Raw genomic sequence first — 56,213 nt, forward strand, 5'->3', positions numbered from 1 at the left:
CGGGCGACAGGCGCCTCGACGGTGCTGGATGCGGACTTCACGAACTCGCCCATCTCCTTGAGCTTGGCGAGAACGGTCTTGCTTTCGACCCCGAGCTCTTTGGCAAGCTCGTGTACGCGGGCCTTTCCTGCCACTGCACTCCTCACTCCGAGGTCGTGCGGGCAGCACCCGCAGCGACCTCACTCGTGCACTTGAAGCCTGGTCATTTCAGGGACTTCATCGTGTGCTCATGTCGGTCGTCCTACCTTGCTAGCGACCCGCGGCCGGTCGGGTTTGACCGGTCGTCGGGGGTTGCGCGTCGACGTGCTCCGCAAGCGCACCGTGGTCAGGAACCCCGGTGAGGCGCAGTGCCCGCCCGAAGGCGCGACGCCGCACCGCCTGCGCGAAGCAGGCCGGATCAGGATGCATGTTCGCTCCCCGACCCGGCAGTGTGCGGGCCGGATCGGGCCTGAGGCTGGTGCGACCAGTCTCGTCGCCGATCGCGACGATCCGCAACAACTCGCTGGCCGACGCCCGTTTCCGGCAGCCCACACAGGTGCGCTCCGGCAGCGCGCGTCGTGCCACTGAGAAAGTCTACCCCTAGCTGCTCGAGATCGCTCCGCCCGGCTCCGGGACGTGATCAGCTCCGCCCCGTCCCTGCGGCGCGACGGTCTCCGCGTCGGACCGGATGTCGATGCGCCAACCGGTCAGCCGGGCAGCCAGGCGGGCGTTCTGCCCCTCCCGGCCGATCGCGAGCGAGAGCTGGAAGTCGGGAACCGTCACCCGGGCGGTACGGGTGGCCAGGTCGACCACCTCGACCCGCAGCGCCTTGGCCGGCGACAACGCGTTGCCGACGAACGTCGCCGGGTCGTCCGACCAGTCGATGATGTCGATCTTCTCGCCGTGCAGCTCGCTCATCACCGCGCGGACCCGCTGCCCCATCGGGCCGATGCAGGCGCCCTTGGCGTTGACGCCCGGCGTGGTCGAGCGGACCGCGATCTTCGTACGGTGACCTGCCTCACGGGCGATCGCGCCGATCTCCACGGTGCCGTCGGCGATCTCCGGCACCTCGAGCGCGAACAGCTTCTTCACCAGCCCGGGGTGCGAGCGGGACAGCGTGATCTGCGGGCCGCGCATGCCCTTGGCGACGTGCACCACCACGCAGCGGATCCGCTCGCCGTGCTCGTACCGCTCGCCGGGGACCTGCTCGGACTGCGGCAGGACGCCCTCCAGCTTGCCCAGGTCGACGCTGACGATGCCCTTCTCCCGGCGGGTCTCGTGCGCCTGCACCACGCCGGTGACCAGGTCGCCGTCGCGGCCCACGTACTCACCGAAGTGCACCTCGTCGGTGGCCTCCCGCAGCCGCTGGAGGATCACCTGCTTGGCGGTCATGGCGGCGATCCGCCCGAAGTCGTGCGGGGTGTCGTCCCACTCCCGGGTGACGGTGCCGTCGGCGTCGAGTTCCTGCGCGAAGACCGAGGCGGCCCCGCTCTTGCGGTCGATCTCCACCCGGGCGTGCGACTCGGCGCCTTCGGTGTGCCGGTAGGCGGTCAGCAGCGCGGTCTCGATCGCCGCGAGGATCGTGTCGAACGGGATCTCCCGCTCGCGCTCCAGGGCGCGCAGCGCCGCGAGGTCGATGTTCACCTCTCCTCGTCCTCCAGATCTTCGTCGTCGTCGGTGTCGGTGTCGTCGCCGAGGTCCTCGTCGGCCAGGTCGTCCAGGCGGTTGAACTCCACCTGGACCCGGCCGGGCCCGAGTTCGGCGTACGGGTGTGCGGCGGCGCCGGCGTCGGTCTCCAGCTCCACGCGCTCGTCGTCGGCGGCCGTGATCCGGCCGGTGAGCTGGCGGTCCCCGGCGTCGCCGCGGACGGTCACCTTGACCAACCGTCCGACGTTGCGCCGCCAGTGCCGGGGCAGGGTGAGCGGGCGGTCCACGCCGGGCGAGCTGACCTCCAGCTGGTACTCGCCGGCCACGATGTCGCCGCCGGACTCCTCCGCCGCGTCCAGCGCCGCCGACACCGCGCGGGAGACGTCCGCCACGGCGTCCAGGTTGATCCCGCCGTCGGCGTCCACGATCACCCGGACCACGTGCCGGCGCCCGGCGCGGGAGACGGAGAGGTCCTCCAGGTCGTAGCCGGCCGCGTTGACGACCGGTTCGATCACCTCGCGCAGCCGGTTGCGGCGCGCGTTCAGATCGCCGCGGGGCGCGGCGCTGCGGTCCGCGCCGCGGGGGCCGTCGGACCGGCGGGGCCGCCCGGCGGGCCCCGTCGACCGGGTGGCACGGCCACGCTGCGTCATTCCGCGCACCTCTCCTGCTGTTGCCACGACCCGCGGGCCGTGTTGTCCCGGGCCGGTGCGAGCGGTCGGCCCGCCATACCGGCACGCCACCGGGGCGTCCGCGCCCGGTGGTTGCGCAGAGCGTAACGCTAACGGCCGCCGACCGACCCGGCGGCGCACCGAGACCCTGCCCCATGAGGCGGCACGGATGGTGTTGACTCTGTCAGGTGGGGACCGGCAGAACACCATCCGACCAGGTCAGAGCGGGGCATTCCCGGCGCTGGCTGCTGCGCGCCGGAGGGCTCGTGGCGCTCGGCGGCGCGACCGCGCCGCTGACCGGTTGTGATCTTTTCGACCGCGACGACGAGCCACCGGCGCCGGACGCGCTGGAGCCGCTGGCCGCCGAGGCGCTGGCGCTGGAGGCCCGCTACCGGGCCGCCGCCACCGCCGACCCGGCCCTCGCCGGGCGGCTCACCCCGATCGCCGACGCGCACAAGGCGCACGCCGAGGAGCTACGGCGGGTCATCGGCCGGCCGGCTCCCTCCGGCGCCCCGGCGACCGGCGCCCCGGCGACCGGCGGCGCCCCCGACGCGGTGCTCACCGAACTGCGTCAGGCCGAGCAGGAGGGCCGGACCAACGCGGCGAAGGCCTGCGCCGAGGCGCCGGCCGAGCGGGCCGCGCTGCTCGGCTCGATCGCCGCCGCCCGGGCGACCCACGTGGAGGCGCTGAAGTGAACGAACGCACCGAGCGCAGCGAGGGCCGTGAGGGCACGCCCGGTCGGCGCAGCGTGAACCCGACCAGCAGTCCCCGTCCGGGCCAGGCGCTCGCCGCCGAGTACGCGGCGATCTGGGCGTACGGGGTGATCGGCGTGCACCTCACCGGCGCGGCGCGGACGGCGGCCCGGGCCGCCGAGGCGGCTCACCGGTCCCGCCGGGACGCGCTGCTGCTGCAACTCGCCGAGGGCTCCGGGCAGGTCCCCGCGGACCGGGCCGGCTACGCGCTGCCCTATCCGGTCACCGACCGGGAGGGTGCGCTGCGGCTGGCGGTGGAGATCGAGGAGCGGACCGCCGGGCACTGGCGGGCCGCGCTCGCGCACACCGGCGGCGCGGAGCGGAACACGGCGCTCGCCGCGCTCACCGACTGCGCGCTGCGGGCCACCCGCTGGCGGCGGACGGCGGGCGTGACCCCGCTCACCGTTCCCTTCCCGGGACGCCCGGCCTGAGCGCGGCGCCGGTCACCCGGCGGAACCCTCCGGTTGCGCAGCGCATACCAGGTATGCATACTCCAGGCCATGTCCATCCGTCACGGCCTGCTCGCCCTGCTCGAACGCGGCCAGATGTACGGCTATCAGCTCCGTGCCGCGTTCGAGGAGTCCACCGGGTCGACCTGGCCGCTGAACATCGGGCAGGTCTACACCACGCTGGCCCGGCTGGAACGCGACGGCCTGGTGCGCCCGCTGCCGGAGAACGAGAGCGGGCAGCGGCCGTACGAGATCACCGACGCCGGACGGGCGGACCTGGCGATGTGGTTCGCCACCCCGATCAGCCGCGCCGACCGGCCCCGCGACGAGCTGTCGATCAAGCTGGCGCTGGCGCTGACCACGCCGGGCGTCGACGTGCAGGCGGTGGTGCAGACCCAGCGCACCGCCACCATGCGCGCGCTGCAGGAATTCACCCGGTTGAAGTACACGAGCGACAAGCCGGAGGATCTACCCTGGCGGCTGGTGCTGGACGCGATGATTTTCCAGACCGAGGCCGAGGTGCGGTGGCTCGACCACTGCGAGACCAGCCTGGTCCGGCACCGCCCGGCGCCGCTCCGGGCGGTCGACCACCCCGAGGCGGTGGACCGGGCCGGCGACGAAGCCCGCCGGTGACCCGGCACGGGAGGCGCTGATGAACCCGACCGACGGGGTGCTGGACCTGCAGGACGTACGCCGGATCCACGGCGCCGGCGAGGCGGCGGTGCACGCGCTGCGGGGCGTGAGCCTGACCGTCCGGGCCGGTGAGCTGGTGGCGGTGATGGGCCCCTCCGGGTCCGGCAAGTCCACGTTGCTGGCACTGGCCGGCGGCCTGGACCGGCCCACCAGCGGCGAGGTGGTGGTCGAGGGCGAGGCGCTCGGCGGACTGTCCGCACGCGAGCTGGCCCGGCTGCGCCGCCGCCGGATCGGGTACGTCTTCCAGGACCTGAACCTGCTCGGCAGCCTGACCGCCGTGGAGAACGTGGCGCTGCCGCTGGAACTGGACGGCACCGGCGTACGGGCGGCCCGCCAGCTCGCCCTGACGGCGCTGCGCGAGGTGGACGTGGCCGAGCTGGCCGACCGCTTTCCGGACCAGATGTCCGGCGGTCAGCAGCAGCGGGTGGCGATCGCCCGGGCGCTCGTGGGCGAACGCCGGCTGGTCCTCGCCGACGAGCCGACCGGCGCGCTCGACTCCCAGTCGGGCGAGGCGGTGCTGCACCTGCTGCGCCGCCGGGTGGACGCCGGCGCGGCCGGGGTGCTGGTCACCCACGAGGCCCGGCACGCCGGCTGGGCGGACCGTGTGGTCTTCCTCCGCGACGGGGTGATGGTCGACTCGACCGCCCCGCTGATCGGCGTGGAGCACCTGCTCAGCGGCAGCGGCCGGTGATCGGCGGCCGCCTCGCCGCCGCACGCGGATCGTGGCGGACGGCGCTGCGGATCGCCCAGCGGGAGGCCCGGCGCTCGCGTCGGCGCACGCTACTGGTGCTGGTGATGATCGCGCTGCCGGTGTTCGGGCTGAGCTTCGCCGCGGTCAGCTACGACATGGGGGACCTCACCCGGGCCGAGCGCATCGACCGTCGCCTCGGCGGCGCCGACGTGGCGTTGCAGTGGGAGAGCCTGACGCCGGTGAAACAGGACGCCTGGGGCGAGACGGCCTGGCCGGTCCAGGGCGAATGGGTCGGCCGGAGCCGTCCCCCCACCGCCGAGGAGGTACGCGCGCTGCTGCCCGAGGGCAGCCGGCTGACCCGGGCCCGGTGGTGGCTGACGTTCTCGACACGGATCGACAGGCGCGTCGAGTCGTTCGACGCGCGCGCCGTCGATCTGACCGACCCGCTCGCCCGGCCGCTGGCCCGGGTCCGTGACGGCCGGCCGCCGGTACGCCCCGACGAGATCGCGGTCAGCCCGGCGGCGCTGAGCCGGCTGGACACCCGCGTCGGCGACCCGGTCCGCACCACCGACGGCGCCACGTACCGGGTGGTCGGGGTGGTCGAGTACCCGGACAACCTCCGCGAGGTGGTCACGCTGGCCGGGGTGGTCCCGGAGGTGCCGTACGGCAGCGACACCTGGCTGGTGGATCTCCCCGGTCCGCTGGACCGTGCGCTCGTCGACCGGCTGAACGGGCAGGGCGTCCAGGTCGTCTCCCGCGATCCGCTGCCCGGCCGTGAGGAGCTTCCCCACGGCATGTCGGTGCCCGACGCGGAGGAGGCCGGCACGGTGGGCCTGATCGGCGGGCTGGGCCTGCTGGAGGTGGTGCTGCTGGTCGGGCCGGCCTTCGCGGTGAGCGTCCGCCGCCGGCGGCGGGACCTCGCGCTGGTCGCGGTGGCCGGCGGCGACGCCGCCCACCTGCGCCGGATCGTGCTCGCCGACGGGGTGGTGCTCGGCGCCGGCGGCGCCGCCCTCGGTCTGGTGCTCGGCATCGGCGCCGCGTTCGCCGGCCGTCCGCTGGTCGAGCAGTACCTGCTCGGGGAGCGGCTCGGGGCGTACCGGATCTTCCCGGCCGCGCTCGTGGCGATCGCCGCGACGGCGGTGCTGGCCGGGGTCCTGGCGGCGGTCGCGCCGGCCTGGACGGCGGCCCGGCAGGACGTGGTGACCGGCCTGGCCGGCCGGCGGGACGCGACCCGGCCGCGCCGCCGCTGGCTGCTGCTCGGGGCGTCGCTCACCGTCGCCGGGACCGCCGTCGCCGCGTTCGCCGCGGGCCGCACCTCGCAGACCGGTGTGCTGGCCGGCGTCGCCCTGGGCGAACTGGGGCTGGTGTTCTGCACTCCGGCGCTCGTCGGCGCGCTGGGCCGGGCCGGACGGCTGCTGCCGCTGACGCCACGGCTCGCGCTGCGCGACGCCAGCCGCAACCGCTCGTCGGCCGCCCCGGCCATCTCGGCGGTGATGGCCGCGGTCGCCGGCAGCGTCGCCCTCGGCGTCTACGTGGCAAGCGACGACACCCGCGCGCGGGAGCTCTGGCAACCCGGCCTGCCGCCGGGGAACGTGCTGCTCGTCCCATCCGGTGACACCCCGGCGGACCCGCCGTCGGCCGACGCGGTCGCGGCCCGGGCCCGCACGGTCCTGCCCGACGCCACGGTGGCGCCCGTCGCCGTGCCCGGCTGCGCCGGCCCCTCCGACAAGGAGGACTGCGCTCCGTCCGCGATCATTCCGCCCGAGCATCGCTGCCCCTACGAGGAGTCGGACCCGGACCGCGCCTCGGCCCGCGACGATCCCCGCTGCGCGTCCTACCAGGAGCCGGTCGACGTGTACCTGCCGACGCTGGTGGACGACGGCGCGGCGCTGCCCGCGCTCACCGGTGCGCCCGCCGACGAGCTGGCCGCCGCGCGCCGGACGCTCGCCGCCGGAGGCGTGGTGGTCACCGACCCCCGCCGGGTGGTGGACGGGCAGGCCCGGATGGAGGTCAACTACGGCTCCGGCAGCGCGCCGACCGGGCGCTTCCTGCCCGCGTACCTGCTGCGCGGCGGTCTCCCGGTGGACCGGCTGGTGCTCTCCCCCGCCGCCGCGAAGGCGCTCGGCCTGACCGCCGTACCGCTCGGCTACCTGCTGGACACCGCCGCCTCGCCGACCGACCGGCAGATCGAGCTGCTGACCGACGAGCTGTACGACATCATCCCCATGTCGGCGCAGGTGGCGACCGCCGACCCGCCGTCGGACCAGCGCCCGATGCTGCTCCTGCTGGCCGTCGCCTCGGGAGTGATCACGCTCGGCGCCGCCGCGGTCGCCACCGGCCTCGCCGCCGCGGAGGGCCGCCGGGACCTGTCCACGCTCGCGGCGGTCGGCGCCGATCCCCGGGTACGCCGCCTGCTGTCGCTCTGTCAGGCCGGGGTCATCGCGGTACTCGGCTCGGCGCTGGGAATCGTCGCCGGGCTCGGCTCCGCCGCGGTCGTCCTGGCGGCGCTCAACCAGCGGTACGCGGACTCCTGGCCGGCGCAGCCGCCGTACCCGGTGACGGTGCCCGGCGTGACGCTCGCCGTGCTGGTGGTGGTGCCGCTGGTGGCGATGGGCGGCGCGGCCCTGTTCACCCGGTCCCGCCTGCCGATCGAACGCCGCCTCGACTGAGGTGGCCTCCCGGCCATGATCCACTTTCCCGGCCATGATCGACACCACTTCGCCGTAGTGGCGGCATCGCGGCGGGGTGGATGCCACCACTTCGGGGAAATGGAGTCGACCTTGGGGGGACTGACCGTCCGAGGGGGTGACGGGGCGCGGTGTGGGCGGCACACTTGTCGGATGTCCGCCCTGGGAACCCTCACCCGCCGTCTCGGTCACCAGCGTTGGTTCGGCGCCACCATGCGCCTGCTCGTCCCGGCCGACCGGCTGGTCGGCCGGATGACGAAGGGGCGCGTGGTCGCCTTCGGGCTCGTGCCCACACTGGTGCTCACCTCCACCGGCCGCCGCTCCGGCAAGCCCCGCAGCAACCCCCTGGTGTACGTGCCCGACGGCGACGCCTACGTGGTGATCGGCTCGAACTGGGGGCAGCAGCACCAGCCGTCCTGGACGTTCAACCTGCTGGCCGACCCGGCCGCCGAGGTGGACGTCAAGGGACGCCGGATCCCGGTCACCGCCGTGCAGGTCACCGGCGAGGACCGGGAACGGCTGTTCCAGCGGCTGGTGCAGGAGTGGCCCGCGTACCGCACGTACGTCGAGCGGGCCGGTGGCCGCGAGATCCGCGTGTTCCGGCTGGTCCCGAACGTCGAATCGGCCACCTGAGGCGCGCTCGCCACGCTCCGCTAGAGCACGTCGTAGACGTCGCTACGGTGACCGAGGTGCACCACCAACACGATTAGTTCCTCGTCGCGGACGGTGTACACCACGCGGTAGGAGCCGACGCGGATACGTAGGAGGCCCGGATGCCCGGCGAGCGCTTTGACACCGGCGGGCCGTGGTTCAGCCGCGAGAGCGGCGATCGCGTCGACGAGACGAGCCTGCACCGGCCGGTCGAGCTTGCGGAGGAGCTTGGCGGCGGCGCGCTCAATCGTGACCGTGTAGCTGGACGGGGTAAGCCCGCTCACAGACCCAGCTCTTTCCGTAGGTCAGTGAGAGAGACCGGCGCCTCGCCCGCGTCCAGACGGGCAAGGGCGGCTCGCGCGGCCTCGACGTCGATCGCATCCTCGGCGCGTTCGATCGCCTCGGCGAGGTCCGCCGGGACAATGGCAGCCAGCCGCTGCCCGCGACGAGTGACGTAGGTGATGCGGCCGGCGTAGTGAGCGCGTGAGACGACATCCGCGAGATTCTCGCGAGCGTCGGAGATCGGAAGCTCGGCAGCGGGCTCGGTCATGCATGAAGCGTACAGCCCGTACGAGTCGTACAACTGACGTTGCGGAATGGAGGTGGACCGTGGCTGTCGACGTGAATGCCGAGCGGCGTCTGGACGACCCGCGGTGGCAGGTGGCCGAGCGCGTCGGTGACGCTGTCCTGCGGCGGTTCCCGGCCGACGTGCTGGCGGTCGCCGTACACGGTCCGCTCGCGCACGGCGACGACGACGGCGGCGGTGACCGCGAGGTCGGGTTGCTCGTCGTCACGTACCGGCACGGCGCCGGGCCGCCACCGGCCACCCGGCGGGTGGACGGGGTGCTCGTCGACCTCACAGTGGCCGGGGCGGACGACTACCTGCGCCGGGCGACGACGATCACGTCCCGCTGGCCACTTGTCGCAGACCGGTACGTCACCACCCGCGCCCTGCACGATCCGACCGGCTGGCTGCCGAAGCTGCGCGACGAGCACCTGGCGCGGCTGGCGCGGGCCCGGCCGGCGGAGTTCACCGGCGCCGCGCGGCAGGCGTGGTACCGGGGCAGCGCGGCGCACGCCCGGGCGTTGCGGCTGGCCGAGTGGTACGAGACGGATCAGGCGCTGCTCATGCTCGGCGAGGCGCGGCTGGCCGCGGCGACAGTCCAGGGGCTGTTCAGCCGCACCTACTTCCGCGACCCGGGGGACGCGGTGCGGCGTACCGGGCTGGCCGGCGCGGACATGACCGAGGTGGGCGCGGCGCTGACCCGCCAGGCCGAGGAACTGGCCGCGAGGGGCCGGCCGGTCGACGGCACGATCGACGACCTGCTGTCCGGCTGACGGCCGGGCTGGTTCAGCCTCAGCCGATGCCGCCGCCGACGCCGATCAGCGCGCCGATCAGGTAGGTGGCGCCAGCCGCCAGCCCGCCGAGCAGCAACTGCCGCAGGCCGCTGGTCCACCAGGGCCGGTAGGTGAACCGGGCCACGATCGCGCCGGCCACGAAGAGCCCCACGCCGCCCACGGCGAGCGCCAACCAGAGGCTGGTGAAGCCGAGCAGGTACGGCAGCAGCGGCACCAGCGCCCCGATGGAGAAGCAGACGAACGACGAGATCGCGGCGGCCCACGGGCTGGGCTGGTCGTCGGGGTCGACGCCGAGCTCCTCCCGTACGTGCACCCGCAGCGCCTCCTCAGGGTTGGCGCGTACCGCCTCGGCGACCTGCGTCGCCAGCTCCCGGGGCAGTCCACGGGCGACCCAGGCGTCGGCCAGCTCCCGGGCCTCGGCCTCCGGGTGGCGTTCCAGCTCGCGCCGCTCCTTGGCCACCTCGGCGGCGACCTGCTCGTTCGCGGACCGGACGCTCGTGTACTCGCCGAGGCCCATCGAGATGGCGCCGGCCACCAGGCCGGCCGTGCCGGTGAGCACGATGCTGCGCGGGGACACCCCGCCGCCGCCCACACCGGCGATCAGTGCGATGTTGGTGACCAGTCCGTCCATCGCGCCGAAGACGGCCGGACGCAGCCAGCCGCCGGAGACGTCCGCGTGGTGCGCCTCGCGCAGGGCCGCCGGGGTGTCGGTCACGGCAGCGTCAGGATCTCGTAGCCGTCGTCGGTCACGACGATGGTGTGCTCGAACTGCGCCGTCCACCTGCGGTCCTTGGTGACCACGGTCCAGCCGTCGTCCCACATGTCGTACTGGTAGGTGCCGAGCGTGATCATCGGCTCGACGGTGAACGTCATGCCGGGCTCCATCACGTCGGTGGGACGCGGGCTGTCGTAGTGCGGCACGTAGAGGCCACTGTGGAACGCCTCGCCGATGCCGTGCCCGGTGAAGTCGCGGACCACTCCGTAGCCGAAGCGCTTCGCGTACGACTCGATCACCCGGCCGATGACGTTGATCTGCCGGCCCGGGGCGATGGCCTTGATGCCGCGCATCATCGCCGTGTGGGTCCGCTCGACCAGCAGGCGGGCCTCCTCGCTGACCTCGCCCACGCAGAACGTCGCGTCGGTGTCGCCGTGCACGCCGTTCAGGAACGCGGTGACGTCGACGTTGATGATGTCGCCGTCCTGGAGCACTGTGGTGTCGGGGATGCCGTGGCAGATCACCTCGTTGAGGCTGGTGCAGCACGACTTCGGGAAGCCCCGGTAGCCGAGCGTCGACGGGTACGCGCCGTGGTCGCAGAGGAACTCGTGCACCACCCTGTCGATCTCGTCGGTGGTCACCCCGGGCTTGCAGTGCTCACCGGCGAGCTGGGTGGCCTGGGCGGCGAGACGCCCCGCCACGCGCATCTTTTCGATCGTCTCCGGCGTCTGCACGTGCGAGCCGCGCCACTCCTGCGGACGCTTCTTACCCACGTACTCCGGGCGCGGGATGTGGGCGGGAACCGCTCGCCACGGGGAGAGCGTGCCGGGGGTCAGCGGCGCACGGACGGTCATGACCCAAGCCTATCGCCGGGGGCGGTGTGCCCCCCGCCACAGCCCTGCCCGGCAGGTTGTTGCCGTGCCACAAACGCTGTGCCATTGTTGCTCCGTGGATCAAGGGGGCGCGGCGCCCGTCTTCTCCGTGACGACGCAGGTCGACGGCGATCAACTGCGCGTCCAGGTGACCGGCGAGGTCGACATGGCGACCGCCGACACGATGTTCCAGACTGCGCTCCGCGAGCCCGCCAAGCAGCTCACACTCGACCTGCGGGCGGTCACCTTCTTCGACTCGGCCGCCATCCACGCGGTGGTCCGGCTCGCCCAGCGGTTCCCGAACGCGCTCACCGTGCTGCCGTCCCCGCAGGTCCGGCGCGTGCTGGACATCTCCGGCCTGGGCGACCAGGACTGGCTCGCCCAGCCCTGACGGCGCGGAACCTGTCCGGATTCCGGAGGCGTGCTCGCCCGTTCCGGCCATTCCCGTACGACTGCGGTGGAATTCTCGCGGCCGTCGAGGTCACGGTGCGCGAACTGTTCGGGTGAACGCGGTCGGGCACCGGACAGTGAACGATCTATGCGGGCCAAGGGCTATGTGGCAGCGTCGGTGATCGCCTCCGCGGGGCGCGGGGGCAGATTTCCTGGGAGCGCATCACCATGACCGCACCGCATAACCCTGGCTCGTACCCGCCACCGCCCGGTCCCCCGGGCTCCTATCCCCCGCCACCGCCCGGTCCCCCTGGTGCGTATCCGCCACCGCCCGGTCAGCCCGGCTTCGGACCGCCGCCGAAGAAGAAGTGGCTCATGCCGGTGCTCATCGGTGTCGCCGTCGTGGTGGTGTTCTGCTGCGGTGGACCGGCCCTGCTCGCCCTGACCGGCGACGACAAGAGCCCCGGCACGGCCGGCAGCAGCGCTCCCGTCGCCCCCGCCGCTGACGGCGCCGGGCTGGCCCCGACGTCCGCTCCCACCTCGGCTGCCGCACCGCCGCCGGTCAAGAGCGAGAAGCCCGCCGACGCGCCGAAGATCTACCGGATCGGCGACACGGTACGCGGTGGTGACTTCGAATTCACCGCACACAGCATGAAGTGCGGCATCGCCAAGGTCGGCAGTGACTTCCTCAACAAGAAGGCGCAGCGCAGCTTCTGCCGGGTCGTCCTGACCGCCAAGAACGTCACCAAGAAGGCGAAGCTGTTCCACGCCGACGGCACCGTCAGCGCGCGCGACGGAAGCGGCCGGGAGTACGAGGCCGACGGTGAGGCGGCGATCTACGGCAACGAGGACGGCGAGGGCTTCCTCGACGAGATCAACCCGGGGAACGCCGTGAAGGCAAACGTCTACTTCGACGTACCAAAGGGAACGAAGCTGGTGAAGCTGGTGTTCGACGCCGGGCTCTTCACCCTCGCCGAGGACGCGGAGGTCACGCTCTGACCGCCACACCGGCCTGACCTGGACGACGCCTCCTGTGCCGGAGCATGTCCAAGGCCCAGTTCCCGGTTGAGAGCTGGGCCTTGGACCGACTCGGTTGTCCTCCGGCTAGGAGGCCTCTCCCATCCCGGGCGGCATGCCCGGCCCCGGTTCCGGCTGCCCGCGATCCGACGCGGGGTGCCACTCTCCCGTCTCCCCCGCGGTGTCCGGGGCGAGCTCACGACGCAGCGACTCGGCGTCGCGCTTACGCACCCCGCTCGCCCGGATCGTGTTCACCGCGATGATGGTGAGTTCGTTCGCCACGTTGATGCCGCTGACGCGCAGGCCGCTGCGCAACGCCTCCTGGGCCAGGCGGAGGGCCGACATCGCGGCCCGCTGGGAGCGGGAGGGGCGGCTGGCGGACGGGGACCAGCCCGTAGCGACGGTGCGCGCGGCGTCGGCCAGGCACCGCGCGGCCTCGGCGAGCGAGGGCGGAACGGGCTCGTCGTCCCGGATCGCGCGTTCGAGGTTGAGCGCGACGTCGCGGCTGTGCAGCAGGGACCGGATCATGAGGATGGCGCCGTGCCGCCATCCCTGCAGCGCGCTCTGGTTGTGCCACCGTAACGGCGAGATGCGGACGACCTCGTCGGCGGCCGACATCGCGGTCTCCACCTCCGAGGTGTCGAGCCGGCGCAGCCTGTCGAGAACCTGACGGGCCATCTCGGCGTCCCGGGCCAGGGCCGCGTCGGCGAGGCGGTCCAGCTCGACGGACATCTGGTTGAGCAGGGGCCGGCCGGCCCGCCGGATCCGGTGGATCGGGTGCAGGGGCAGCACCACGACCGCGACCAGGATGCCGACCACCCCGCCGACGACGCCGTCGAGGAAGCGGGGCAGCGCGATGTCGGTCCGGGCCGGGAAGAGCACGGCGATCACCAACGCGCTGCCGCCGACCTGGGTGACGAACGCCCCCTCGTCGCTGAGCAGGACGGCGACGAGGATCGCGGCGGCGACGATGACGCCGATCTGTACGTATCCCTGCCCGACCCAGGAGACCAGCAGGTCGCCCAGCGCGATGCCCACCGCCACGCCGGCGATCAGCAGCAGCGTACGGCGGAAGCGCTGGCTCACCGAGCTGGCGATGGTGCCGACCGCGACGGCGGGCGCGAACAGCGGTTGCGGGTTGTGGATCAGATCCTTCGCGACCCACCACGCGACTGCGGCGGCCACCCCGCACTGGACCGCCACGAGCAGGCTCAACCGCACCCGCCGCAGCCGATCCCGCACGGTGGCCCGGCCGGTCCGGCGAATCGCCGTCTACGCCGCACCTACCGGGTCGTTCCCGCTGCCGCGGGAAGGACGGAACGACTCACGCCCCATGAGGCGATACTAGTAATTTTGACCTATTTGATCCGCTTTACGCGACAACAGCCCTCAGTCCCGGTCGGCCAGCCTGCGGCGCAGCGTCAACTCGGTGCCCGCCTCGGTACGGGTCACGTTCATCTCCCCCAGCGCCTGGATCAGCGCCAGCCCGCGCCCCCGGAAGCTCGACCCGCTCGACTCCCGCCAGCGCCCGGTGTCCCGGACGGTCGCGGTGACCGTACGGTCGGCGATCGTCACCTCGACCTCGATGGTCGGGTCGACCGGGTCGACCGGGTGCTCTATGGCGTTCGCCGCCGCCTCGGAGACCGCCACGGTCAGGTCGAACAGGTCGGTCTCGCCGACCTGGTGGGCGACGAGGAAGTCCTCCAGCCGCTTGCGCAGCACGCTGAGCCGGGTCGGATCGGCGGGCAGTCGCAGCGCGAACCGGTTCAGCTCGGTCGCCTCCAGCGCGAGTACGGCCACGTCGTCGTGCCGGGAGCGCTCGGTGACCCGCGCCATGACGGCGTCGACCAGGTCCGCCACGTGCTGGGCGCGGGCCGTCGCGTCCGCCCGCAACTGGCCCAGCCCGGCGTCGATGCCCGCGGACCGGTCCTCGATCAGGCCGTCGGTGTAGAGCAGAAGGCGGTTGCCCGGGGCGAGTTCCCCCTCGGCGGCCGGGTAGACGGTGCCGGGGATCGCTCCGATCGGTGGTCCGAGGGCCCGATCGTGCAGGAACGCCACGTCGTCTCCTCGGATCAGCAGGGGTGAGGGATGACCCGCGCTGGCGTACCGGATGCGGCCGGTGCGCGGGGAGAAGCCGAGGCAGACGACGGTGGCGAAGGAGCCGCTGCCGGCGGAGTGGACCAGCCGGTTGAGGCGGGTCAGCGCCTCGCCCGGGTCGTAGCCCTCCAGGACGTACGCCCGCAGCGCGTTGCGGAGCTGACCCATCGAGGCGGCGGCCCGCACGCCCTTGCCCACCACGTCGCCGATGACCAGCACCAGGTCGTCGTCGGCGGTGGCCATCACGTCGTACCAGTCGCCGCCGACCTCCACGTCGGCGCTGCCGGGAAGGTAGCGGCTGGCCACCACCGCGCCGGGCAGCTGCGGCAGCGTACGCGGCAGCAGGCTGTGCTGGAGCGTGGTGGCGATGTGGTGCTCGGCCTCGTAGAGCTGGGCGTTCTCCAGCCGTACGCCGACGAGCCGGGCCAGTTCGGTCAGCGCCGCCTGCTCGGTGCCGCCGCCCTCGCGCCGCCACACCAGCAGCTCGCCGAGCTGCTCGCCGGACGTGCCGGTGAGCGGCAGCGCCACCGACGGGTCGGCGGGCAGGTCGCCGCCGGCGTCCTCCTCGTGGCGGGCCCCGGTGGTCGTGACGCGGACCCGTCCGGCTTCGGCCAGGCGCAGCGCGTGCCGGGCGGCCACCCGTACCACGTCGGCGGTGGACCGGGCGGTGTTGATCTCCACGGCGGCGTCGGCGAGCGCCCGCAGCCGGCGGATGATCTGCCCGCGCAACTGTCCCAGCTCGACGTTGGCCCGGACCCGGGCCACCAGTTCCTGGCTGGAGAAGGGCTTGGTCAGGTAGTCGTCGGCGCCCGCGGACAGGCCGGCGACCTCCTCGGCGGCGCCGGCCCGGGCGGAGAGCAGCACGATCGGCACGTACCTGGTGGCTGGTTTGGCGCGCAGCGCGGCGACCAGCCCGAAGCCGTCCAGCCGGGGCATCATCACGTCCGTCAGCACCAGGTCGAACGGGGTCTCGACGGCCAGCCGCAGCGCCTCCGCGCCGTCCGGCACGGCCACCACCTCGTACGCCGGGGAGAGCAGCCGGACGACGTGCTCGCGCAGGTCGGCGTTGTCGTCGGCGAACAGGATCCGGCCCGCGCCGCCCGGCGTGCCGTTCGGCTCGGGCAACCCGACGGGCCGGGCCACCTCGTCGGTCCAGAGCGCCGTCTCGGCGACGTAGAGGCGGGCCTGCTCCGGCTCGGTCAGCGGCACCGGCGAGAGGGCGGACACCCGGTCGGCGGGCAGGTGCGCGTACCCGAACGGCATGGTCACGGTGAACGTGGTGCCCCGGTCGACGACGCTGTGCGCGGTGACAGTGCCGCCCTGCATCTCGACCAGCTCGCGGACCAGGGCCAGGCCGATGCCGGTGCCCTCATGGGTACGCGAGCGGGCGCCGGCGACCCGGTGGAACCGCTCGAAGACCTGCGGCAGCTCCTCCGGCGCGATGCCGACGCCGGTGTCGCTCACCTCCAGGACGGCGGCGCCGTCGGCGGCACGCGTCCGGACCCGGATCTCGCCGTCGAAGGTGAACTTGAGCGCGTTCGACACCAGGTTGAGGACGATCTTCTCCCACATGTCCCGGTCGACGTAGACCGGCGCGGGCAGCGGCGGGCAGTCCACCACCAGGTCCAGGCCGGCCCGCTCGGTGGCCGAGCGGAACGTGCTGGCCAGCCGGGAGGTGTAGTCGGACAGGTCGGTGGGCTGGTAGCGGGCGGCCAGCCGGCCGGACTCCAGCCGGGAGAAGTCGAGCACCGTGTTGACCAGCTTGAGCAGGCGCAGCCCGTTGCGGTGCATGACGGTCAGCCGGTCGAGGTACCGCCCGGGCAGCTCCCGGTCCGCGAGCAACTCCTCCAGCGGTCCGAGGACCAGCGTCAACGGGGTACGGAACTCGTGGCTGACGTTGGCGAAGAAGTTGGTCTTGGCGCGGTCGAGCGCGGCCAGCTCGGCGGCGCGGGCGCGTTCCTGCTCGTACGCCCGCTGCTTGCCCACGCCCCGGCTGACCTGCGCGGCGACCAGGTCGACGAAGTCGCGGTAGTCCTCGGTGAACGGCAGCCGGCGGGACACGCCGAGCAGCAGCACGCCGGCCGGCTCGTTGGTGGCGGTCAGCGGCAGCAGGAGCGCCTGGCCGGCGGCGTCCGGCGGCACCGCGCCGGGCAGTTCGGCGGTGGCGATCCAGCGCGGCTCGGTGAGCGGCCCGTCGTCGGGCAGTCCGGGCGGCGGGCCGGCGACGGTGGCCGGGTCCACACCCGAACAGCCGGCCGGCACCAGCGACCCGCCCTCACCCTGGAACCACAGCGCGCTGAACGGCACGTCGGCGCGGTGGGCGTCGAGCACCCGGGTGACCGCCCGCCCCAGTTCCAGCATGTCCGGCACGTCACCCAGCTCGTTGCCCAGCTCGGCGAGGGCGCGCAGCCGGCGCTCGCCGAGCACCCGCCCGGTGGTCTCGTTGACGAAGCAGAAGATCCCGCTGACGGTGCCGTCGACGTCGCGGATCGGGTCGTACGAGACGTCGAAGTAGACGTCCTCCAGGAAACCGTGCCGGTTCAGCACGAAGGGGTGGTTCTCACCCCGGTAGGGCACACCCGTGCGGCGCACCCCGTCCAGCAGCGGGCCGAGCACGTCCCAGGTCTCCGCCCAGTACCGCCGCGCGGACTGGCCGATCACGGCCGGGTGCTTCTCGCCGATCGTCGGCCGGTAGGCGTCGTTGTAGAAGGCGAGGTGTTCCTCGCCCCAGAAGATGACGATCTGGGCGCGGGACGACAGCATCGTGCTGACCGCGTGGGAGAACGCGGCGGGCCAGCGCTCCGGGCTGCCGAGGGAGGTCGTGGACCAGTCGAAGCCGTGCAGCCGCTCGCCCATCTCGCCGCCCGCGGCGAACGCCGCGGACAGCAGCGGCGACAGTGAAGCCTCGCCGGCCGCCGGGGACGAACGACTGTCGCCCCCGCCCCCCTGGGCCGAGCTCATGCAGCCTCCCGCTCCGGCCATGATCACGACGGTCGGCGCTGTCACGCCGACCGTCCCCGCCTACTACCCCGACGGTCGAGCAACGTAACGCACCCGCACCGTTCGACGCTGGTTACCTCCGCCTCATCCTGGCGTAACAGACGTGCCGGGGCGACTCGGGCGGTCCCACCGGGGGCGACGAGGGCCGGCGATCCAGCTTTTCCCCACCTATGAAACGCCGGTGTGTGATCTGGCCGACATCGCGGCCCGGACCAGCGCGGCCACCGGCCGCGGGTCCGGCTCGTTCTCCGGATGCCACTGCACCCCGAGCACGAAGCGCCGCGCCGGATCCTCCACCGCCTCGATCACCCCGTCGTCGGCCCAGCCGGTGACCGCCAGGCCGCCGGGGTCGGCCACCGCCTGATGGTGGTACGAGTTGACCCGGTCCACCCCGGCCATCACCCGCCCGGCCAGGCTGTCCGCGGCGAAGCGCACCGGATGCGACCCGTACACGCCCGGCGCGGGCCGGTGCCCGTCGTGCCCGACCACGTCCGGCAGGTGCTGGTGCAGCAGGCCGCCGTACGCCACGGCGAGCAGTTGCATCCCCCGGCACACGCCCAGCACCGGCAGGTCGGCGGCGAGCGCGGCGGCCAGCAGCGTCGTCTCCCCGGCGTCGCGCTCCGGCCGGCTCTCGGTACGCGGGTCCGGCGGCTGGCCGTACCGCTCCGGGCCGACGTCCGCGCCGCCGGCCAGCAGCAGCCCGTCCAGCAGCCCCAGCACGTCCGCGTCGGCGTCGTCGGGCGGCAGCACCACGGCCCGGCCGCCCGCCGCGGTGACCGACCGGACGTACGCGTGCGGCACGAGCGTCGCCGGCACGTCCCGCCACACCGCCCAGCCGGCCGGCTCGACGTACGCGGTGATGCCGATGACCGGCCGTCGCCCGTTCACAGTGGTGTCACGTACGCGCCGGTGATGCCGCCGTCGACGACGAACTGCGCGGCGGTCATGAACGAGGCGTCGTCGCTGGCCAGGAACGCCACCGCGGCGGCGATCTCGGTCGGGTCGCCGAACCGGCCCATCGGCACGTGCACCAGCCGCCGGGCGGCCCGCTCCGGGTCCTTGGCGAACAGTTCCAGCAGCAGCGGCGTGGCCACCGGCCCGGGGCACAGCGCGTTGACCCGGATGCCCTCGCGGGCGAACTGCACGCCCAACTCCCGGGTCATCGCCAGCACCCCGCCCTTGCTCGCCGTGTACGCGATCTGCGACGTCGCCGCGCCCATCAGCGCCACGAACGAGGCGGTGTTGATGATCGAGCCCTTGCCCTGCCGGCGCATGTGCGGGATGACGTACTTGCAGCACAGGTAGACGCTCGTGGTGTTGACCCGCAGCACCCGTTCCCAGGCGTCCAGGCCGGTCTCCAGGATGGAGTCGTCGTCCGGCGGCGAGATGCCGGCGTTGTGGAACGACACGTCCACCCGGCCGTGCCGCTGCACCACCCCGTCGAACAGGTCGCGGACCGCCGCCTCGTCGGCCACGTCGGCGGCCACGAAGTCCCCGTCCACCTCCTGCGCGGCCCGGGTGCCGGCGTCGGCGTCGATGTCCACACACACCACGCGCGCGCCCTCGGCGGCGAAGCGCCGCACGGTGGCCAGCCCGATGCCGCTGCCCGCGCCGGTCACCACCGCCACCCGGTCGGAAAGCCGTCCCTGCACTGTGATCACTCCTCGGTGCCGATGAACACGTTCTTGACGTCGGTGAAGGCGTGCAGCGCGTCCGGACCCAGCTCCCGGCCCAGGCCGGAACGCTTCATCCCGCCGAACGGGGTCCAGTAGCGCACCGAGGAGTGCGAGTTGACGCTGAGGTTGCCGGCCTCGACAGCGCGGGCCACCCGCACCGCGCGCCCGACGTCCCGGGTCCAGATCGAGCCGGAGAGGCCGTACTCGGTGTCGTTGGCGAGCCGGATCGCGTCCGCCTCGTCGTCGAACGGCAGCACCGAGACGACCGGGCCGAAGACCTCCTCCCGCCAGTGCCGATCGGCCGGGGAGCCGGCGAGCAGCACCGTCGGGGCGTACCAGAAGCCGGGGCCGCCGGGACAGGAGCCGGTGAAGGCGACGTCCGCGCCGTCGACGTACCCGGCGACCCGGTCCCGGTGCGCGGCGGAGATCAGCGGGCCCATCTCGGCCGTGTCCAGGGCCGGGTCCTCCACCCGCACCGCCCGTACGGCCGGTTCGAGCAGTTCCAGGAACCTGTCGTACACCTGGCGCTGGACCAGGATCCGGGAGCGGGCGCAGCAGTCCTGGCCGGCGTTGTCGAAGACCGCGTACGGCGCGGTCGCAGCCGCCTTCTCCAGGTCCGCGTCGGCGAACACGATGTTCGCCGACTTGCCGCCCAGCTCCAGCGTCACCCGCTTCACCTGGGCCGCGCAGCCGGCCATGATCCGGGTGCCGACCTCGGTCGAGCCGGTGAAGCAGATCTTGCGGACCGCCGGGTGGGTGACGAACCGCTCTCCGACCACGCTGCCCCGACCGGGCAGCACTGTGAACACGCCGTCGGGCAGACCGGCGTCGCGGGCCAGCTCGGCCAGGCGTAGCGCGGTCAGCGGGGTCAGCTCGGCCGGTTTCAGCACCACCGTGTTGCCGGCGGCGAGCGCCGGGGCGAATCCCCAGCCGGCGATCGGCATCGGGAAGTTCCACGGCACGATCACGCCGACCACGCCCAGCGGCTCGTGGAACGTGACGTCGAGCCCGCCGGGCACCGGGATCTGGTGCCCGGTCAGCCGTTCCGGCGCGCCCGCGTAGTAGTCGAGCACGTCGCGGACGTTGCCCGCCTCCCACCGCGCGTTGCCGATGGTGTGCCCGGCGTTGCGCACCTCCAGCAGAGCCAGCTCCTCCAGGTGCGCGTCGACCTGGGCCGCGAACCGCCGCAGCAGCCGCCCCCGATCCCCCGGCGCCACCCGCCGCCACCGGTCGTACGCCGTCGCGGCCCGCCCGATCGCCGCGTCCACGTCCGCCACGGACGCGGACGCCACCTCGCCCAGCGTCTCCCCGTCAACCGGCGAGATCACCTCGCCCACGCCCGCCCCCACTCTCCACGTGCCGGTCTGCTGGTCGGATCGGCCTTTTCCGGCGTGTCGCGACCCGGGAGACAGGCTCCTGTGAAGCGATATACCTGAGAGTCATAATTATGACTCTCAGGTATATCGCTCTGACCTGATTGTTCTTTTGCCGCCGTTACGCACCGCAACCAGCGGTGCGGCCCGAACCGGCCCGCGGAGTCAGAGGCGTTCGAAGCCACGGGTCAGCTCCCAGTCCGTCACCGCGGCGTCGAAGGCGGTCAGCTCGACCTTCGCCTGGTTGGCGTAGTGAGCGGCCACCTCGTCGCCGAACGCCGTCCGGGCCACCTCGGAGCGCTGCCACAGGTCCAGCGCGTCACGCAGCGTGGTTGGCACCCGCTCGGCGTCCGGGTCGTCGTACGCGTTGCCGGTGCACTCGTCCGCCAGCTCCAGCTCGTTCTCGATGCCGTGCACCGCCCCGGCCACCAGCGCGGCGATCGCCAGGTACGGGTTGACGTCGGCCCCCGGCACCCGGTTCTCCACCCGCATCCCCTGCCCGTGCCCGACCAGCCGCAGCGCGCACGTGCGGTTGTCGGTGCCCCAGCGCAACGCGGTCGGCGCGAACGAGCCGGGCTGGTAGCGCTTGTAGGAGTTGATGTTCGGCGCGAAGAACAGGCTGAACTCGCGCATGGTGGCGAGCAGCCCGGCCAGCACCCGCTGCCCGGTGACGCTCAGGTGCGCCGGCCCGTCCCCCAGCATCGCCGACGAGCCGGAGGCGTCGCGCAGCGAGAAGTGGATGTGGCAGGAGTTGCCCTCCCGCTCGTTCGGCTTCGCCATGAACGTGATCGCCATGCCCTCCTGGGCGGCGATCTCCTTCGCGCCGTTCTTGTAGATGACGTGGTGGTCGGCGCAGCGCACCGCCTCGTCGTACCGGAAGGCGATCTCGTGCTGCCCGAGGTTGCACTCGCCCTTCGCGCTCTCCGGGGTGAGCCCGGCACCCGCCATTTCGGTGCGGATGCGGCGCAGCAGCGGCTCGACCCGGGCGGTGCCGAGCAGCGAGTAGTCCACGTTGTACTGGTTGGCCGGGGTCAGATCGCGGTAGCCGCGCCGCCACGCCTCCTCGTACGAGTCGCGGTAGAGCACGAACTCCAGCTCGGTGCCGGCGTACGCGGTCAGCCCGTGCGCGGCCAGCCGGTCGAGCTGCTTGCGCAGGATCTGCCGGGGCGAGGCGACCACCGGGCCGGAGCCGTCCAGCCACTCCAGGTCGGCCAGCAGCAGCGCGGAGCCGGGCTGCCAGGGCGTCCGGCGCAGCGTGTCCAGGTCGGGGCGCATGGCGAAGTCGCCGTAGCCGCGTTCCCAGCTCGACATCGCGTACCCGTCGACTGTGTTCATGTCGACGTCCACGGCAAGCAGGTAGTTGCAGCCCTCGCTGCCGTTGGCGACCACCTGGTCAAGGAAGTAGGGCGCGTGGAACCGCTTGCCCTGCAGTCGGCCCTGCATGTCGGTGAGGGCGAGCACCACCGTGTCGATCTCACCCTCGGAGACGGCGACCCGCAACTGTTCCAGCGAGAGCGGCGTTTGCTTCATCAGGGGCCTCCATCACCAAGGTCTACTGGCAAACCGGATCACCGTCAATGCCCCGGCGGGGGCGGGTGCGAAACCGAGGAGAGCACATGCGCCGTCGTACCGTCGCGGTCGTCGCCGCCGTCCTCGCGCTCGTGCTCGCAGCCACCGACGCGCACGCCGACCGCAGTCCCGCCGACCGGCGACCCGCCGCCGGCCCGGACCGGCCGGCGATCGCCGACACGCGACCGCGTCCGGTCACGCTCGACCTGCGCGGCTTCGACGGGCGCACCGGCTGGTCCGGCTACGACCTGAGCCGCCCCCAGGTCGCCGCCACCGGGCTGGAGGCACCGTGGGGGCTGGACTTCCTGCCCGACGGCAGCGCCCTGGTCGCGCAGCGGGACCGGGGCACGATCCTGCGGGTACGCCCCGGCCGCCCGGCCCGCCAGGTGGCGCGGATCGCCGACGTGGTCGCCGGTGGGGAGACGGGCCTGCTCGGGCTGGCGATCTCCCCCACGTACCGCCGGGACCGGTGGGTCTACGCCGCCTACACCACCGCCACCGACCTGCGGATCGTCCGGTTCCGCCTCGGCTCGTCCCGCGCGCCGCGGGTGCTGGTCAGCGGCATCGCCCGCAGCTCGGTGCACGCCGGCGGGCGGATCGCGTTCGGCCCCGACGGCATGCTCTACGCCGGGATCGGCGACGCCGGGGTGGCCGCCCGCGCGCAGGACCTGACCAGCCGAAACGGCAAGATCCTGCGGATCCGCCCGGACGGCCGGGCACCAGCGGACAACCCGTTCCCCGGCTCGCTCGTCTACAGCTACGGCCACCGCAACGTGCAGGGCCTCGCCTGGGACCGGCACGGCCGGCTCTTCGCCACCGAGTTCGGGCAGAGCACCTGGGACGAGGTGAACCGGATCGTGCCCGGCGGCAATTACGGCTGGCCGATCGTCGAGGGCGTCGCCGGTGACCCCCGGTTCCGCGACCCGGTCGTCGTCTGGCCGCCCGCCCAGGCGTCCCCGAGCGGCGCCGCGTTCACCAGAGGCACGCTCTACGTCGCCGCGCTGCGCGGCGCCCGGCTCTGGGCGGTGCCCGTCGACGCCGCCGGCCGCGTCGGCGTACCGGTGGCGGAGCTGGCCGGCACGTACGGCCGCCTGCGTACCGTCGAGGTGGCGCCCGACGGCGCGCTCTGGGTCGCGACGAGCAACCGCGACGGCCGCGGCACCCCGGCGGCCGGCGACGACCGCATCCTCCGCTACCCGCTCACCCACCGCCGCCCCACGGTCTGACCCCTGGGGTACGCGGACAGCCCACCCGCGTCAGCCACGAACCCGCGCCCAGGCCAGGAATCGGCTGTGCAGATCCGGCGCGTGGTCGGGATTCAGTTGGGCGAGTTGTTCCCGCGCCTCGGTCATCAGCCCGCCGAGATAGAGAAGCAACGCGGTGCGGTCCTCCCGGTACTCGACGAGCAGCGACAGCCGGGCCGGCTGGCAGGGCCACTCCGCCCCGCAGTTGCGGCACCGCCAGAGCGGGCGCATTGGCAGGTGCGGAACCACGCGTCGGCCCATCACCGCAACCTTCGAGCGATTGCACGCGCCTCGTCGTCGCTGAGCGGAAGGAACCAGAAGAACCGCCGGACGATCTCGGGCGGTTCGGGCCCCTCGACTCGGCCACGCAGATCCCGGATCGCGCCGCGCACGAGGAACGCCATCATCCGGATGAGCGCTGCCGGATCGAGCTGATCGCGCGGAATGCGACGCAGGGTGGGACACGGCCACGGCTCCCGACAGCGCTCGCATTTCCAGTCCGGCTGATACCCGACGTGCCCGATGGCGCTGAGGACACCGACCAGAACCGTCACCACCGGCCCCCGTTCGCCCGCCACTCCTGCGCCGGTGTCAGACGACCTGGGCTGCCCGGGCGAACCGTGGGAAACACCCGGGTCGGCTCGCGCATCCACGCCGGCAGATTGCTGCCGGGGTCGCGCTTCGGCAGGGTGGGCAGCTCCCGGGTACGGCACCGGAACCATCGGACACGCACATCGGCCTCCTCGTTGATGGAGGGGGCCGCCCGGCATCGTCGGGACCGGGCGGCCCCGGGCTGGAATCCGCCCGTGCTCGCCTGCGACGAGCGGATCCGCATGCGTGACAGTCTGGTGAGGACACCGCTACGGTCGGAAGGCATCGAGCCTGGTCACGGCGCACGAGTGAAGCACCGGGCCGGCCGGCAGATGTCGAATGAAGTTCACGCACGGACTGTGGAGGAACTGTGGAGGAACCGACAGCCGATCTCATCCGATCGCAGCTCCGCCGGATGCGCTCCGCCGCCGGTCTCAGTCAGGAGGAGTTCGGCAGGCTTCTGCACTACTCCGCGTCCATGGTCTCGGCAGTGGAGACTGGGGCCCGTCCGCTGGATCGCGTGTTCCTTGCGCGAGCAGATGAGGCGCTGAAGACCGGCGACCTGCTGACAACGCTGCTGAAGATGGCCGAACGGGAGAGCCAGCCTTCGTGGTTCCGTCCCTGGCTGGAGGCCGAGCGCTCGGCCCGTCAGCTTCGGTATTTCAATCCGTCCCTGATCCCTGGCCTGCTTCAGACGGCGAACTATGCCCGGATGGTGCTGCGCTTCGACAGCACGAGACCCCACGAGGAAGTGGAGAAGCAGGTAGCTGCACGATTGGAGCGGCAGGAGATCTTGCTTCGCGACCGTCCCCCGCTCGTCATCGCAGTGACTGATGAGTCAGCGCTCCGCCGCCGTGACGCCATCATGGCCGAGCAGCTCGCGCACCTGCTGCACATGGCCGAACTCCCGCACGTCCAACTACACGTCATTCCAGCCGATGCCGGTCATCACGTCGGCCTTTCCGGGCCGCTGGCGCTGGCCCACTCGGCGGAAGGCGGCTGGGTGGGGCACCTGGAGAACCAGCTTGCGGGTCTGGTCGTCGATGGCGAGGATGCGATGGCGACGCTCCTGGCACGGTGGGAAGGCGTCCGCAGCGTAGCCTTGCCGCAGACCCTCTCGGTCGCCCTGATAAAGGAAGTGGAGAGTCAGCATGGACCTCAGTAACGCGATCTGGAAGAAGTCCACCCGCAGCGGCACGAGCGGTGGCGACTGCGTCGAGGTGGCTGACAACCTGCCGGGAGTGGTGCTGGTGCGCGACAGCAAGGACCGCGACGGCGCTACCCTCCACGTCACCCCGTCCTCGTGGCAGTCCTTCCTCGCATTGGCCAAGCAGATCGAACCCACAGCCTGACCCGACAGGTCATGGCCGCGAGATCTCGGCCAGTTCTTGTTCGCCCCAGTGGCCGATGGCTCGCCAAGATCTGCTGGCGGCCGACGCCCCGTGCCGAAAGGTGGACGATGTCATGGATCTGAGCGGCGCGACCTGGCGCAAGGCGACTCGGAGCGGCAACGCCGACTGCGTGGAGGTGGCCGCCAACCTGCCGGGAGTGGTGCTGGTGCGCGACAGCAAGGACCGCGACGGCGCTACCCTCCACGTCACGCCGTCCTCGTGGCAGTCCTTCCTCGCATTGGCCAAGCAGACCGGGCCTGCGACCTGACCGACAAAGCCATCGCCAAGATCTCCGGACAGCCCAGCGCTCACATCGGCTGGACCCAGGCGGCTCGCCACTGCGGGGACGGGTCCTGGCCGAGGCTGGTCCAGTACTCCCGGCCATCGGCGATCCGCCCGTCGCGCACGGTCCAGAACGACGCGACCCGGTGCACGCCCATCCCCTCGTGCGGCACCTCCACCTCGGACACCACAGCGTCGCCCGACGCCACCACCCGCAGCACCCGGATCGACCAGCCCTCCGGGTACTCGGCGTTGATCTTCACGTAGTTGTCGCGGCCGACGATCCGCTCGGCGCTGGCCGGCCACTCCACCACCACGTCGTCGGCCAGCAGCTCGCCGACGCCGGTCCAGTCCCGGGCCTGCATGCGATCCCACAGCGCGCGTACCACCGCTTCCGTCTCCATCGCCGGATCATGGCAGTACCCACCGACAGCTACGACGGCTCGGCGGGCTCGGGCTCCGGTTCGGCCTGGTCGACGGTGCGGCGCGGGCCGGTGAACCACTTGCGGGCCGAGGCGTACCACCAGATGGCGACGCCGAGCAGCACGCCACCGATCGCGATCGGCGCGTAGTTGACAGCCGTCCAGCTGAAGTCGGGGTTGCCGGGCACACCGGCCGGGACGATCGGCAGCACGAAGTAGACCGAGATGACGGCGATCTCGACCACCGCGATCCAGCCGAGCAGCTTGTAGCGGCGGCCGAGCGTCCACGGACCGGGCTTGAACCGGTCGCCCATCCGCAGCCGCAGGAAGATCGGGATGATGAAGGACAGGTACAGCCCGATCACCGCCACCGAGACCACCGCGTAGAACGCCACCGGGATGCCGCCGCGCTGGTAGAGCGCGGGCAGCGTGAGCACCAGCCCGGCCAGCGTCGCCCCGATGATGGCCTTGACCGGCGTGCCGTTGCGGTCGACAGTCGACCACAGCCGCCAGCCGGGCACGGCCCGGTCGCGGCTGAACGCGTACGCCATCCGCGACATCGACGTCACGCAGCTCATGCCGCAGAAGAACTGCCCGATGGTGGAGATGATGATGACGGCCTTGAAGAAGAACGGCGTCAGCGCGGTCTCGAAGATCGCCCCGGAGAAGCCGCCCGCCTCGTTTATCGCGTCCACGTCGGTGGCCGCGAACAGGAAGGCCAGCAGCAGGATCCATCCGCCCACCGCCGAGTAGAAGATCGACCGCCACAGCCCCTGCGCGGCGGCCTTCGACGCGCCCCGGGTCTCCTCGGAGACGTGCGCGCAGGCGTCGAAGCCGGTGATCGTGTACTGCGTGAGCAGGAAACCGAGCGGCAGCACGTAGAACCAGAACGCCAGCCCGCCGGTGTCGCCGTCACCGAAGCCGGAGTTGTTGAACCGCTCGGTGAAGACGAACTGGAAGCTCTGGTGGTTGTCCGGGACCAGGACCAGGATCAGCACCACGGCGGCCGCGCCGGCCACGTGCCACCAGACCGAGACGTTCTGGAGTACGTCGATGATCCGGTGCCCGTAGATGTTGATCAGCCCGTGCAGCGCGAGGATCACCACGAACAGCCCGAACGTCTGGTGCCCGGTGCCGGCCCAGCCGTCGAACAGCGCGGACAGCGTCAGGTTGAGGAACGTGGCGCAGCCGTAGTCGACCGACGCGGTCACCGCTACCAGCCCGATCAGGTTGAGCCAGCCGGTGAACCAGCCGTGCACCGGCCGGCCCATGGTCGCCGCCCACCAGTAGATCCCGCCCGCCGTCGGGTACGCGGACACCAGCTCGGCCAGGCAGAAGCCGATGATCAGGATGAACAGCGAGATCAGCGGCCAGCCCCAGGAGATCGCCACCGGGCCGCCGTTGTTCCACGCCTGGCCGAACGTGGTGAAGCAGCCGGCCAGGATCGAGATGATGGAGAACGAGATCGCGAAGTTGGAGAAGCCGCTCCACTTGCGGCGCAGCTCCTGTTTGTAGCCGAGTTCGGCGAGTCGTCGGGCGTCGTCGTCCATCGGCTGCTCGGCGGTCGGCGCAGGCGTCGTGGCCACTGCACACCTCCTCGAGGCGATGCTCGTGCGAGTGCTCGCAGTGTGCTCCCGGCCGATCAAGGTGGTCAATACGTACCCCGGTAATTGCGTTGTCGCCGGATCCCGCCGGGGGCATCATTGTGGGCGTGACCAGGCCCGACCCGACGGGCCGGCACCGGGCGCTCGGCAACGCCCGGTCCGCGGCGGCGCGCGGCGTCCACCTCTCTCTCACTGATGTACGGCGATCGGCCGTACCCTCCGGACGCCCGCGTCGCCGCACCTCTAGACGAACAGCAACCCGGCGACCCACAGCGCGGCGACCATCAGGCCGGCCATGAACTCCAGCAGCATCGACAGACCGGCCGCCTTGAGCGCCTGCACGGTGGCCGGCCAGGCGAGCCGGGTGTCACCCAGCCGCAGCCGCTCCGCGCCGAAGATCCCGCCGACGAAGCCGATCGGCAGGCCGACCACCGGAATCACGAAGAAGCCGACCACCCCGAGCAGCCCGCCGGCCAGCAGCGACGACGTGGGCACGCCGGTCCGCTTCAGGTTCCGCCCCGGCCACAGGTACTTGAGCACGGTGCCGCCGGCGGCGATCACGGTGGCGGCGGCGAGCACCGCCCAGCGGCCCGGGCCGGCGCCACCGAACAGCGCCCACACCAGCACGCCGCCCCAGCACAGCGGCAGCGCCGGCAGCCCGGGCACTACCACCCCGGCCAGCCCGGCGATGATCGCCAGCGCGGCGACCACCGACACCACTGCCTGCGAATCGGTGAGGCTCACCGTTCTCCCTTCTCGCCTGCCGCCGCGTGAGCGGGAGGTGTTAAGCGGGGCCCCCTGCTCTACCGGAGGCGTTAAGAGGGGGCCCTTCCTTACCCGCCCAGGCGGGTGCGGATGCCGTCGGCGGGCATCGGGGCGCCGAACAGGCGGCCCTGACCGGTGTCGCACCGCAGCGCCCGCAGCCGCTCGGCCTGCACCTCGGTCTCCACCGCCTCGGCCGTCACCGACAGCTCCAGCGCGTGCGCCAGCCGGACCAGCGCGTCCACGATCCGCTCGTCCCGGTGGTCGGCGACCGCGTCCCCGCCGTCACCCTTTATCCCCTCGACGAACGGGCCCGCCAGCTTCACGCAGTGGATCGGCAGCCGCCGCAGGTACGCCAGGTTCGAGTAGCCGGTGCCGAAGTCGTCGATGGCCAGCCGCGGCCCCAGGTCGGCGAGCTGGTGCAGGGTCCGCAGCGGCTCACCGGCGCTGCCCATGACCGCGCTCTCGGTCAGCTCCAGCTGCAACAGCTCGGCCGGCAGCCCGGTGTGCTGCAACGCCTCGGCGACCGTCTCCACGATGGCCGGGTCGTCCGCCTGCCGCGCGGCCAGGTTGACGCTGACCACCGGCGACGTCTCCGGGTACGCGCGCCGCCACGACTCGGCGTCGCGGCACGCCTGACGCAGCACCCAGGCGCCGAGCCGGACGATCAGGCCGGTCTCCTCGGCCAGCCCGATGAACCGGTCCGGCCCGATCAGGCCCAGCTCCGGGTGCTGCCAGCGCACCAGCGCCTCGACCGCCACCATCGTGCCGTCCAGCAGCGACACGATCGGCTGGTAGTGCAGCACGAACTCGTCCCGGTCGAGCGCGGCGGGCAGGTTGGCGGCCAGCGCCGAACGGGCGATGTCGGCGGCGCTGCGCTCCGGGTCGTACACCGCCCAGCGCCCCCGGCCCTCCGCCTTGGCCCAGTACAGCGTGGTGTCGGCGGCCTTCATCAGGTCACCGACGCTCGTCTCCGCCGCCGGGCACTCCACGATGCCGATGCTCGCCGACACGGCGAGCTGCTGGTCGGCGACGTGCACCGGCGCGGAGACGGCGGCCAGGGCCAGCTCGGCGACCTCCACCGCGTCGTCGATGCCGCCGTCGGAGTCGACCAGGATGACGAACTCGTCGCCGCCCATGCGGGCCACCAGGTGACCGCGCCCGGCCACGCAGTCGCTGAGCCGGCGGGCGATCACCTTGAGCAGCCGGTCGCCCAGGTCGTGGCCGAGGCTGTCGTTTATCGCCTTGAAGCCGTCCAGGTCGATGAAGCAGAGCCCGACGCGCTGGTCGTCGCCCGCCCTGTCGAAGACCGTGCTGAGCGTCTCGAAGAACAGCGTCCGGTTGGGCAGCCCGGTGAGCGGGTCGTGCAGCGCCTGGAAACGCAGCCGCTGCTGCAACTCGTACCGCTCGGTGATGTCCTCGACCATGGCGACTGTGAACCGGGGCCGGCCGTCGTCGTACCGGATCAGCGAGACGGCGAGGTCGGTCCAGACCACGCTGCCGTCCTTGCGGTAGTAGCGCTTCTCCACCCGGGCGCTGTCCCGCTTGCCCTCGATCAGCTCCTTGTACAGCTCCCACATGCCGGCCGCGTCGTCGGCATAGGCCAGCGCCGACACGTTCATCCGCCGCATCTCCGCGACGGTGTAGCCGAGCATGTCGGCGAAGGACTGGTTGACCTCGATGATCTGCCCGTCCACACCGGCGATGCCGATGCCGATGGCGGCGCCGGTGAAGACGGCCCGGAAGCGGGCCTCGCTGTCCCGCAGCGCCTGCTCGACGGTGTCCCGCGCCTGCCAGGCGGAGCGGGAGATCCGCTCCTGCTGGCTGAAGACCCGGTCACGCAACGCGCGGGCGAACCCGGCGGCGAACGCGCCCTGCAGCAGCGCGACCCGCTCGCGCAGCTCGGGCGACTCCGCCCGGCCGGGCAGCACCCAGGGCAGGAACCGGTCACCGAGCGCCTGCACCGACCAGTCGAGCACGCCGGGCTCGGTGAGGTGCGCCTCGACCAGGGCACGCCCCACCTCCTCCGCCGGCCGGGCGGAGAAGGTGGGGGCGAGCAGGGCCTGGCCGAGCCGCTCGGTGAGTGGCACCAGCAGGCGCTCGGTCTCGGCCGCGGTCAGCGGCACGAATCCGATGCGGCGCACCGCACGAGCCCACTCGGCGGCGTACGCGACGGCGCCGGGCCGGCTGACGTCTCCCCCGTCGATGTCCGGGGCGCGCATGGGTCAGCCGGCGGCGCGGTCGTGCCGGGCGACGCCGCCGAAGGCGCCGAACCGCTCCGGGTGCTCGTCGACGTCCGACGGTGACTCGGGCCGCCAGAGCGGCATGTGCACCACGCCCGGTTCGAGGATCGTCCAGTCGCCGAAGAATCCGGTGATCTCGGCCCGCGAACGCAGCGTGATCTCGGTGGCGGTACGCGCGGACAGCCGCTGCGCGTCGAGCATCTCCTGCGGCTGGTCCTCGAACGTGGAGTGGGAGATGACCAGGTAGCTGCCGGGCGCCGCGGCGGCCCGCAGGGTGGCCAGGATGTCGGCCGGACGGTCGGCGTCCGGGACGAAGTGCACCACGCCGGCCAGGAGGATGCCCAGCGGCCGGTCGAAGTCGATCAGCCCGCTGGCGGCGGCGTGGTCCAGGATCAGCTTCGGCTCACGCAGGTCGGCCAGGACCGCGGTGGCCCGGTCGTTGCCGGCGAGCAGTTCGTGGCTGTGTGCCACGGCCACCGGGTCGATGTCGACGTACACGATCCGGGCCTCCGGGTTGGCGGCCTGGGCGACCTCGTGCACGTTGCCGACGGTGGGGATGCCGGAGCCGATGTCGAGGAACTGGTCGATGCCGGCGTCGAGCAGCACCCGAACGGCCCGGCGCAGGAACTCCCGCCCGGAGCGCATGGTGGCGGCCAGGTTCGGCGTCATGGCCGCGATCTGTTCGGCGAGCTGCCGGTCGATCTCGAAGTTGTGCGCCCCACCGAGGAAGTAGTCGTAGACCCGGGCGGCGCTCGGCCGGCTCAGGTCGATCTCGGTGGGCAGGCTCTCCGGCGTCTGCATCGCTCGGTCCCCCAGGTCGTCGTCCGCCGTCGATGGCGGATCATGTGGTCCAGACCACTCTAGGCCGGTACGGCCGGGTACGGGAGATCCACAGCGGGCGATGCTGCCGGCCCGGGTCAGTCGGCCGATTCCAGCAGCAACGAGATGCCCTGCCCGACGCCGATGCACATGGTGGCGAGCGCCCGCCGGCCGCCCCGGCGGCGCAGTTCCAGCGCGGCGGTCAGCGCCAGCCGGGCGCCGCTGGCGCCGAGCGGGTGGCCCAGCGCGATCGCCCCGCCGCCCGGGTTGACGTGCTCGGCGTCCTCCGGCAGGCCCAGCTCGCGCAGCACCGCCACGGACTGCGCGGCGAACGCCTCGTTCAGCTCGATCACGTCCACGTCGGCGAGCGACAGGCCGACGCGGTCGAGCAGCTTGCGGGTCGCCGGGACCGGGCCGATGCCCATGATCCGCGGCGGTACGCCGGCCGCCGCCGCGCCGCGTACCCGGGCCAGCGGGGTGAGGCCGTAGCGTTCGACGGCGGCCGCGGAGGCGACGAGCAGCGCGACCGCGCCGTCGTTGACGCCGGAGGAGTTGCCGGCGGTCACCGTGCCGCCCTCGCGGAACGGGGTGGGCAGCGCGGCGAGCTTCTCCAGCGTCGTCTCGCGGGGGTGCTCGTCGGCCTCCACCAGCCTGGTCTCGCGCTTACCGGCGGGCACCGTCACCGGGACGATCTCCTCGGCCAGCCGCCCGTCGGCCTGCGCCTTGGCGGCCCGCTGCTGCGACCGGTACGCGAAGGCGTCCTGCGCGGCCCGGTCCACACCGAACTCGGCTGCGACGTTCTCCGCCGTCTCCGGCATCGAGTCGACGCCCCAGCCCTTGCGCATCAGCGGGTTGACCAGCCGCCAGCCGATAGTGGTGTCGTACACCTCGGCGGTGCGGGCGTACGGCGTGGCCGCCTTCGGCATGACGAACGGCGCGCGGCTCATGCTCTCCACGCCGCCGGCCACCACCAGGTCGGCCTCCCCGGCGGTGATCGCGCGGGCGGCGGAGGCGAGCGCGTCCAGACCGGAGCCGCAGAGCCGGTTGACGGTGCTGCCCGGCACCTCCTCCGGCAGCCCGCCGAGCAGCGCGGCCATCCGGGCCACGTTGCGGTTGTCCTCGCCCGCCTGGTTGGCGCAGCCCAGGATCACGTCGTCGGTACGCGCCCAGTCGACCGACGGGTGGCGCGCCACCAGCTCGCGGACGACGTGCGCGGCCAGGTCGTCGGGGCGGACCCCGGCCAGGGCGCCGGCGTACCGGCCGATCGGGGTGCGGACTCCGGCAACGAGATAGGCCACTGTCATCGCGCGTACGTCCTTCGGGGGTGGGAAGGGGTCGGTCGGCGGGTCGCGGGGGTACCCGGCGCCAGGATATCCGTGACCGGAGCGGATAGGTTTGCCGCATGTCCGGGGCCCAGTTCAGCGCAGAGACCAGTGGCGGCGGCGCGTTCGTCCGCCAGCCCAACCGGTTCACCGGCCGGGTCACCCCGCACTCCACATCGCCGGAGGGCGGCGGCCCGGACGAGCAGGGGCGCTGGCCGCTGGAGGCGGGCCGCTACCGGCTGATCTGGTGCCGGGCCTGCCCCTGGGCGCACCGGGCCCGGATCGTGCGCGGCCTGCTCGGGCTCGACGAGGTGATCTCGCTGGGCACCGTCGACCCGATCCGGGACGAGCGGGGCTGGCGCTTCGCGCTCGACCCGGACGGCTTCGACCCGGTGCTCGGCATCGGCTTCCTGTCCGAGGCGTACCTGTCCACCGATCCGGACTACACCGGCCGGGTGACGGTGCCGGCGCTCGTGGACACGCTCACCGGCCGGGTGGTGACGAACGACTATCCGCAGCTCACGCTCGACTTCTCGACCGAGTGGCGGCGGTTGCACGCGCCGGACGCGCCGGATCTGTACCCGGTCGAGCTGCGCCCGGAGATGGACGCGCTGATGGCGGAGATCCACCGGGACGTCAACAACGGCGTCTACCGGTGCGGGTTCGCCACCTCCCAGGAGGCGTACGACGAGGCGTTCACCGCGCTGTTCGCCCGCCTCGACGCGCTGAGCGAGCGGCTGGCGGGACAGCGTTACCTGATGGGTGACGCGATCACCGAGGCGGACGTGCGGCTGTTCACCACGCTGGTGCGCTTCGACGTGGCGTACCACGGGCACTTCAAGTGCAACCGGCGCAAGCTCACCGAGATGCCGGTGCTCTGGGCGTACGCGCGGGACCTGTTCCAGACGCCGGGCTTCGGCGAGACGGTGGACTTCGACCACATCAAACGGCACTACTACGCCACGCACGACATGATCAACCCGACCCGGATCGTGCCGCTCGGCCCCGACCTGTCCGGCTGGACCACCCCGCATGGACGTGGCTGAGGGCACGCCACGCCGGATCGCCGCCGCGTTCGCCGCCGTCTGCCTGGCGGCCGGCGTCGGCGCGGTGACGGTCGCGGTGGTCGCCGGTCCGGGTCCGGGCCTGACCGGGTACGTGAGCGAATCGGGTATCACGGACAGCGGGTACGCGGCGGCGTACCAGATCGGGATCTTCTCGGTGGCGGCGGCGCTGCTGCTGCTCGCCGGAGCGCTGCCGGCCGGGTTGCGCGCGGCGTCCGGCCTGCTCGGCGTCGGCGCGGTGGCCACGGTGGTCTCCGGCGCGGTGACCTGCAGCGAGGGGTGTCCGCTGCCGCCGTTCGAGGCGGCCACGGTGGCCGACCTGGTGCACGGCGGCGCCAGCATCGTGGGGGCCGGCGCGGTGGTCCTGGCCATGCTGGCGCTGCTGTTCGCCCCGGCGGCGGACCGGGGACTGCGGCGGATCGCCGCGTACGGCGCGGCGCTGGCGCTGCCGGTGGCCGTCGTGGTCGCGCTGGCCCTGCTGCTGGTCGGCCGCGGCGCGCTGCTCGGGCTGTCGGAGCGGGTGCTGCTCGCCGTGGCCGCCGCCTGGGGGCTGGTCACCGCCGGCTATCTGGCTGTAAGGAGCTTCACGGCCGACGGTCCTTCCATTCCGGCGCAGGTCGGGAGTAACGTGTCCCGACGATGACCAATGTCTGGTGCCTCACCGAGCGCCTGTACGTCGATCTCCGACGGCAGGCCAGCGGCGTCTGTCCGGCGTAGCTCCACGCCCCGACGCCCGCCTACCCCCTCCCAGACCTTGGACCAGTCCTCATGGCTTCCGCCCTGCGCAGAATTCCCTTCTCCGTCCAGATCCTGCTGGGCCTCGTGCTCGGTGTCGCGCTCGGTTTCCTCGCCCGCGCCGCCGACCTCGCCTGGCTGACAAGCACGCTCGACACCGTCGGCGGCCTCTTCGTCCAACTGCTGAAGCTCGCCGTGCCGCCGCTGGTCTTCACCGCCATCGTGGTCAGCGTGGTCAGCCTGCGCGGCGTCGCGAACGCCGCCCGCCTCGCCGTCAAGACGCTGCTCTGGTTCGCCGTCACCGCGCTCATCGCGGTGAGCATCGGCATCGGCCTCGGCCTGCTCACCGACCCCGGCCGGGGTGTCAACCTGGACCCGGCCGGCGCGACCGCGCCGAAGACCACCGGCTCCTGGATCGACTTCCTCACCGGCATCGTCCCGACCAACCCGGTCGGCGCGTTCGTCGAGGGCAACGTCCTGCAGATCGTCTTCCTCGCCCTGGTGGTGGGCGCCGCCGCGCTGCTCGTCGGTGACCCGGCCGAGCCGTTCGTGGCGCTCAACCGCTCGCTGCTGTCGATCGTGCAGAAGGCGCTCTGGTGGGTCATCCGGCTCGCCCCGATCGGCACGCTGGGCCTGATCGGCAACGCCGTCGCCTCGTACGGCTGGGACCTGCTGGCGCCGCTCGCGAAGTTCACCACGGCCGTCTACGTCGGCTGCGCGCTGGTGCTGTTCGTGGTCTACCCGGTGCTGCTGGCGGTGGCCGGCAAGCTCAACCCGCTGCGCTTCTTCGCCGGCGCCTGGCCCGCCATCGAGCTGGCGTTCGTCTCCCGCTCGTCGGTGGGCACCATGCCGGTTACCCAGCGTTCGGTGGAGCGCCTCGGCGTCCCCCGCGAGTACGCCTCCTTCGCGGTGCCGTTCGGCGCCACCACGAAGATGGACGGCTGCGCCGCCATCTACCCGGCGCTCGCCGCGATCTTCGTGGCGCAGGTGTTCGGCGTGAACCTGGGTGTCACCGACTATCTGCTCATCGCGTTCGTCTCGGTGGTCGGCTCGGCCGCGACCGCCGGCCTGACCGGCGCGATCGTCATGCTCACGCTGACCCTGAGCACGCTGGGCCTGCCGCTGGCCGGGGCCGGCCTGCTGCTGGCCATCGACCCGATCCTGGACATGATCCGTACCGCCACGAACGTGGCCGGGCAAGCAGTGGTGCCGACCATCGTGGCCGCCCGGGAGGGCACGCTCGACCGGGCCGCGTACGACTCGGCCGGCAAGCGCGACCTGATCGAGCCGGTCGATACCGAGCGGCTCGACCCCGTACCCGCCTGATCCACACTTCTTCGGGTGCGTCTTCCGAACCGGGGGCGCACCCGAAGCCATGACCGGAGGATCTTCGACAATGAGCGCCCTGTTCACCCCGCTCGCCCTGCGCGGCGTCACGCTGCCCAACCGGATCGCGCTGGCGCCCATGTGCCAGTACAGCGCCGGACCGGACGGCCTGCCCACCGACTGGCACCGCGTCCACCTGGGCTCCCGGGCAGTCGGCGGGGCCGGCCTCGTGATCACCGAGGCGACAGCCGTGGTGCCCGAGGGCCGGATCAGCCCGCAGGACACCGGGCTCTGGTCCGGCGCACACGTCGACGCGTGGCGGCCGGTCACCGCGTTCGTCGCCGCCCAGGGCGCGGTCCCGGCCGTACAGCTCGCGCACGCCGGGTTCAAGGCGTCCACGTACCGGCCGTGGGCGCCGGCGCGCGGCGGCGTGCCGGACGCCGAGGGCGGCTGGACCCCGGTCGGCCCGGGCGACCAGCCGTTCGTGCCGGACTACCGCACGCCCACCGCGCTGGACGAGGCGGGCATCGCCGCCGTGGTGGACGCCTTCGCCACCGCCGCCGGACGGGCGCTCGACGCCGGGTTCGCCGCCGTGGAGATCCACGCCGCGCACGGCTACCTGCTGCACGAGTTCCTGTCCCCGCTGACCAACCGGCGCACCGACGGCTGGGGCGGCGACCGGGCCGCCCGGATGCGGCTCACGCTGGAGGTGGCCCGCGCGGTACGCGCCGCCGTCGGCGAGTCGGTGCCGGTGCTGACCCGGATCTCCGCCACCGACTGGACCGACGGCGGCTGGAGCATCGAGGACAGCGTGGTGCTCGCCGGTGAGCTGGCCGCCGCCGGAGTCGACCTGGTCGACACCTCCTCCGGCGGCGCGGCGGCCCGGGCGTCCATCCCGGTCGGGCCGGGCTACCAGGTGCCGCTGGCCGCCCGGATCCGCCGCGACGCCGGGGTGCCGACCGGAGCTGTCGGCCTGATCGTCGAGCCCGAGCAGGCCGAGCAGATCGTGGCCGGCGGCGAGGCGGACCTGGTGCTGCTGGGCCGGGAACTGCTCCGCGACCCGTACTGGCCGCGCCGCGCCGCCGCCAAGCTGGGAGCCACCCCCGCTTGGCCCGACCAGTACGCCCGAGCCTTCTGACCTTGCGCGTCGATCATGAAGTTGGCGGCGTTCTGCGTCCGTTTTGTCGCCGCCAACTTCATGATCAACGGGGAAAACCCGGGCGGTCAGCCGGCCAGGTGGTTCCAGCGGGGTTCCAGGTCGGTCCAGGTGCCCTGGTCGGCCACGGTGCCGTCGATCAGCACCACCACCCGGTCGGCCCGGACCAGCGCGGCCCGCTTCGCGGTCGAGCCGACCACAGTGACCCCGTGCTCGCGCAGCGCCGCCCACAGCGCCAGCTCCGTGCTCACGTCCAGCGCCGACGACACGTCGTCGGCCACCAGCAGCTCGGTACGCGGAGCGAGCGCCCGGGCCAGCGCCAGCCGCTGGAGCTGACCACCGGAGAGCCGGGTGCCCTTGTGCCCGATCAGCAGCCCGAGCCCGCCCCCGGCCGCGGCCAGGTCGTGTTCGAGCTGGGCGGTCGAGACCGCGCCGGCGGCGTCCACCTGGTGGCCGAGCGCGATGTTGTCGGCCACCGTGCCGGAGAGCACCCGGGGCAGCTGACCCACGTACCCGACCTGGTTGGGGCGCAGGAACATCTCCGGCTCGGTGACCGGGTCGCCGTTCCAGCGCAGCTCACCGACGTGGTGCACGATCCCGGCGAGCGCCCGCAGCAGCGACGACTTGCCGGACCCGACCGGGCCGACGACGAGCACCAACTGCCCGCGCTCGACCACCAGGTCGACGTCGCGGACGGCGAGCATGCCGTCGGAGTGCAGCGCGCCGAAGCCGGACAGCTCCAGGCGGCGCAGCGGGTGCCGGGGCGGCGGCTCGGGCGCGGGCGCGGTGCCCGCGACCAGGTCCAGTCCGGGCACCGGCGCGGCGTACACGGCCTCGCCGGTCATCGCCACCGTCCGCTTCGTCCACACCCGCGCCGACGGGTACTGCGAGACCAGTGACGCGGTGGTCCACGCGAACCAGCGGGCCGCGCCGAGCGTGGAGACGGCCACGAGCGTGGCGCCGGCGGACAGCCCGCCGGTCAGGTAGAGCGCCCACGCGCCGATCGGCAGCAGGCCGCTGGCGACCGCCGGGGTGGACCGGGCCCACACCTGCATGGCGATCTCGCGGCGCTGCCGCTCGCTGCGTACCTCGTCCAGCCGGGCGAGGTGACGCAGCACCGGGCGGGTGGCGCCGGCCAGCTTCACCGTCCGGGCGGCGGACAGCGCGGAGACCAGTGCGGTGGCGAACGCGGCGCGGGCCTTCACCGTGCCGGCCGCGGTGCGTTCCAGCCGGGGCCCGAACAGCGTCGCCGCCAGCCCGGAGACCACCATCGTGCCGACGAAGAACAACGCCGGCACGAAACTGCCGGTCACCAGCGTCATGGTCACCACGATGACCAGCGAGATGAACTGGTCCATCAGGTTGTCGGCGAGGTGCACCACCCGGTCGGTGTCGCCGCCCTGGGCCACCACCTCGGCCGGGGTGTGCCCGCTGACCCGGCGCGCACCGGTCTGCCCGTGCACCAGCCGGGCGCTGATCCGCAGCATCTGCCGGATCCACCACTGCGGGAACCACAGGTTCGTCAGGTACGGCAGCGGCAGCACCACGAGCAGCGCGGCCACGATGCCCAGCGCCGGCAGCCACGGGTCGCCGCCGCCGACCAGGTCGGCCCAGAGCCAGGGCAGCACCGCGCCGTCCATCCCGAGCACCGTCATCACGATGAACAGGGCGACCGAGAGCAGGCCGTACCGCGGGTCGTTGAAGCCCAGCCGGAGGATCTCGCGCATGGTCCGCGCGGGCGGCGTGGGCGGCGCCGGTGGCGGGTCGGCGCGCGGCACGGCGACCGGCCGCGTCGCGGGCGCGGTGGGCGTGGCGGGCGCGTCGTCCCAGGCGGGCGCGTCGAGCAGCTCCACGCCGCCGCGCCGGGCGCCCACCCCGGAGTACGCCCCGGCGTGGCTGGTGGCGAGCAGTTCGGCGAAGCGGGCCGACTCGCGCAGCGGGCCGGCCTCCAGCACCGCGCCGTCGGCCATCACCACCACCTCGTCGCAGCGGCGCACCGAGGAGAGCCGGTGCGCGATGACGATGCCGATCCGGTCGGTGAGCAGCCGTTCGGTGGCCTCGCGTACCCGGTTCTCGGTGACCGGGTCGAGCCGCGCGGTGGCCTCGTCGAGGATCACCACGTGCGGGTCGCGGACCAGGATCCGGGCGAACGCGACGAGCTGTTCCTGCCCGGCGGAGAGCACGTAGCCGCCGTCGCCGAGCCGGGTGTGCACGCCGTCGGGCAGCTCCGCGATCCAGCCGGCCAGGCCCAGCTCGGCCAGCGCCCGCTCGGCGGCGTCCAGCAGCTCCGGGTCGAACAGCGCCACGTTCTCGGCGAGCGTGCCGGCCAGGATCTCGGTGCGCTGGGGCACCACGGCGATCCACCGGCGCAGCTCCTCGACGTCCAGGTCGACCAGGTCGGTGCCGCCGAGGAACACCGTGCCACGCGGCACGTCCACCGCCCTGGTGAGCACCTTGGCCAGCGTCGACTTACCCGAGCCGGTCCGCCCGACGAGCGCGTACGAGCGGCCCCGGACGAAGTCGAGGCGCACGTCGCGCAGCGCCGGACCGCGGTCGTCCCCGCCGGCCGGGTAGCGGTAGGTGAGCCCGCGTACGGTCAGGTCGCCGTCGACCGGGGTGGCCCCGCCGTCCGGCTCCTGCGGCGACCCGGCCAGCAGTTGCACCCGGGCCCACGCGCCGAACGCCTGCTGAAGGTGCGGAACCCAGCGCGCGATGTGCTCGACAGTCGCGCCGAACGCGATGGCCAGCAGCCAGATTCCGGTCAGCCGGGCGGCGTCCACCCGGCCGGTGGCGAGCGCCCACGCGCCGCCCAGCACCACACCGGCGATGCCGACCCGGACCGCGCCGGCGGCGGCCGCGGTGACCCGGGCGGAGAGCCGGAACACCCGGACGCACCGGGCGATCACCTCGGCCGCGCGACGGGCGTAGAGGCGTAGCACGTACGGCCGGGCGAGGCTGGTGCGCACGTCGTCCTGCCCGTGGACCGCCTCCTCCATCACCGCCGCGAGGTCGGACCACGCCTCCTCCTCGGCCATCCGGGCCGGGGCGATCCGGGCGGTCGGGCGGCGCAGCGTCACCGCGAGCAGCGCGGTCAGCAGGATCATGCCGACACCGGCGGGCCACCAGACGATCAGCGCGCTGACCGCCGAGAGCGCGCAGACCGCGAGGCCCTGCGCCAGCCGTACGCCGGTGTTCCGCATCTCGGCGGCGACCTGGTAGACGTCGTTGTCGATCCGGTCGAGCAGTTCGCCGACCGGCGTGGTCTCCAGGGTGGGCAGGTCCTGGCCGAGCGCGACCCGGCACAGCCGCCGCCGCACGTCGGCCGACCAGTCGGCGGTGAGCCGGGCCATGATCAGGCCGATCAGCAGGTCGGTGACGACAGCGGCGACGAGCGCCACCGCGAGCGCGACGAACCAGCCGGACGAGCGGTGCACCAGCACCGGCCCGGCCAGCGCGGACGCGGCCGCCTGGCCACCGGCGCCGAGCACGATCAGCAGCAGTACCGCCGCCATCCGCCGGGGCGCCGTGGCCCAGAGATCTCGGAGCAGGCGCATGGAAGGTCCTCCGGACTCGGATCGGTGGGGGCGGTGACCTCACCCTCACCCTTCCGGCGGCCCGGAATCAACCGAATTACCGACCGCTGGTCAGGTCCGGGCGACCCGCCGGACGATGCCGAGCAGCGACTCCTGCACCTCGTCGATCGGCCGCTCCGGCGAGAAGACGAGCCAGTCCACCGCCACCACCAGCCCGACGCCGAACAGCGCCGAGCTGGCGGTACGCACGTCCAGGTCGGCCGGGAGGTCACCGCTGTCCACGCCGGCCTGCACCGTGTCGGCGATCACCGCGATGGCCTCGCCGCGCAGCAGCCGCAGCGTCTGCTGCCACTCCCTGTTGGTCCGCCACATCTCCGAGAGCAGGAGCTGGGCGAAGGCGCGGTAGCGGCGGATGTACTCCAGTTGCGCGCGGACCAGCGCGCCGAGCGCCTCCAGCGGCGGCAGCCCGTCGACGGCGGCCCGGAACTCGGCGGTGAGCAGGCCGATGCCGTGCCGCAGCAGCTCCTCGAACAGGACGGTCTTGGATTCGAAGTTGTAGTAGACGGTCCCCTTCGCCACGCCGGCCCGGGCCGCGATGTCGTCCACGGTGGTCGCCGAGAAGCCCTGCTCGGCGATGAGGTCCACCGCCGCCACGAAGAGGCGCTGGCGGGTGTCCTCGCGCCGGCGCGTCCGTCCGTCCGTCACCGGCTCATCCTCACATGGTCAGTTCGGGGTGCAGCTTCGCCGGGGTCAGCCGGCGGGACCGGCGGGCCGCGCCGACGGTGAGCGCCATGGCGCCCAGCCCGAACGCGAGCAGTACCAGCGCGGCGGTGACCACCGGGGCGGTCGTACCGCCGTTGATGGTGTGCCGCAGCCCGTCCACCACGTACGTCATCGGCAGCCAGGGGTGGATCGCCTGGAAGAAGCCGGGCGAGGTCTGCACCGGGTAGGTGCCGCCGGACGAGGTGAGCTGGAGCATCAGCAGCGCCAGCGCGGCCAGCCGGCCGGCCGGGCCGAGCGCCACGCCGAGCAGCTGCATGATCGCGGTGAACGCCAGCGAGGCGAGGGCGAGCAGCCCGAACGTGGCCGCCCCGTGCCGTGGGTCGAGCCCGAGCGCCAGCGTCACCACCGTGTAGAGCACCGCGACCTGGGCCAGGCCGATGCCCGCGGCCGGGAGCCACCCGGCGAGCACGACCCGCCAGCCGGGCGCGCCGGACATCACGTGCCGCCGGTTGACCGGCCGCAACAGCATGTACGTGATCATCGCGCCGACCCAGAGCGCCAGCGACAGGAAGTACGGGGCGAAGCCCACGCCGTACGAGCCGGCCGGGTTCTGCGTGTCGCGGATCAGACCGACCGGGTCGCCGAGCACGTCGGCGCGACTGGCAGCGTCGTCGTACCCGGGTAGTTTCCGCTCCCCGGCGGCGAGCCCGTCGGCGAGGTCACCGGCGCCGCCCTCCAACCGGGTCAGCCCGTCGACCAGCCGGTTGCTGCCGCTGCCGAGCTGGGCCAGGCCGCCGTCGAGCTGGCGGGCTCCGCTGGCGAGCCGGTAGAGGCCGCCGCGCAGCTCGCTCGCCCCGGTCGACGCGTCGCCCAGGCCGTCGCGGAGCTTGGCGCTGCCCTGCGCCAGCGTGGCGAGCCCACCGGCCAGCTCGTTCACCTTGGCGCGGGCGGAGGCGACGTCGTCGGCCAGGTGCGGCGCGGCGGCGGCCACCTCGCGGGCGGTCTTCGCCACGTCGGTCATCTGCTTGCGCAGCGTGGCCATGTCGGTCCTGTCCAGCGCGGCCACCACCGAGCGGGCCTGGGTGACGGCCCGGTCGGCGGCCTTGCGGGCGGCGGCGAAGTCCGGGTCGTCCGCCAGTTCGGGGTGCTCCTTCGCGACCGCGTCGAGCCGGTCACGGACCTCCTCGGCGGTCGCGACCACCTCGGCGGCCTTGCCGGGGAGCGCGTCCAGTCCTGCGGCGAGCTGCTGCGCGCCGTCGGCGACCAGCGTGGCCGCCTTCTGGATCTTGTCGGCGTTGCGGCGCAGCACCGGCTCGTACCTGTCGGCGGCGGCGTTCACAGTGGCCGCGGCGGCCTTGGTCTCGGTGGCGGCACGCCCGGCGCCGTCGGCGAGCTGGGCGGCGCCGGTACGCAACTGGTCGAGGCCCTTGGCGAGCTTGTCCGCGCCCTGGACGGACTGGTTCAGTCCACCGGCGAGCTGCCCGGCGCCGTCGGTGGCGTCACCGAGCCCGTCGGCGAGCTGATCGGCGCCCCGCTGGGAGCTGCCGAGGCCGTCGGCGATCTTCCCGGCGCCGTCGGCGGCGCGCCCGGTCTCGGCCTTGGCGTCGGTGAAGCCGATCAGCATCCTGTCGAAGTACGTGGCGGCGGTGCTCTGCGCCGCGGCGGCCCGGATCTCGCTGAACGCCGACCGGGCGAGCAACCCGGAGAGGTAGTTGGTGGCGTCGTCGTTGACGACCTTCAGCTCGCCCTGCCGGGCCGGTCGATCCGGCTCCGGGCCGGCGGCGAGCGTGGCGGAGAAGTCCTGCGGGATGGAGAAGACCAGGTGGTAGCGCCCGTCGCGCAGCCCCCTGGTGGCGTCGGCCTGGTCGGTGACGGTCCAGCCGAAAACCTTGCGGTCGAGCAGCTTCCCGGTCAGGTCGCGCCCGGCGTGCACCTCGCTGCCGTCACCGGCGGTGGCCGGGCGGTCGGCGTTGACCAGGGCGACCGGGATCCGGTCCATCTTCCCGTAGGGGTCCCAGAACGCGTACAGGTAGAGCGCGCCGTAGAGCAGCGGGACGATGGTGAGCACGGCGAGGGCGGCGCGGGGCAGCCGGCCCCGGGTCATCCGGCGCAGCTCGAACAGGGCCAGTCGCAGGACGCTCATGCGGTCACCTCGGCGGGAAGGGCGGGAGCGGGCTCGCCGGGAAGTGCGAGGGCGGGCACTGCCGGGTCGCCGATGCGGTGCACGGTGGCGGCCACCCCGGGTTCGACGGCGCGGGCGCTGGCGACCACCGCGTACCCCTGGTCGGCGAGGCGTTCCAGCGCGCCCCACATCCACTCCCGCTCGGGGCGGTCGGCGCCGGCGTCCACGTCGTCGGCGACGATCAGGCTGGGGCCGCCGAGGCTGGCCAGCACCAGCCCGAGCACCTGCCGTTCGACAGGGGTGAGGTCTCTGCCGTACCGGTCGGGGTCGAGTGGGGCGTCGGTGAGGCCGGCGCCGGCGACGGCGGTGGCGTAGGCGTCGCGGCGGTAGGCCCGGCGGGCGCGCACCGCGGTCACCGGCACCAGGCGCCGACGGCGGCGCGGTACCGGCCCGAGCAGCAGCAGGCGTTCGGTGATGTGCTCGGCGACGGTGAGCGTCGGGTCGGGCTCGTGCACGCCGGCCACCTGGCCGAGCGCGGCCGGGCCCTGGCGGCGCAGTTCGCCGTGGCTGTGCGGGAAGCGCCCGGCCACTGTGAGCAGCAGCGAGGTGCGTCCGCTGCCGGGCGGGCCGGTGAGCGCGACCAGTTCACCACTCGCGGCGGTGAGGTCGACGTCCCGGTAGACCCAGCCGCGGCGGGTCCGCAGCCCCAGGCCACTGGTCTCGACGATGTTCATCAGACCCCGATTTCCAAACTGACTAGTCAGTATAAAAACATGCCCAGCCTAGCGCCGGGTGTCCGGTTCGGGACGTCCGGCGGGAGTGATCCTCAGAACAGCACTGTGGCGAGCGTGCCGACCGGGCGGAAGCCGCAGCGCTCGTAGACCCGGCGGGCGGGCAGGTTGAAGTCGTTGACGTAGAGGCTCACTGTCGGCGCGACCCGGTCCAGGGCGTCGCGGACCACTGCGGCCATCGCGGCGGTGGCGATGCCCCGGCCGCGCCACTCCGGCGCCACCCAGACGCCCTGCACCTGCGCGGTCCGGCGGGTCACCACTGCGAGCTCCGCCTTGAAGACCACCCGCCCGTCGACGAAGCGGGCGTAGGCGCGGCCGGCGCGCACCAGCTCGGTCACCCGCCGCCGGTAGCCGCGCCCACCGTCCTCGGCCAGCGGCGACACCCCGACCTCCTCGGTGTACATCGCCACCGCGGCCGGGAAGAGCCGGTCGACCTCACTGCCGCGCACCCGCCGTACGTCCGGGTCGGGCGCCACAGCGGGCAGCGCGTCGGTGGCCAGCAAGGGCTGGTTCGGGCGTACGTCCCGAGCCGGCCCCCAGTACGGGCCGAGGCGGTCCCAGAGCCCGAGTACGGCGTCGGCGCGGCCCACGATCGAGGAACAGAGCCGCTCCTGGGCGCTCAACTGCTCGGCGAACGCGCTCACCGCCGGCTCGGACGCGAGCACCGGGGTCAGGTTGCCGCCGAGCCAGCAGATCGACTCCAGGTTGCGGCGCGAGCCGTAGCCGAGAATCCGGGCCTCGGCCCGCCACCAGGCCAGCCCGCGCGCCGCCACCCGCTCGGCGACCTGCGCGCCGGCGTACGGGTCGAGGTCGAGCAGCCGTTCGACGGCACGGCGCTCCGACTCCCCCAGTTGGCGTACCGGCATCGTGAGCACGGTTACCAGCCTGCCAGATCCGCCCCGGGGCGCGGGGGCCGACCGGACACCCCGGAGCACTGTGGTGAGCGGTGGCTCAGCCGACCGGCGCGGGCTCCGGTTCGGGCGCGGGCGGCCGGGTCCGGGCAGCCCACCGCACCACCGGCGGCACGAGCGCGCCGAGCAGCAGGAACACCGCGCCGAGCACCAGCCAGCCCGGCACGCCCCAGCCGATCGCGAGGGTGGTCACCACCACCGGGGCGACCATCGAACCGAGCTGCATGCCCATCCCGTACGCCCCCTGGTACTGGCCGTGCGCGTGCGCCGGGGCCAGCCCGAACGAGATGCCCCAGCCGGCCGCCGCGTGCCACAGCTCCCCCACGACGTGCACGAGCGCGCCGGTCAGCAGCAGCGGCACCGCCACCGCGACCGGCACACCGCCACCTGCGGCGAACAACGCGCAGGCGACCGCGAGCAGGACGCCGGCCCGACGGGAGGCCCGGCCCGCGCCGGTCAGGTCCTCGGTGCCGCGCGAGGCGCGGACCTGGAACAGGATCACCACCACCGTGTTGACGAGCAGGCAGACGGAGATCAGCCAGGTCGGGGCCGTGGTGTGCCCGGCGATCCAGAGCGGCAGGGCGATGTTGATCAGCGAGAAGTGCATGGACATGAGCCCGTCCAGCACGGTGAAGGCGAGGAACGGGCGGTCCCGCAGCGCGATCAGCCGTGGCCCGTGCGCCGGGGCGGGCACCGGCGGTACCGGCGGGAGCCGCAGCAGCACCGCCGCCGCCAGCACGTATGTCGCGGCGTCGAGCAGGATCAGGGTGACGTACGCGCCTCGGGTGTCGGCGGCGAGCGCGAACCCGGCCAGCACGGTGCCCACCGAGATGCCGACGTTGGTGACCGCGCGCAGGTAGGCGCGGGTGCGGACCCGCTGGTCGGGTGGGACGGCCCCGGCGATGAGCGCGCCCCGGGCGCCCCGGGTGCCCGCGTCGGCGAGCGCCATCAGCACGCCGACGACCAGGAAGCCGGTGAACGAGCGCACCGCGACCAGCGCGGCCGTGCACCCGGCCGAGGCGAGCAGCGCGGCCATCTGGAGCCCGCGCGGCCCGAGGCGGTCGGCCAGGTAGCCCATCGGGGTGCTCGCCACCAGGCTGACCAGCGCGGTGAGGGTGAGCGCCACGCCGACCTGGGCCACGGAGAGGCCGACCGAGCGGGTGAGGAAGAGCGCGCTGGCGGTGAGCCAGGTGCCCCGCCCGACGGTGTTGACGAGCGTGGAGAGGGCGAGGGTCCGGGACGGTCCGGGTTCGGGAAGCAGCCGCACACCGGCAGCCTAACAGTACGCACGTACGGTTTTCGGCCCGGTTTGGCTAGCGTCTTGTCGGCGATGCATTGCCGATATATCGTTGATGCATCAGTGATACGACGACAGAAGGAGAGCCCTGATGGGTTTCCATCGACGCATGCACGCCATGCACGACGAGATGCGCCGCCGGGGTGGCTTCGGCTTCCCTCCCGTACCCCCGGGTCCGCCGCCCTTCCCGCCCGGACCGCATGGTCACGGTCGAGGCCGGGGCGGGCGCGGACGCGGCCGGCGGCCGAACGTGCGCGGCGCCGTGCTGGCACTGCTCACCGAACGGCCCATGCACGGCTACGAGATGATCCAGGAGATCGACTCCCGCACCGGCGGGGCCTGGCGGCCCAGTCCCGGCTCGATCTACCCGACGCTGCAACTGCTGGAGGACGAGGGCGTCATCGCGACCGCCGCCGACTCCGAGGGCGGACGCAAGCGGTTCGCGCTGACCGAGGCGGGGCAGGCCGAGGCGGCCGACGCGGCGCAGACCCCGCCCTGGGCCGAGTTCGCCGAGCAGACGGTCAACAGCTGGCACGACATCCGCGACGCCGGCGCGCAGGCCATGCAGGCGCTGCGGCAGGTGATGACCACCGGCACCGACGACCAGCGCGCCCGGGCCGCCCAGGTGCTCGACGAGACGCGGCGCAAGCTCTACGCCATCCTCGCCGAGTCCGAGTGAGCACCGCCGCCCGCGACGGCACGCCGGCCGGACGACGGCCGGCGTGCCGTCAGGCGCGGCGCGCGGTGACGAGCAGGTACTCCCAGCGCATCACGCCGTCGTCCAGGTGCCGGGCGGCCAGGTCGGTCAACGCGCGGTCGAGCCCGGCTGTGCGCTCCGGGTCGCCCGCGTTCGCCCGGTAGACCGCCACAGTCGGTCCGTAGTGGGTCGCGAAGAAGTCCCGGAACTCCACGGGCGTGGCGAACCGGTTCACCACCACGGCGTCGCGCCCCAGCCTGAGCGCGTCGACCCGGTCGCCGAACAACTCCCGGACGTGGTCCTCGTCGCCCCAGAGCGGGGGCGGCTGCGCGCCCGGCGGCGGTGGCGGCGCGTACGGCCGCATGGCCGCGAACAACTGGCCGACGAAGCCCTCCGGGGTCCAGTTGACCAGGCCGATCGTCCCGCCCGGACGGCACACCCGCAGCAACTCGTCGGCGGCGACCCGATGCCGGGGCGCGAACATCACGCCCACGCAGGACAGCACCGCGTCGAACGCGCCGTCGGCGTACGGCAGCGCCTCCGCGTCCGCCTCCTCCCAGGTGAGCGTCACGCCCTCCCGCTCGGCCGACGCCTGCCCGATCGCCAGCAGCTCCGGGGTGAGGTCACCGGCCACCACCTCCGCGCCGGTCCGGGCCGCCGGCAGAGCCGCGTTGCCGGTTCCGGCCGCCACGTCCAGCACCCGCATGCCCGGTCCCACCCCCACCGCCCGGACCAGCGTCGCCCCCAACTGCGGGATCACCTGCGCGGCCACTGCGGAGTAGTCGCCCATCGCCCACATCGCGCGGTGCCGGGCCTTCACCGCCGCGTCCTGCTCCCGTTCCTCGATCATCTGTCGCTCCTCACCTGTCGTCCCTGTCAGGGACGCTAGGCAGCGGACGTCCCGGCCCCCAGTACGAGATCTGTACCGCACCCGACAGGCGCCTGGCCGGGCCGCCGGGCCGGGCGTAGCGTGCCCGCCATGGGGGCCTCCTACCACCAGTTCTGCCCCGTGGCGAAGGCCATGGAACTGCTCGACGAGCGGTGGACGCTGCTCGTGGTCCGGGAGTTGGTCAGCGGCTCGGAACGCTTCAACGAGCTGCGCCGGGGCCTGCCCCGGATGTCGCCCACGCTGCTGTCCCGCCGGCTGCACCAGCTCGTCCGCGCCGGCGTGGTGGAACGGCGGGTCGACGGCGCCGACGTGCGCTACGTCCCGACCGCCGCCGGGCGGGAGCTGCGGCCCGTGCTGGAGGCGCTCGGCGCCTGGGGCGTGCGCTGGATCGGCGAGCTGGGCGACGCCGACCTGGACCCGAAGCTGCTGCTGTGGGACATGCACCGGCACGTCGACCACGACGCGGTCCCGCCGGGGCGTACCGTCGTGCGGTTCCGCTTCCGGGACGTGCCGGCGTCGCAGCGCGACTGGTGGATGGTGATCGCCGGGGGCGAGGCCGACGTCTGCGACATCGACCCCGGTCACGACGTGACGGTGACCGTCACGGCGGACCTGCGCGCCCTTGTCCAGGTCTGGATGGGCGACCTCGGATGGGCGGCGGCGCTGCGCGGCGGCGCGGTGGAGGTGACCGGGCCGGAGGCGCTGCGGCGCGCCGCGCCCGGCTGGTTCACCCTCTCCCCCTTCGCCGCCGTGCCCCGCCCCTGAGACGGCGCGTGCGGCCGCCCCGACGGGGACGGCCGCACGGCGACGCGGAAGTGGATCAGTGCACGGTGACGGTGGCGCCGCCCGGCACCAGGTCGCGCAGCTCCTCGGGGATCTCGGCGCCCATCTCGTCGGCGATCCGCAGCGCCTCCTCGATGAGCGTCTCCACGATCTGCGCCTCGGGCACCGTCTTGACGACCTTGCCCTTGACGAAGATCTGGCCCTTGCCGTTGCCGGAAGCAACGCCCAGGTCGGCCTCGCGAGCCTCACCCGGACCGTTCACCACGCAGCCCATGACCGCGACGCGCAGCGGCACCGGCAGGCCCTCCAGACCGGCGGTGACCTCCTCGGCCAGCTTGTAGACGTCGACCTGCGCCCGCCCGCAGGACGGGCAGGAGACGATCTCCAGGCCGCGCTCGCGCAGCCCCAACGACTCCAGGATCTGGTTGCCGACCTTGATCTCCTCGACCGGCGGGGCGGACAGCGAGACCCGGATGGTGTCGCCGATGCCCTCGGCCAGCAGCGCGCCGAACGCCACCGCCGACTTGATCGTGCCCTGGAACGCCGGGCCCGCCTCGGTGACGCCGAGGTGCAGCGGGTAGTCGCACTGCTCGGCCAACTGCCGGTACGCCCGGATCATCACCACCGGGTCGTTGTGCTTGACCGAGATCTTGATGTCCCGGAAGCCGTGCTCCTCGAACAGCGAGCACTCCCACAGCGCCGACTCCACCAGCGCCTCGGCAGTGGCCTTGCCGTACTTGGCCAGCAGGCGCTTGTCCAGCGAGCCCGCGTTCACGCCGATCCGGATCGGCACGCCCGCGTCGCCGGCGGCCCGCGCGATCTCCTTGACCTTGTCGTCGAACTGCCGGATGTTGCCCGGGTTCACCCGCACCGCGGCGCAGCCGGCGTCGATCGCCGCGAAGACGTACTTGGGCTGGAAGTGGATGTCGGCGATCACCGGGATCTGCGACTTGCGCGCGATCGCGGGCAGCGCCTCCACGTCGTCCTGCGACGGCACGGCGACCCGGACGATCTGGCAGCCGGACGCGGTCAGTTCGGCGATCTGCTGGAGCGTGGCGTTGACGTCGGCGGTGAGGGTGGTGGTCATGGACTGCACCGAGACCGGCGCGCCGCCGCCGACCGGCACCGAACCGACCATGATCTGGCGGCTGGCCCGGCGCGGGGCCAGCGGCGGCGGCGGTACGGGGGGCATACCGAGACTGACAGCGGTCACTTCAGGCACTCACCTTGAGAAGAGCGTGATGGGGTTGATGACATCAGCGGTGACAGTCAGCAGCGTGAACGCGCCACCGATCAGGATCACCGCGTACGTGAACGGCATGAGTTTGAGGTAGTCGACCCTGCCCGGATCCCGGCGGCCGATGCGCGCGTACAGCCAGGAACGCGCCCGTTCGAACCAGGCGATGGCGATGTGACCGCCGTCCAGCGGAAGCAACGGCAGCAGGTTGAACACGCCGATGAAGAAGTTCAGCGACACGAAGAGCATGAAGAACACCAGCCAGGCGTTGTTCTCCACGGCCTCGCCGCCGAGCCGGGTGGCGCCGACCACGCTGATCGGGGTGTCCATGTCGCGCTCGCTGCCGGTGATCGCGCTCCACAGCGCGGGCACCTTCTGCGGGATGCGCTGCATGGCGTGCGCGGTCTGCACCGCCATGGTGCCGGTGAAGTCGGCGGTTGCGCCGAACGCGGCGATCGGGCCGTACTCGACCCGCGGCGGGGTGCTCGGCCGCAGGGCCACGCCGAGCGCGGAGACCGACGAGGTGGCGCCCTTCGGGTCGTCCAGCGGCGGGCGCTGCACCGCGGCCAGGTCGACCCGGGTCTCCTGCGACCGGCCGTCGCGCTCGAAGGTGACGGTGGCCGCGCCGGGCGGGGTGGCCCGGACCACGTCGAGCATGTCGCCCCAGGTGGAGACCGGCCGGCCGTTCACCGCGGTGATCCGGTCGCCGTCCTTGAGCTGGGCCTTCTCGGCCGGGCTGGCCGGGTCGTCGGCCTGGCAGGCGCGAGCCGCGTTCTCCACCACGACACAGGGGGCCAGCGCGATCACGGCGGGCTCCGCCTTGAAGCCGTCCTCGGTGGAGGGGAACTTCGGGTTCGGCAGGCCGGCGGTGATCGCGATGATCCAGAGCGCGATCAGGGCGAGCGCGAAATGGGTGATCGAGCCGGCGGACATCACGATCGTCCGCTTCCAGACCGGGTAGCGCCACATCGCGCGCTTCTCGTCCCCGGGCTCGACGTCGTCGTCCTGCGGCGTCATGCCGACGATCTTGCAGAACCCGCCGAGCGGAATGCCCTTGATGCCGTACTCGGTCTCGCCCCGCTTGAACGACCACAGCGTCGGGCCGAAGCCGACGAAGTAGCGGGTGACCTTCATCCCGAACGCCTTGGCGGTCAGCATGTGCCCCGCCTCGTGCAGGCTCACCGAGATGAGAATCGCCAGGGCGAACAGCACCACCCCGAGCAGATAGCTCATCGAGCTCCTTCCACCGACCCGACGATGATCTCCTGGGCGTGCGCCCGTGCCCACGACTCGGCGGCGAGCACGTCCTCGACGGTACCTGGTTCGTCGAAATCGGGTGCGTCCTCCAGCACCCGCTGGAGGGTGTCGACGATCCCGAGGAACGGCAGCCGGCCCGCGACGAACGCGGCCACGCACTCCTCGTTCGCCGCGTTGTAGATCGCCGGGCGGCAGCGCCCGGCCTCACCCGCCGCCTTGGCCAGCGCGACCGCCGGGAACGCCGCGTCGTCCAGCGGGAAGAACTCCCAGGTGTGGGCAGTGGTCCAGTCGACCGCGGCGGCCGCCTCGGGCACCCGGTCCGGCCAGCCGATGCCCAGCGCGATCGGCAGCCGCATGTCCGGCGGGCTGGCCTGGGCCAGCGTCGAGCCGTCGGCGAACTCGACCATCGAGTGGATCACCGACTGCGGGTGGACCATCACCTCGATGTCGGCGTACGGCACGTCGAACAGCTCGTGCGCCTCGATCACCTCCAGCGCCTTGTTGACCATCGTGGCGGAGTTGATCGTGACGACCGGGCCCATGTTCCAGGTCGGGTGCGCCAGCGCCTGCTCCGGCATGACGGCGGTCAGCTCGTCGCGCCGCCGCCCCCGGAACGGGCCGCCGCTGGCGGTGACCACGAGCCGCCGCACCTCGCCCCGGGCACCGCCGCGCAGGCACTGCGCCAGCGCCGAGTGCTCGGAGTCCACCGGGACGATCTGCCCAGGTCGCGAGACGGCGGCCTTGACCAGCGGGCCGCCGGCGACGAGGGACTCCTTGTTGGCCAGGGCGAGGGTACGTCCGGCGTGCAGCGCGGCCAGCGTCGGCGGCAGGCCCAGCGAGCCGACCACCCCGTTGAGCACCACGTCACACGGCCACTGCGCCAGCTCGGTCATCGCGTCCGGCCCGGCCACGATCTTGGGCAGCTTGAAGTCACCGGTGGCCCAGCCGCGCTTGCTCGCCTCGGCGTAGAACGCGAGCTGAAGATCCTGCGCGACGGACGCGCGGGCCACACCGACCGCCTCCACGCCCAGCTCCAGCGCCTGCGCGGCGAGCAACTCCACGTTGCCGCCACCCGCGCCGAGGGCCACCACCCGGAAGCGGTCCGGGTTGCGCTTGACGATGTCGATGGCCTGGGTGCCGATCGAGCCGGTCGAACCGAGCAGCACGAGATCCCGGGGAGTGGTCACCGGACCATTGTTCCCCAGCGCCTCACCCCGGTTCGTCCCGGAGTGCCCGGCGGCATGATCGACTCCACTTCCCCGAGGTGGTGGCATCCCAGGCGCCGCTATGCCACCACTTCGGCGAACCGGTGTCGATCACGTCGAGGGCGCCTCCTCGAGGCTACGGGGACACGATCGTCCCGTCTGGCGCGGTGAGGTGCTCCAGGTGCTCCAACGGCAGGTGCGAGGGCTGCCACTCCAGGAACAGCGCGGTGGCGTCGTCGTCGAGCTGGTCCTGCTGGTAGGCGAGGACGGCGCGCACCAGCCGGCGCATCGTCTCCGGGCTGGGCAGCCGCTCGTTGAGGGCACGCTCGACGAAGTCGACGAGCCGGTCCAGCCCGAACCGTTCCCCGTCGTCGCCCCGGGCGTCGGTTATGCCGTCGGTGTAGGCGAGGACGCGGTCGCCCGGGTGCAGCGCCTCCTCGTGCGCCCGCGGGCGCCGCGTCGACAGGTTGCCCAGCCCGAGCGGCAGCGCGGTCGGTCCGGGCAGTGCCCGGACAGCCTTGCCGTCGCGCAGCAGCATGGCGCCGGGGTGGCCGGCGTTGATGGTCCGCAGCACGCCGGTCCGCCGGTCGAGTTCGGCGAGCAGCGCGGTCGCGAACAGGCCGGGGTGTTCGGAGCGGACCCACCTGTCGATGCTGATCGCCGTGTCGACCAGGTCGAGACCGGTGCGCCGGGCGTTGCGGTACGCGCTGACCACGAGCGAGGCCATCGCGCTCGCCTTGATCCCGTGCCCGCAGGTGTCGAAGAGCCCGACGCTGAGCACGTCACCGTTGAGCGCGTAGTCGAAGATGTCCCCGCCGACGTCGTAACACGGTTCGAGGATGGCGGTGATCACCAGCTCGTCCGTCGCGAAGGTCAGCGGCGGCAGCAGCCCCCACACGGTCTCGGCGGCGACCTGCATCGGCAGGCGGCGGCGGATCCGTTCCACGACGTCGCCGTAGAGCCGGCGGTTCACCAGGACCTGAGCGACGGCGACCGCAACCTCCCAGGCCGGCCGGTCCAGCGCGGGGTCGCCGGCGCGGGACGACACGATCTCCAGTGCCCCCAGCCGTTCGCAGCCGAGCAGCAGGGGCACCCAGAGCCGGTCCGGGCGGTCGGGAGCGCGCTGCACCTGGAGGCCGGTGAACGCCCGGCCGGCCAGCGTCGTCTCGATCGTGAGTTCGTCCCGAGGCGCGCCCGCGCCGACCAGGGGCACGAGCGAGGACTGCGTGTAGTCGGCCAGGTAGATCACGATCTCGGTGGCCCCGATGGTGGGCGCGACCCGGTTCACCAGGAGCGACAGGTCGTCCGGACCGCCCCGGGCGGCGTGGAGGTGCAGCCAGCGCGCTGCGTCGCCACCGTCGACCATCCGTGCCTCCCCCGTATCCCCACCACCGTAGGAGGCCGAGGGCAAACTGCCAACGGCACGGCTCAGGCGGGGCGCTCCAGGACGAAGGTCTGCAGTTCGGCGCCGCCGTACCAGTCGGTGCGCACGCCCACGTGCGTCATGCCGAGGCGCCGGGCCACCGCCATCGACGGGTCGTTCCCGGCCATCACCACCGCGTACACCCTCGGGGTGCCGGTGGCGAACTCACGCTCCAGCACCGCGCGGGCCGCCTCGGTGGCGTAGCCGTTGCCCTGGGCGTCGGGGTGCAGGTGCCAGCCGACCTCGATGTCGTCGGTCAGCGTGACGCCGTCGCGTCCCGGCAACGGCTTGAGCAGGATGCTCCCGGCCACCGGCCCGCCGGCGCGCGGCTCGATCGCCCACAGGCCCCAGCGACCGCCGTACGGCGCCCAGCGTTCGTGCCAGGACCGGACCCGCTCGCGCGCCTCGGACGGGTCGGTCATCCGGCCCTTGCCGCCGCCGAGCCAGCGCATCACCTCGTCCCGGGAGTAGATGTCGTAGATCCGGGCCAGGTCGTCCGGCGACTCGGTCCAGTCCCGTAGCACCAGCCGGTCGGTCGTGGCGATCGTCATGCCGCCGGATCGTAATGCGTGGCGTGGGGTCGTACGGGGAACGAGAGGGCGATGGGCGACGGGTGGGATCGGGCGAAGCGGATCACGGCTGCGGCGTTCCGGCCGGTCCGCGGCCGGGATCTCTCCCTGCACGCCGCCGCGATCACGTTCTACGGCGCGATCGCCGTGGTGCCGGTGGCGCTGCTGGCGATCTGGCTGACCGGGCTGCTCGCGGGGGCGGACCGGGTGCGGCGGCTGACCGGGTACGCCATCGAGACGCTGCCCACCGAGATCGGCGCGCACCGGGCGGCGGCCGCGCTGGTCGAGGCCGGGCTGGGGCTGACTCCGCTGCTGGCGCTGGCCTCGCTGCTGCCGGCCTCGCTCTACGGCGAGGGACTGCGCCGCGCGTTCGTCTCGGTGGCCGAGCCGCGCGCCGAGTCCGGCGCGCTGGTCGGCTGGCGGGGCCGCCTGCTGCTGCTCCCGCTGCTGGCGCCGGCCCCGGTGCTGCTGCTGTCGATCCTGCTGGGGCTGCCGATGACCACACGGCTGGTGCGCCAGGGCGGCTGGATCGGCGCGCTCGGCGTGGTGCTGTCGTTCCTGGCGGTGTGGCTGGTGCTCACGCCCGTGCTGATCTGGGTGTTCCGGGTGGTCGGCCCGGCCTCCCCGGACTGGCTCGCCACCATCGTTCTGGGCTCGTTCACGGCGGCGAACCTGTCCGGCTTCCTGCACGGCTTCGTGCTGTTCTGCTCGCTGCCGCTGGACCTGGGCGTGCCGTTCGGCGGCTTCGACGAGATCGGCGGCGGGGTTGCGGTGCTGCTCTGGCTCTACCTGTTCCACGTGATCGTGCTGTCCGGCTATTCCGCGACGCTGGCGGCGAGCCGGTGGCGGGCCACCCGGGAGGCGGCCCGCGCCTGAAGGCGGTGGGTCAGCGCCGGAACGGGCCGCGCACCTCGTACGTGATGCCGCCGGTCCCGGCCCGGGCGCCGCTGGTGCCGCGCTGGGACGAGAAGTAGAGCCGGCTGCCGTCCGGGGAGAACGCGGGCCCGGTGATCTCCGACTCGGACTGCCCGAGCAGCCGCAGGAACGGGGTCACCACACCGGCGGGCGTGATCACGTTGATCTCCATGTTGCCGCCGTCCTCGGCCACGTAGAGGTCGCCGCCGGCGGTGCCGGTGATGTTGTCGACCCCGGTCAGCGGCGCGGCGCCGGCCGGCACCAGCGAGTCGTCGTACGCGAGGTCGAGCCGCTGGTTCACCGCGTCGTACGCCCACACCCGGTTGTCGCCCTTGGTGGTGAACCAGCAGGTGTCGTCGGCGTACCAGCAGCCCTCGCCGCCGTCGAACGTCTGCGCGGCGCCCACCTGGTAGCGGGTGGGCACCGGGAACCCGTCGCGGTCCGGCAGATCCCGCCAGGTGACCGGGCCGGTGACCTGGCCGTCCGGGGCACAGAGCACCTGCACCCTGCCGGTGCGCAGGTCACCCCAGGTGTCCGGCACGAACCGGTAGAAGCAGCCGTCCGACTCGTCCTCGGTCAGGTAGACCACCCGCCGCTGCGGATCGCAGGCCGCCG

At 73.1% G+C, this 56,213-nt stretch carries 54 protein-coding genes and 1 pseudogene (2 of these 55 running past the window's edge); 20 read left to right on the top strand and 35 right to left on the bottom strand.

Annotation, left to right across the window (positions count from 1 at the left end; all coding sequences use genetic code 11):
* From infB to rimP, 4 genes and pseudogenes are all read right to left on the bottom strand, one after another.
* A protein-coding gene (gene infB / locus AMK25_RS22050) for a translation initiation factor IF-2 (protein ID WP_073830283.1) crosses the window boundary here: on the bottom strand, window positions 1-134 show its beginning. The gene continues 2,878 nt to the left of window position 1, outside the view; 134 of the gene's 3,012 nt are visible here — the first part of the coding sequence; its start codon is at window positions 132-134; its stop codon lies off the left edge, out of view.
* Between the two features lie 93 nt (window positions 135-227).
* A pseudogene (locus tag AMK25_RS22055) lies at window positions 228-564 on the bottom strand (YlxR family protein).
* Between the two features lie 15 nt (window positions 565-579).
* Window positions 580-1,623 carry a transcription termination factor NusA gene (nusA, locus tag AMK25_RS22060; RefSeq protein WP_073830285.1) on the bottom strand — a complete coding sequence of 348 codons (1,044 nt, stop codon included), beginning with the start codon at window positions 1,621-1,623 and terminating at the stop codon, window positions 580-582.
* Complete coding sequence (gene rimP, locus AMK25_RS22065) at window positions 1,620-2,276, bottom strand: ribosome maturation factor RimP (protein WP_073830286.1); 657 nt, start codon at window positions 2,274-2,276, stop codon at window positions 1,620-1,622. Before rimP ends, nusA begins: the two co-directional genes overlap by 4 nt.
* Window positions 2,277-2,482: 206 nt before the next feature.
* On the opposite strand from rimP, the gene AMK25_RS22070 reads away from it, so the two are divergent.
* The 6 genes from AMK25_RS22070 (at window position 2,483) to AMK25_RS22095 (ending at window position 8,199) form a co-directional block, all read left to right on the top strand.
* Window positions 2,483-2,989 carry a hypothetical protein gene (locus tag AMK25_RS22070; RefSeq protein WP_443189921.1) on the top strand — a complete coding sequence of 169 codons (507 nt, stop codon included), beginning with the start codon at window positions 2,483-2,485 and terminating at the stop codon, window positions 2,987-2,989.
* A gap of 53 nt (window positions 2,990-3,042) precedes the next feature.
* Complete coding sequence (locus tag AMK25_RS22075; protein WP_073830495.1) at window positions 3,043-3,477, top strand: ferritin-like domain-containing protein; 435 nt, start codon at window positions 3,043-3,045, stop codon at window positions 3,475-3,477.
* A gap of 69 nt (window positions 3,478-3,546) precedes the next feature.
* Window positions 3,547-4,128, top strand: a complete 582-nt coding sequence (locus tag AMK25_RS22080; protein WP_073830288.1) for a PadR family transcriptional regulator — start codon at window positions 3,547-3,549, stop codon at window positions 4,126-4,128.
* A 19-nt stretch (window positions 4,129-4,147) separates the two neighbouring features.
* A complete protein-coding gene (locus tag AMK25_RS22085) occupies window positions 4,148-4,879 on the top strand; it encodes an ABC transporter ATP-binding protein (RefSeq protein WP_073830289.1) in 732 nt (243 codons plus the stop codon).
* Complete coding sequence (locus AMK25_RS22090) at window positions 4,876-7,548, top strand: FtsX-like permease family protein (RefSeq protein ID WP_073830290.1); 2,673 nt, start codon at window positions 4,876-4,878, stop codon at window positions 7,546-7,548. Before AMK25_RS22085 ends, AMK25_RS22090 begins: the two co-directional genes overlap by 4 nt.
* A 171-nt stretch (window positions 7,549-7,719) precedes the next feature.
* Window positions 7,720-8,199 carry a nitroreductase family deazaflavin-dependent oxidoreductase gene (locus tag AMK25_RS22095; protein WP_073830291.1) on the top strand — a complete coding sequence of 160 codons (480 nt, stop codon included), beginning with the start codon at window positions 7,720-7,722 and terminating at the stop codon, window positions 8,197-8,199.
* Window positions 8,200-8,219: 20 nt separating this feature from the next.
* On the opposite strand, the gene AMK25_RS22100 is transcribed toward AMK25_RS22095, so the two are convergent.
* Together AMK25_RS22100 and AMK25_RS22105 are read right to left on the bottom strand one after the other, a co-directional pair.
* A complete protein-coding gene (locus tag AMK25_RS22100) occupies window positions 8,220-8,465 on the bottom strand; it encodes a type II toxin-antitoxin system RelE/ParE family toxin (protein ID WP_073830496.1) in 246 nt (81 codons plus the stop codon).
* 32 nt (window positions 8,466-8,497) lie between these two features.
* A complete protein-coding gene (locus tag AMK25_RS22105; RefSeq protein WP_026268006.1) occupies window positions 8,498-8,767 on the bottom strand; it encodes a type II toxin-antitoxin system prevent-host-death family antitoxin in 270 nt (89 codons plus the stop codon).
* A 59-nt stretch (window positions 8,768-8,826) separates the two neighbouring features.
* On the opposite strand from AMK25_RS22105, the gene AMK25_RS22110 reads away from it, so the two are divergent.
* Window positions 8,827-9,555 (top strand): hypothetical protein, encoded by a 729-nt coding sequence (locus tag AMK25_RS22110; protein ID WP_073830292.1) that lies wholly within the window; start codon window positions 8,827-8,829, stop codon window positions 9,553-9,555.
* Window positions 9,556-9,574: 19 nt separating this feature from the next.
* Here the strand turns inward: AMK25_RS22110 and AMK25_RS22115 are convergent, their stop codons facing one another.
* Both AMK25_RS22115 and map read right to left on the bottom strand, forming a co-directional pair.
* Complete coding sequence (locus AMK25_RS22115) at window positions 9,575-10,291, bottom strand: VIT1/CCC1 transporter family protein (RefSeq protein ID WP_073830293.1); 717 nt, start codon at window positions 10,289-10,291, stop codon at window positions 9,575-9,577.
* Entirely contained in the window at window positions 10,288-11,145 is an 858-nt protein-coding gene (map, locus tag AMK25_RS22120) for a type I methionyl aminopeptidase (RefSeq protein WP_073830294.1), read from the bottom strand. The genes AMK25_RS22115 and map overlap by 4 nt, the downstream gene beginning before the upstream one ends.
* 64 nt (window positions 11,146-11,209) lie before the next feature.
* On the opposite strand from map, the gene AMK25_RS22125 reads away from it, so the two are divergent.
* The gene (locus AMK25_RS22125; RefSeq protein ID WP_073830295.1) at window positions 11,210-11,554 is read left to right on the top strand and encodes an STAS domain-containing protein; all 345 of its coding nucleotides are present in this window, start codon (window positions 11,210-11,212) and stop codon (window positions 11,552-11,554) included.
* A gap of 374 nt (window positions 11,555-11,928) precedes the next feature.
* Window positions 11,929-12,552 carry a DUF4352 domain-containing protein gene (locus AMK25_RS22130; protein WP_073830296.1) on the top strand — a complete coding sequence of 208 codons (624 nt, stop codon included), beginning with the start codon at window positions 11,929-11,931 and terminating at the stop codon, window positions 12,550-12,552.
* Window positions 12,553-12,657: 105 nt separating this feature from the next.
* Here the strand turns inward: AMK25_RS22130 and AMK25_RS22135 are convergent, their stop codons facing one another.
* From AMK25_RS22135 to AMK25_RS22160, 6 genes are all read right to left on the bottom strand, one after another.
* Window positions 12,658-13,791 carry an FUSC family protein gene (locus tag AMK25_RS22135; RefSeq protein ID WP_143194778.1) on the bottom strand — a complete coding sequence of 378 codons (1,134 nt, stop codon included), beginning with the start codon at window positions 13,789-13,791 and terminating at the stop codon, window positions 12,658-12,660.
* A gap of 168 nt (window positions 13,792-13,959) precedes the next feature.
* A complete protein-coding gene (locus AMK25_RS22140) occupies window positions 13,960-17,628 on the bottom strand; it encodes a SpoIIE family protein phosphatase (protein ID WP_073830298.1) in 3,669 nt (1,222 codons plus the stop codon).
* A gap of 207 nt (window positions 17,629-17,835) precedes the next feature.
* Window positions 17,836-18,555 carry a gamma-glutamyl-gamma-aminobutyrate hydrolase family protein gene (locus tag AMK25_RS22145; protein WP_073830299.1) on the bottom strand — a complete coding sequence of 240 codons (720 nt, stop codon included), beginning with the start codon at window positions 18,553-18,555 and terminating at the stop codon, window positions 17,836-17,838.
* Complete coding sequence (locus tag AMK25_RS22150) at window positions 18,552-19,319, bottom strand: 3-oxoacyl-ACP reductase (RefSeq protein ID WP_073830497.1); 768 nt, start codon at window positions 19,317-19,319, stop codon at window positions 18,552-18,554. Before AMK25_RS22150 ends, AMK25_RS22145 begins: the two co-directional genes overlap by 4 nt.
* Window positions 19,320-19,324: 5 nt before the next feature.
* Window positions 19,325-20,680, bottom strand: a complete 1,356-nt coding sequence (locus AMK25_RS22155) for an aldehyde dehydrogenase family protein (protein WP_073830300.1) — start codon at window positions 20,678-20,680, stop codon at window positions 19,325-19,327.
* 201 nt (window positions 20,681-20,881) lie between these two features.
* Window positions 20,882-22,246, bottom strand: coding sequence for a glutamine synthetase family protein (locus AMK25_RS22160; protein WP_073830301.1), 1,365 nt, complete (start codon window positions 22,244-22,246; stop codon window positions 20,882-20,884).
* 86 nt (window positions 22,247-22,332) lie between these two features.
* On the opposite strand from AMK25_RS22160, the gene AMK25_RS22165 reads away from it, so the two are divergent.
* A complete protein-coding gene (locus tag AMK25_RS22165) occupies window positions 22,333-23,511 on the top strand; it encodes a PQQ-dependent sugar dehydrogenase (protein WP_073830302.1) in 1,179 nt (392 codons plus the stop codon).
* Window positions 23,512-23,541: 30 nt separating this feature from the next.
* Here AMK25_RS22165 and AMK25_RS22170 read toward each other — a convergent pair whose 3' ends face one another.
* Both AMK25_RS22170 and AMK25_RS22175 read right to left on the bottom strand, forming a co-directional pair.
* Window positions 23,542-23,790, bottom strand: a complete 249-nt coding sequence (locus AMK25_RS22170; RefSeq protein WP_073830303.1) for a flavin reductase — start codon at window positions 23,788-23,790, stop codon at window positions 23,542-23,544.
* Window positions 23,790-24,083, bottom strand: coding sequence for a hypothetical protein (locus tag AMK25_RS22175; RefSeq protein WP_241826445.1), 294 nt, complete (start codon window positions 24,081-24,083; stop codon window positions 23,790-23,792). The genes AMK25_RS22170 and AMK25_RS22175 overlap by 1 nt, the downstream gene beginning before the upstream one ends.
* Window positions 24,084-24,535: 452 nt before the next feature.
* On the opposite strand from AMK25_RS22175, the gene AMK25_RS22185 reads away from it, so the two are divergent.
* The 3 genes from AMK25_RS22185 to AMK25_RS22195 all read left to right on the top strand — a co-directional run bounded on the left by AMK25_RS22185 (window position 24,536) and on the right by AMK25_RS22195 (window position 25,779).
* A complete protein-coding gene (locus AMK25_RS22185; RefSeq protein WP_051611197.1) occupies window positions 24,536-25,285 on the top strand; it encodes a helix-turn-helix domain-containing protein in 750 nt (249 codons plus the stop codon).
* Window positions 25,272-25,472, top strand: a complete 201-nt coding sequence (locus tag AMK25_RS22190; protein WP_073830306.1) for a DUF397 domain-containing protein — start codon at window positions 25,272-25,274, stop codon at window positions 25,470-25,472. Before AMK25_RS22185 ends, AMK25_RS22190 begins: the two co-directional genes overlap by 14 nt.
* Window positions 25,473-25,584: 112 nt before the next feature.
* Complete coding sequence (locus AMK25_RS22195) at window positions 25,585-25,779, top strand: DUF397 domain-containing protein (RefSeq protein WP_073830307.1); 195 nt, start codon at window positions 25,585-25,587, stop codon at window positions 25,777-25,779.
* A 40-nt stretch (window positions 25,780-25,819) separates the two neighbouring features.
* On the opposite strand, the gene AMK25_RS22200 is transcribed toward AMK25_RS22195, so the two are convergent.
* The 6 genes from AMK25_RS22200 to pcaF form a co-directional block, all read right to left on the bottom strand.
* Window positions 25,820-26,197 carry a nuclear transport factor 2 family protein gene (locus tag AMK25_RS22200; protein ID WP_073830308.1) on the bottom strand — a complete coding sequence of 126 codons (378 nt, stop codon included), beginning with the start codon at window positions 26,195-26,197 and terminating at the stop codon, window positions 25,820-25,822.
* Window positions 26,198-26,226: 29 nt separating this feature from the next.
* Window positions 26,227-27,801: an amino acid permease gene (locus tag AMK25_RS22205; RefSeq protein ID WP_073830309.1), complete on the bottom strand. Its 1,575-nt coding sequence runs from the start codon at window positions 27,799-27,801 to the stop codon at window positions 26,227-26,229.
* A 261-nt stretch (window positions 27,802-28,062) separates the two neighbouring features.
* Complete coding sequence (locus AMK25_RS22210; protein ID WP_073830310.1) at window positions 28,063-28,563, bottom strand: DUF456 domain-containing protein; 501 nt, start codon at window positions 28,561-28,563, stop codon at window positions 28,063-28,065.
* Window positions 28,564-28,652: 89 nt separating this feature from the next.
* Window positions 28,653-30,803, bottom strand: coding sequence for a putative bifunctional diguanylate cyclase/phosphodiesterase (locus tag AMK25_RS22215; protein ID WP_073830311.1), 2,151 nt, complete (start codon window positions 30,801-30,803; stop codon window positions 28,653-28,655).
* Between the two features lie 3 nt (window positions 30,804-30,806).
* Complete coding sequence (locus AMK25_RS22220) at window positions 30,807-31,625, bottom strand: SAM-dependent methyltransferase (RefSeq protein WP_073830312.1); 819 nt, start codon at window positions 31,623-31,625, stop codon at window positions 30,807-30,809.
* A gap of 116 nt (window positions 31,626-31,741) precedes the next feature.
* Complete coding sequence (pcaF, locus tag AMK25_RS22225) at window positions 31,742-32,947, bottom strand: 3-oxoadipyl-CoA thiolase (RefSeq protein WP_073830313.1); 1,206 nt, start codon at window positions 32,945-32,947, stop codon at window positions 31,742-31,744.
* Between the two features lie 98 nt (window positions 32,948-33,045).
* On the opposite strand from pcaF, the gene AMK25_RS22230 reads away from it, so the two are divergent.
* From AMK25_RS22230 to AMK25_RS22245, 4 genes are all read left to right on the top strand, one after another.
* Window positions 33,046-34,011 (top strand): glutathione S-transferase family protein, encoded by a 966-nt coding sequence (locus AMK25_RS22230; RefSeq protein WP_073830314.1) that lies wholly within the window; start codon window positions 33,046-33,048, stop codon window positions 34,009-34,011.
* Complete coding sequence (locus tag AMK25_RS22235) at window positions 33,998-34,672, top strand: DUF998 domain-containing protein (protein WP_241826446.1); 675 nt, start codon at window positions 33,998-34,000, stop codon at window positions 34,670-34,672. The genes AMK25_RS22230 and AMK25_RS22235 overlap by 14 nt, the downstream gene beginning before the upstream one ends.
* Window positions 34,673-34,809: 137 nt before the next feature.
* Window positions 34,810-36,090, top strand: coding sequence for a dicarboxylate/amino acid:cation symporter (locus tag AMK25_RS22240; protein WP_198937651.1), 1,281 nt, complete (start codon window positions 34,810-34,812; stop codon window positions 36,088-36,090).
* 70 nt (window positions 36,091-36,160) lie between these two features.
* Entirely contained in the window at window positions 36,161-37,228 is a 1,068-nt protein-coding gene (locus AMK25_RS22245) for an NADH:flavin oxidoreductase/NADH oxidase (RefSeq protein ID WP_073830316.1), read from the top strand.
* An 86-nt stretch (window positions 37,229-37,314) separates the two neighbouring features.
* Here AMK25_RS22245 and AMK25_RS22250 read toward each other — a convergent pair whose 3' ends face one another.
* The 6 genes from AMK25_RS22250 to AMK25_RS22275 form a co-directional block, all read right to left on the bottom strand.
* Entirely contained in the window at window positions 37,315-40,800 is a 3,486-nt protein-coding gene (locus tag AMK25_RS22250; protein WP_073830317.1) for an ATP-binding cassette domain-containing protein, read from the bottom strand.
* Between the two features lie 90 nt (window positions 40,801-40,890).
* The gene (locus AMK25_RS22255) at window positions 40,891-41,484 is read right to left on the bottom strand and encodes a TetR/AcrR family transcriptional regulator (protein ID WP_073830318.1); all 594 of its coding nucleotides are present in this window, start codon (window positions 41,482-41,484) and stop codon (window positions 40,891-40,893) included.
* 10 nt (window positions 41,485-41,494) lie between these two features.
* Window positions 41,495-43,645, bottom strand: coding sequence for a YhgE/Pip domain-containing protein (locus AMK25_RS22260; protein ID WP_073830319.1), 2,151 nt, complete (start codon window positions 43,643-43,645; stop codon window positions 41,495-41,497).
* Complete coding sequence (locus AMK25_RS22265) at window positions 43,642-44,358, bottom strand: ATP-binding cassette domain-containing protein (protein WP_073830320.1); 717 nt, start codon at window positions 44,356-44,358, stop codon at window positions 43,642-43,644. The genes AMK25_RS22260 and AMK25_RS22265 overlap by 4 nt, the downstream gene beginning before the upstream one ends.
* 92 nt (window positions 44,359-44,450) lie before the next feature.
* Window positions 44,451-45,290 carry a GNAT family N-acetyltransferase gene (locus AMK25_RS22270; RefSeq protein WP_073830321.1) on the bottom strand — a complete coding sequence of 280 codons (840 nt, stop codon included), beginning with the start codon at window positions 45,288-45,290 and terminating at the stop codon, window positions 44,451-44,453.
* A gap of 76 nt (window positions 45,291-45,366) precedes the next feature.
* Window positions 45,367-46,593, bottom strand: a complete 1,227-nt coding sequence (locus tag AMK25_RS22275; RefSeq protein ID WP_073830322.1) for an MFS transporter — start codon at window positions 46,591-46,593, stop codon at window positions 45,367-45,369.
* Between the two features lie 121 nt (window positions 46,594-46,714).
* Here AMK25_RS22275 and AMK25_RS22280 point away from each other — a divergent pair, with 121 nt between their 5' ends.
* Complete coding sequence (locus AMK25_RS22280; RefSeq protein ID WP_073830323.1) at window positions 46,715-47,302, top strand: PadR family transcriptional regulator; 588 nt, start codon at window positions 46,715-46,717, stop codon at window positions 47,300-47,302.
* A 49-nt stretch (window positions 47,303-47,351) separates the two neighbouring features.
* On the opposite strand, the gene AMK25_RS22285 is transcribed toward AMK25_RS22280, so the two are convergent.
* Window positions 47,352-48,170 carry a class I SAM-dependent methyltransferase gene (locus AMK25_RS22285; protein ID WP_073830324.1) on the bottom strand — a complete coding sequence of 273 codons (819 nt, stop codon included), beginning with the start codon at window positions 48,168-48,170 and terminating at the stop codon, window positions 47,352-47,354.
* 129 nt (window positions 48,171-48,299) lie between these two features.
* Here AMK25_RS22285 and AMK25_RS22290 point away from each other — a divergent pair, with 129 nt between their 5' ends.
* Window positions 48,300-48,974 carry a winged helix-turn-helix transcriptional regulator gene (locus AMK25_RS22290; protein WP_073830325.1) on the top strand — a complete coding sequence of 225 codons (675 nt, stop codon included), beginning with the start codon at window positions 48,300-48,302 and terminating at the stop codon, window positions 48,972-48,974.
* 55 nt (window positions 48,975-49,029) lie between these two features.
* Here the strand turns inward: AMK25_RS22290 and ispG are convergent, their stop codons facing one another.
* From ispG to AMK25_RS22315, 5 genes are all read right to left on the bottom strand, one after another.
* Window positions 49,030-50,205 (bottom strand): flavodoxin-dependent (E)-4-hydroxy-3-methylbut-2-enyl-diphosphate synthase, encoded by a 1,176-nt coding sequence (gene ispG, locus AMK25_RS22295; RefSeq protein WP_073830326.1) that lies wholly within the window; start codon window positions 50,203-50,205, stop codon window positions 49,030-49,032.
* A gap of 9 nt (window positions 50,206-50,214) precedes the next feature.
* Window positions 50,215-51,462 (bottom strand): M50 family metallopeptidase, encoded by a 1,248-nt coding sequence (locus AMK25_RS22300; protein WP_073830327.1) that lies wholly within the window; start codon window positions 51,460-51,462, stop codon window positions 50,215-50,217.
* Window positions 51,459-52,673, bottom strand: a complete 1,215-nt coding sequence (gene dxr, locus AMK25_RS22305) for a 1-deoxy-D-xylulose-5-phosphate reductoisomerase (RefSeq protein ID WP_073830328.1) — start codon at window positions 52,671-52,673, stop codon at window positions 51,459-51,461. Before dxr ends, AMK25_RS22300 begins: the two co-directional genes overlap by 4 nt.
* Before the next feature lie 154 nt (window positions 52,674-52,827).
* Window positions 52,828-54,057, bottom strand: a complete 1,230-nt coding sequence (locus tag AMK25_RS22310) for a PP2C family protein-serine/threonine phosphatase (protein ID WP_073830329.1) — start codon at window positions 54,055-54,057, stop codon at window positions 52,828-52,830.
* A 62-nt stretch (window positions 54,058-54,119) separates the two neighbouring features.
* A complete protein-coding gene (locus AMK25_RS22315) occupies window positions 54,120-54,665 on the bottom strand; it encodes a GNAT family N-acetyltransferase (protein WP_073830330.1) in 546 nt (181 codons plus the stop codon).
* Between the two features lie 51 nt (window positions 54,666-54,716).
* Here AMK25_RS22315 and AMK25_RS22320 point away from each other — a divergent pair, with 51 nt between their 5' ends.
* Window positions 54,717-55,559 (top strand): YhjD/YihY/BrkB family envelope integrity protein, encoded by an 843-nt coding sequence (locus AMK25_RS22320; protein WP_073830331.1) that lies wholly within the window; start codon window positions 54,717-54,719, stop codon window positions 55,557-55,559.
* Between the two features lie 10 nt (window positions 55,560-55,569).
* On the opposite strand, the gene AMK25_RS22325 is transcribed toward AMK25_RS22320, so the two are convergent.
* Window positions 55,570-56,213: the 3' portion of an alkaline phosphatase PhoX gene (locus AMK25_RS22325; protein WP_073830332.1), read on the bottom strand. 526 nt of this gene lie beyond the right edge of the window; only the last 644 of its 1,170 coding nucleotides appear in the window; its start codon lies off the right edge, out of view; the stop codon is at window positions 55,570-55,572.

This window comes from Micromonospora sp. TSRI0369 (assembly GCF_001905625.1).
GTDB classification, from domain to species: domain Bacteria; phylum Actinomycetota; class Actinomycetes; order Mycobacteriales; family Micromonosporaceae; genus Micromonospora; species Micromonospora echinospora_A.

Excerpts from the sequence above, each read along its gene's own strand:
- AMK25_RS22140 (WP_073830298.1), bottom strand. The coding sequence starts at position 17,628 with ATGAGCTCGGCCCAGGGGGGCGGGGGCGACAGTCGTTCGTCCCCGGCG.
- AMK25_RS22160 (WP_073830301.1), bottom strand. The coding sequence starts at position 22,246 with ATGAAGCAAACGCCGCTCTCGCTGGAACAGTTGCGGGTCGCCGTCTCC.
- map (WP_073830294.1), bottom strand. The coding sequence starts at position 11,145 with ATGACCGTCCGTGCGCCGCTGACCCCCGGCACGCTCTCCCCGTGGCGA.
- AMK25_RS22095 (WP_073830291.1), top strand. The coding sequence starts at position 7,720 with ATGTCCGCCCTGGGAACCCTCACCCGCCGTCTCGGTCACCAGCGTTGG.
- AMK25_RS22260 (WP_073830319.1), bottom strand. The coding sequence starts at position 43,645 with ATGAGCGTCCTGCGACTGGCCCTGTTCGAGCTGCGCCGGATGACCCGG.
- AMK25_RS22215 (WP_073830311.1), bottom strand. The coding sequence starts at position 30,803 with ATGCGCGCCCCGGACATCGACGGGGGAGACGTCAGCCGGCCCGGCGCC.
- AMK25_RS22250 (WP_073830317.1), bottom strand. The coding sequence starts at position 40,800 with ATGCGCCTGCTCCGAGATCTCTGGGCCACGGCGCCCCGGCGGATGGCG.
- AMK25_RS22105 (WP_026268006.1), bottom strand. The coding sequence starts at position 8,767 with ATGACCGAGCCCGCTGCCGAGCTTCCGATCTCCGACGCTCGCGAGAAT.
- AMK25_RS22300 (WP_073830327.1), bottom strand. The coding sequence starts at position 51,462 with ATGAGCTATCTGCTCGGGGTGGTGCTGTTCGCCCTGGCGATTCTCATC.
- AMK25_RS22185 (WP_051611197.1), top strand. The coding sequence starts at position 24,536 with ATGCGCTCCGCCGCCGGTCTCAGTCAGGAGGAGTTCGGCAGGCTTCTG.
- AMK25_RS22085 (WP_073830289.1), top strand. The coding sequence starts at position 4,148 with ATGAACCCGACCGACGGGGTGCTGGACCTGCAGGACGTACGCCGGATC.
- AMK25_RS22165 (WP_073830302.1), top strand. The coding sequence starts at position 22,333 with ATGCGCCGTCGTACCGTCGCGGTCGTCGCCGCCGTCCTCGCGCTCGTG.
- AMK25_RS22320 (WP_073830331.1), top strand. The coding sequence starts at position 54,717 with ATGGGCGACGGGTGGGATCGGGCGAAGCGGATCACGGCTGCGGCGTTC.
- AMK25_RS22285 (WP_073830324.1), bottom strand. The coding sequence starts at position 48,170 with ATGATCGAGGAACGGGAGCAGGACGCGGCGGTGAAGGCCCGGCACCGC.
- AMK25_RS22290 (WP_073830325.1), top strand. The coding sequence starts at position 48,300 with ATGGGGGCCTCCTACCACCAGTTCTGCCCCGTGGCGAAGGCCATGGAA.
- AMK25_RS22265 (WP_073830320.1), bottom strand. The coding sequence starts at position 44,358 with ATGAACATCGTCGAGACCAGTGGCCTGGGGCTGCGGACCCGCCGCGGC.
- pcaF (WP_073830313.1), bottom strand. The coding sequence starts at position 32,947 with ATGACAGTGGCCTATCTCGTTGCCGGAGTCCGCACCCCGATCGGCCGG.
- AMK25_RS22280 (WP_073830323.1), top strand. The coding sequence starts at position 46,715 with ATGGGTTTCCATCGACGCATGCACGCCATGCACGACGAGATGCGCCGC.
- AMK25_RS22310 (WP_073830329.1), bottom strand. The coding sequence starts at position 54,057 with ATGGTCGACGGTGGCGACGCAGCGCGCTGGCTGCACCTCCACGCCGCC.
- AMK25_RS22200 (WP_073830308.1), bottom strand. The coding sequence starts at position 26,197 with ATGGAGACGGAAGCGGTGGTACGCGCGCTGTGGGATCGCATGCAGGCC.
- AMK25_RS22230 (WP_073830314.1), top strand. The coding sequence starts at position 33,046 with ATGTCCGGGGCCCAGTTCAGCGCAGAGACCAGTGGCGGCGGCGCGTTC.
- AMK25_RS22190 (WP_073830306.1), top strand. The coding sequence starts at position 25,272 with ATGGACCTCAGTAACGCGATCTGGAAGAAGTCCACCCGCAGCGGCACG.
- AMK25_RS22220 (WP_073830312.1), bottom strand. The coding sequence starts at position 31,625 with ATGCAGACGCCGGAGAGCCTGCCCACCGAGATCGACCTGAGCCGGCCG.
- rimP (WP_073830286.1), bottom strand. The coding sequence starts at position 2,276 with ATGACGCAGCGTGGCCGTGCCACCCGGTCGACGGGGCCCGCCGGGCGG.
- AMK25_RS22315 (WP_073830330.1), bottom strand. The coding sequence starts at position 54,665 with ATGACGATCGCCACGACCGACCGGCTGGTGCTACGGGACTGGACCGAG.
- AMK25_RS22170 (WP_073830303.1), bottom strand. The coding sequence starts at position 23,790 with ATGGGCCGACGCGTGGTTCCGCACCTGCCAATGCGCCCGCTCTGGCGG.
- AMK25_RS22130 (WP_073830296.1), top strand. The coding sequence starts at position 11,929 with ATGCCGGTGCTCATCGGTGTCGCCGTCGTGGTGGTGTTCTGCTGCGGT.
- AMK25_RS22245 (WP_073830316.1), top strand. The coding sequence starts at position 36,161 with ATGAGCGCCCTGTTCACCCCGCTCGCCCTGCGCGGCGTCACGCTGCCC.
- AMK25_RS22080 (WP_073830288.1), top strand. The coding sequence starts at position 3,547 with ATGTCCATCCGTCACGGCCTGCTCGCCCTGCTCGAACGCGGCCAGATG.
- AMK25_RS22195 (WP_073830307.1), top strand. The coding sequence starts at position 25,585 with ATGGATCTGAGCGGCGCGACCTGGCGCAAGGCGACTCGGAGCGGCAAC.
- AMK25_RS22235 (WP_241826446.1), top strand. The coding sequence starts at position 33,998 with ATGGACGTGGCTGAGGGCACGCCACGCCGGATCGCCGCCGCGTTCGCC.